Here is a 54866-nt window from a genome sequence, read left to right as displayed (position 1 = left end):
GCACAACAATGTCGGCGTCACCCACATGGGCGGCCCGGTCGAGCTCGACGAGGAGCGGTTCCAGGCCGCGCTCGACCTCAACATCGGCTCCGTCTACCGCACCGCCAAGGCCGTGCTGCCGCATATGCTCAAGGGCGGCGGCGGGGCCATCGTCAACATTTCCTCGCTCGCGGCCATCCGCTACGTCGGCTACCCGTATTTCTCCTATTACGCCACCAAGGCGGCGGTGAACCAGGCGACCGTGGCGCTCGCCATGCAATATGCCCGGCAGGGCATCCGCGCCAATTGCATCATGCCCGGCCTCATCGACACGCCGATGATCTACAAGCAGATCTCCGGCCAGTACGGCTCGGTCGAGGAGATGGTGGCGGCGCGCAACGCGCTCGTGCCGACCGGCCGCATGGGGACAGCCTGGGACATTGCCGCCGCGGCCGTCTTCCTCGCCTCCGACGAGGCGCGCTTCATCACCGGCGTGTGCCTGCCGGTCGACGGCGGCCAGAGCTGCGCCGTCGGGCCGATGTCCTGAGCCATGACCCTCGCGCTGTCCCGCGATCGCGACCAGACCGGGGCGCAGAGCGTCGACAGGGCGCTCGGCCTCCTGTCGATGGTCGGTCGCCATGCCGAGCGGGGCGCGTCGCTCACCGATATCGTCGAGGAGAGCGGCCTCAACAAGCCGACGGCGCGCCGCCTGCTGCTCGCGCTGATGCGCGCCGGCCTGGTCGAGCAGGACGGGACGAGCCGCCGCTATTATCTCGGCGAGGAAGCCTATGTGCTCGGCTCGCTGGCCTCGCGCCGCTTCGGGCTGCTGCAGGTCGCCATGGAGAGCCTGACGCGGCTGTCGAAGCGCACCGAGGATTCGAGCTTCCTGTCGGTCCGGCGCGATACCTTTTCCGTCTGCCTCTACCGCGAGGAGGGCACCTACCCGGTGCGCACCCACGCGCTGCAGGCCGGGTTCGAGCATCCGCTCGGCGTCGGCGCCGGCTCGCTCGCCATGCTCGCGGCCCTGCCCGACGAGGAGGTGGAGACGGTGCTCGCCGCCAATGAGGCCGTGCTCAGGGCGAAATATCCCATGCTGCCGGCGTCGCGCATCCGCGAGGGCGTGGCTGCGACCCGCGCCCGGGGCTTTGCGCTCAACCCCGGGCTCATCTTCACCAATTCCTGGGGCATCGGCATGGTCGTGCGCGGGCCTGATGGCCGGCTCGCCGGCGCGCTGTCGATCGCGGCCATCGACAGCCGCATGCAGCCCGAGCGCCAGAGCGAGCTTGCCGGCTATCTCGCGCTCGAGGTGCGGGTGGTCGAGGAGCGTCTCGCCCAGATGTTCGCCGCCCGCAGTCCGCAGCGCGGGCAGGCCGCCATGAGGAACCAGGTCAGGAGATCGGCACGATGACGACGACACCGCCCGGGGGCGTTGTGCCCTGTTCCACGCGGGTGATGAACCTTTCCCATTTCCTCACCCAGGCGGCCCGGCGCAACCCGGACGACATCGGCTTCGTCTGGCGCGAGCGGCAATGGACCTGGCGCGAGATGGAGGCGCGGGTCGACGCCATGGCGGCGGCCCTGCGCGACCGCTTCGGCCTTCGCAAGGGTGACCGGGTGCTCATCCAGTCCGCCAACTGCAACCAGATGTTCGAATCGATGTTCGCCTGCTTCCGCCTCGGGGCGGTGTGGGTGCCGGCGAACTACCGCCAGTCGCCGGAGGATGTCGCCTATCTCGCCAGGGCGAGCGGCGCGCGCGGCCTCATCTGCGGCGCGGGTTTCACCGATCACGCGCGCGCCTGCCGCGAGACGGCGCCGGACCTCGAATTCACCATCGCCATCGGCGCGGCGGATTTCGGCGAGGACTACGACGCCCTCGTGGCGCAGCACCTCGGCCAGACGGTGCCGAGCGTCGCGGTGGAGCGGGACGACCCGTGCTGGTTCTTCTACACTTCCGGCACCACCGGGCGTCCGAAGGCCGCCGTGCTGACGCATGGCCAGATGGCTTTCGTCATCACCAACCACCTGTGCGACCTGGTGCCGGGCACGACGCGCGAGGACGCGTCCATCGTCGTCGCGCCCCTGTCCCATGGCGCCGGGGTGCACCAGCTCGTGCAGGTGGCGCACGGGGCGAAGACGATCCTGCTGCCGACGGACAAGCTCGACGTGCCGACCGTCTGGCAGCTCGTCGAGGAATGGCGGGTGACGAACCTCTTCACCGTCCCCACCATCCTCAAGATGCTGGTGGAGGACGAGAGCGTCGGCCGGTTCGACCATTCCTCCCTGCGCTACGTCATTTATGCGGGCGCGCCGATGTACCGCGAGGACCAGAAGAAGGCGCTCGCGACGCTCGGGGCCGTGCTCGTGCAATATTTCGGCCTCGGCGAGGTGACGGGCAACATCACCGTGCTGCCGCCGGCCTATCACAGCCCGGAGGACGGGCCGCAGGCGCGCATCGGCACCTGCGGCTTCGAGCGCACGGGCATGCAGGTCGAGATCCAGGACGACGCCGGCAATCCCGTCGCGCCGGGCGAGACCGGTGAGATCTGCGTCATCGGCCCGGCCGTCTTCGCCGGCTACTACGATAACCCCGAGGCCAACGCGAAGGCCTTCCGCAACGGCTGGTTCCGCACCGGCGATCTCGGCCACATGGCCGAGGACGGCTTCGTCTACATCACGGGCCGCGCTTCGGACATGTACATCTCCGGCGGGTCGAACATCTATCCGCGGGAGATCGAGGAGAAGATCCTGCAGCATCCCGACATCGGCGAGGTCGCGGTCGTCGGCGTGCCGGACCCGCTGTGGGGGGAGGTGGGCTATGCCGTCTGCGTCACCCGGCCCGGCGTCGCGCCCGAGAGCCTCGGCCTCGACCGGTGGCTCGACGGCAAGATCGCCCGCTACAAGATGCCCAAGCGCTTCATCTTCTGGGAGGCGCTGCCCAAGTCGGCCTACGGCAAGATCACGAAGAAGATGATCCGCGAGGAGCTGGAGCGGCGCGGCGAGATCGCCGGCAAGGCCCCGGCATGAGGAGGGCGCGATGAACAATAGCGAGAAGGGCGCCGTCGCCATCACCGGCGGCGCATCCGGCATCGGCCTCGAGACGGCGCGGCTCCTCGGCGAGCGCGGCCATGCCGTCTTCCTCATCGACATGAAGCGCGAGGCCCTCGATGCGGCCTGCCGCGACCTCGGCCTGCCCGTCGCGCACGGCATCGCCTGCGACGTCACCGACGAAGTCGGGATCGAGGCGGCCATCCGGGCGATCACGGCGGAGCATCGCCTGGCAGGCGTCGTCAACTGCGCCGGCATCGCCGTCGACCGTCCGGCGGTGGAGACGAGCGTCGCCGACTTTCGCCGCATCGTCGACGTCAACCTGACGGGGTCCTTCATCGTCTCGCGGGCCGCGGCGCGCCACTGGCTGGCGGCGAAGGAGCCGGGCGCCATCGTCAACATCACCTCCGTGTCGGGCCTCACCGGCAACAAGGGCCGCAGCGCCTACGGCGCGTCGAAGGGCGGGCAGAACCTGCTGACGCTGGTCCTGGCGACCGAGCTCGGCGCAGCCGGCATCCGCGTCAATGCGGTCGCGCCGGGGCCGGTCGACACACCGCTGACGAAGGCGGTCCACACCGAGGATGTGCGCCGGCAATGGATCGAGCGCGTGCCCCAGCGCCGTTACGGCACGCCGCGCGAGATCGCCGGGGCGGTCGCCTTCCTGCTCTCGGAGGATGCGGCCTATGTCAACGGCCAGATCCTCGCCGTCGACGGCGGCTTCATCCATGCGGGCCTGGCGCCCTGAGGAGGTCCCGATGCGCAGCATCCGCCACCCGGGGCCCGTCTCCCGCGAACGCTTCTTCGCCGTGCCGTGCACGGCGGTGCCGCTGCGGCTGACGCTTGCCGCCGGCATCAGCATCAACGAGGCGGTCGGCCGCGCCTTCGCGGAGGCCGGCCTTGCCGGCGGCTATCTCCGCCTCGCTGGCGCCCGCGTCGATCCGATGCGCTACGTCATCCCCGCCGCCGCGCCGGACGATACGCACGCCGCCTGGTACAGCGAAACCTTCGCGCCCGCGGGCGTGACGGTGATCGAGGATGCCGGGCTCGTCGTCGGGCGCCGCGACGGCGAGCCGTTCCTGCACTGCCACGGTCTCTGGACGCCGGCGGGCGGCGAGCGCCGCATGGGCCATCTCCTGCCGCTCGATTCCTGCCTTTGCGAGCCCGTCGAGGCCGCGGCCTGGGGCCTTGCGGGCGCGCTCTTCGACGTGCGGGAGGACGAGGAGACGAACTTCCGGCTGTTCCGGGCCGTACCCGCCGAGGCGACGCGGCATGACGGGGCCCGTGCGATTGCCTGCACGATCAAACCGAACGAGGACATCGCGCCGACGATCGAGCGCATCTGCCGCGAGAACGGTATCGGTGACGCTTCGGTCCACGGCATCGGCAGCCTCGTCGGCGCGACCTTCACCGAAGCACCGGAGATGGCCTCCTACGCGACCGAGGTGCTCGTCACCGCGGGTCGCGTGCGCGCCGGCCGCTGCGACCTCGACATCGCGCTCGTCGGCATGGACGGTTCCATCGGCGGCGGGCGCCTGCGGCACGATGGCAACGCGACCTGCGTGACCTTCGAGCTTCTCATCGTGGCGGACGCCTGAGGGGCGTGCCGATGCGCATCATGCGGGATGGGCGACGGTCGCGTCGGTGGTGCGGCCCGCCGGCCGGGGCGGCATGTCCTTCAGCGCGTCGAGCGGGCCGGCGAGGGCCGTGCGCGGCGGCACGAGCTCAGGCGCCACGAGGTGGATCTGCGCCGCGGCCGCGGGATCCGCGATGATCTCGAAGGCCCTGGCCAGCATGGCCTCGACATTCTGCCGGATCATGATGACCGGGAACGGCAGGAAGGACGCGAAGGGATCGTAGTCATAGCAGCCGACCACGAGATCCTTGAATGCGGCGTCCGGGAAGCCCGCCATGAAGCGCAGGAAACCTTCGAGATTGATGGTCGAATTGATGATGATGGCCCGCGGCAGCCGGCCCTCGCGCGCGAAGAACGCCTCGAAGGCGAGCCGCGTGTTGTTGGCCGAATAGCCCGTGGGCTGGATGCAGACGTCCGGGTCGGCGCCGAGGAGCGTGCGCTTGACGGCGCGGAAGCCGCGGAGGCGCTCGCGGCTCGCATGGTCGTCGCGCCCGCCGAAGATGTAGAGCTCCTCCGGGCGCAGCGGCTCTGTCGCGGCGCAGTGGCGGATGACGGCCTCGGTGAGCCGGCACGCGCCGTCATAATTGTCGCTGATGACCGAGGGGGCCCGGGTGCCCGGCAGGTCGACGTTGACGTGCCTGAGCCCGGCTTTCTCGCAGATCTCGTGCACGCCGTCGGGATCGGTCGCGCCGCAGATGAAGAGCTCGTCGACCGAATAGGCGATGAGGCTTTCCGCCGTCTCGCGCTCGGCCCTCGGGTCGCGGCTGGCGCTCGCCACGATCGGGCATTCGCCGCGCGCCCGCACCATGGCCTCGAAGGTCTGGGCCAGCGACGAAAAATAGCGGTTGTCGTAGAGCGGGAGCAGGAGGCCGACGAGGCCGGAGCGCGAGCGTCGCAGGCCGCGGGCCTGCCGGTTGGCGGTATATTGCTGGCTGTCGGCGAGCTTCAGGACGAGCGTGGCGGTCTTCTCGCTGATCCGGCGCTTGCGCCACGAGCCGTTGAGCACCGCGCTCACCGTCGACGGCGAGCAACCCGACAGGGCCGACAGGTCGTAGATCGTCTTTCTCTTGCCGCTTCTCTTCATGGCCGATCCGACTGCCGCTGCGCCCGTCCTGCATGGAACCACCCGGCGGGCTTATTCGCGGCTTGACGACAGGATAGCAACTGCGGAATAGTTGCACCATCGATTGTGCAAGCCCCGCAAAGATCGGTCAACGACAGGGCTGCGAGCAGATTGTCCGCGAAGGGCGCGGGCATGGCTGCCTGGGAGGAAAGCATGAGAAAACTGCTTGTCGCTGCGGTTGCAGCGTCCTTGTCCATCGCATCGGCTTTTTCGGCGGCGGCGCAGGAGACCGGCAAGGTCGGCGTCGTCGTCAAGATCGGCGGCATTCCGTGGTTCAACGCCATGGAGGCCGGCATCAAGGAGCGGGGCGCCAAGCTCGGCGTGGACGCCTTCATGGTCGGCCCGACGAGCGCCGATCCGGCGCTGCAGGTGCGCGCCATCGAGGATCTCATCGCCCAGGGCGTCAAGGTCATCGGCGTCGTGCCGAACGATGCGACCGTGCTCGAGCCGGTGCTGAGCAAGGCGCAGAGCAACGGCATCATCGTCATCACGCATGAATCGCCCAGCCAGAAGGGCGCCGACTGGAATTTCGAGCTCGCCTCGGCCACCGGCTTCGGCGAGGCCCATGCCGAGCTCCTCGCCGAGAAGACGGGCGGCAAGGGCAAGTATGCCGTCTTCGTCGGCTCGCTGACGGTGCCGCTGCACAATGCCTGGGCCGATGCGGCCATTGCCCACCTCAAGGAGAAATATCCCGAGATGCAGCTCGTCGGCGAGCGCTACGGCGTCGCCGAGGATGTCGATGCCAGCCGCAAGACGGCGCTCGACCTCATCTCGGCCCATCCCGACCTCAAGGGCTTCCTCGCCTTCGGCAGCCAAGGGCCGATCGGCGCCGGCCGCGCCGTCGAGGAGCGCCGCAAGGTCGGCGAGATCTTCGTGCTCGGGCCCTTCTCGCCCGGCCAGGGGCGCAAGCTCATCAAGTCCGACGCCATCTCGGGCGGCTTCATGTGGAACCCGAAACAGGCCGGCGAGGTCTTCGTCACTTTGGCCGACCGGCTGATGAAGGGCGGCAAGATCGAGGCCGGTGACGAGATCGAGGGCCTCGGCAAGGTCACGCCCGACGGCAACAACATCATCGTCGACCAGCTCGTCACCATCAACAAGGACACGGTGGATCAGCTCGCCGACATGGGCCTCTAAGGAGCCGGGCCTGAAAGGACCGAAATCCCTGCCGGGCGGGACCCGCCCGGCCATCGGCCGGCAAGCGAGAGCGGACGAGACATGGCTACGGCTCAACCGGGCGCCGCGCCGGCGCCCCGGCCCCTCCTGTCGCTGAGTGACGTCAGCGTCACCTTCGGCGGCGTCAAGGCCCTCAAGGGCGTCTCATTCGAGGTCATGCCCGGCGAGGTGCATTGCCTCGCGGGCGAGAACGGCTCCGGCAAGAGCACGCTCATCAAGGTCATCACCGGGGTCTACCGGCCGGACGGCGAGGCGCGCATCAGCTTCGACGGCGAGGTCTACGACCACATGACGCCGGTCGCCGCGCAGGCGGCGGGCATCCGCGTCATCTGGCAGGACCTTGCCCTCTTCCCCGAGATGTCGGTGGCGGAGAACATCGCCTTCCAGGAGGTGGTCGGCGGCCGCCCGCGCCGCGTCGACCACGGGGCCATGCGCGAGACCGCGCGGAAGGTGCTGGCGCGCCTCGGCACCAGCCTCGACCTCGACCTGCCGCTGCGCGACTATTCCATCGCCCGCCGGCAGATCGTCGCCATCGCCCGCGCGCTCGTCGGCGAGGCGAAGATCATCTTCATGGACGAGCCGACGGCCTCGCTGACGCAGGCCGAGACCAACCATCTGCTCGACATCGTGCGCACCCTCTCGCGCGAGGGGATCGCGGTCGTCTTCGTCAGCCACCGCCTCGCGGAGGTGATCGAGATATCGGACCGGATGACGGTGCTGCGCGACGGCCGGCTCGTCGGCGTCTATCCGGCGAAGGAGATGACCCCCTCGCGCATCACGGAGCTGATGACGGGGCGCACCTTCGACGCCAATGTCAGGGCTCGCTCGCATGGCGCGGCACCCGCTGTCCTCGCGGTCGAGGGCCTGACGCGCCCGGGCGAGTTCGAGGACGTCTCGCTCGTGGTGCGGCGCGGGGAGACGCTCGGCATCACGGGCCTGCTCGGGGCCGGGCGCACGGAGCTCGCCCTGACGCTCTTCGGCATGCGCCGGCCGCATGCGGGCACCATCCGCCTCGACGGCAAGCCGGTGCGCTTCCGCTCCAACCGGGACGCGATCCGCGCCGGCATCGCCTATCTGTCGGAGGACCGGCTGTCGCTCGGGCTCATCCAGCCGCAGTCGATCGCCGACAACCTCGTCATCGCCTCGCTCGGCAAGGTCATGACGGGCGGGCTCATCTCGCGGCGCCGGAAGGAGGGGCTCGTCGCCCGCTGGGTCGGCGAACTCGGCATCAAGATCGGCCGGCAGGAGGATGCCGTCTCGACCCTCTCGGGCGGCAACCAGCAGCGCGTCGCCATCGCCAAGTGGCTCGCGACGGACCCGCGCCTCCTCATCCTCGACGCGCCGACCGTGGGCGTCGACGTCGGGGCCCGTGCCGGTATCTTCGACATCGTGGCGCGGCTGGCGGCCGAGGGGCTCGCCATCATCCTCATCTCCGACGAATTGCCGGAGGTCTACTACAACGCCGACCGGGTGCTGCACATGGCGCGCGGCCGCATCGTCGGCGAATACGACCCGCGCAGCGTCACGCTGCCGGAGCTGGAGGCGGCGGTCTATGCTTAGGAGGCTTCAGACCCAGACCACCGAGATGGTGCTGCTCGCGGTGATCGTGGCGATCTGCCTCGTCCTGTCGCTGGCGAGCGACCGCTTCTTCACGCTGGTCAATCTCTTCGACCTCGCCAACGCCAGCGCCGTCAACATCATCTTCGCGGTCGGCCTGCTCGTCGTGCTGATCGCCGGCGGCATCGACATCTCCTTCGCCGTCGCGGCTTCCGTCGCGCAATATCTGACGGCGCTCGCGCTCGCCCAGATCGGGGGCGGCGGCTGGGTGAGCGGCCTCATCATCGCCGGCAGCATCGGCATCCTGCTCGGGGCGTTCAACGCCTTCCTCATCCACCGCTTCCGCATCATCTCCATCGTCGTCACCATCGCGACGTTCAACATCTACTTCGGCCTCCTGATGTTCTTCACGCGCGGCGTGTCGATCTACGACCTGCCGGACTGGTGGACGGGCAAGATCATCCTGTTCGAGCGGCAGATGGCGGACGGCAGCTGGGCGGAGCTGCGGCTGCCGGTGCTGGTCATGGCCCTGTGCGTCTTCGCCACCTGGGCGCTCATCCGCCACACGACGACCGGGCGCCAGCTCTATGCCTTCGGCGACAATCCGGAAGGGGCGCGCCGCTTCGGCATCAGCGTCGCCGCCATGCAGTTCATCGCCTTCGGCTGGCTCGGCCTGATGGCGGGCATCGGCGGCCTTGTGCAGGCTCACTATGCACAGGAGGTGGTGCCCAATGCGCTCTACGGGCGCGAGCTCGACGTGCTGGCGGCCGTCGTCCTCGGCGGGGCGCGGCTCGGCGGCGGGCGGGGATCGGTGCTCGGCTGCGTGCTCGGCGTGCTGCTCGTCGCCATCGTGCAGAACGGGCTCAACCTGCTCGGGGCGTCGCCTTACGCCTTCCGCATGATCATCGGCGTCATCATCCTCGTCGCCATCACCTTGTCGAACGCGCAGATCGGAAAGCTGTTCGCGACGCGCAGCGAGGGGAGGGCGGCGCCATGACGTCCCCCTTCATGGTCCTGCCCCTGAAGCGCCCGCCGCAGGGGCTGAGCGCGGACCTTGCGGGACCGCTCGCCGCCTTCGTCATGGTGATGCTGGTCTTCAGCCTGGCGACGCCGCGCTTCCTGTCGTCGGCGACCTTCGGCTCGGTCGCCTTCCAGCTGCCCGAGCTCGGCCTGCTCACGCTCGCCATGCTGCTGCCGATCCTCACCGGCGGGCTCAATCTCGCCATTACCTTCACCGCCAATATCGCGGGGCTGACGGTCGCCTGGGTGCTGCACCAGAACGGCGGCGTCAACGCAGGCCCGGAGGCCTTTGCCCTCGGCGTCGTGCTGGCGCTCGCGGCAGGGGCGGCGAGCGGTCTCGTCATGGGGCTCGTCATCGCCTTCTCGCGCGCCCACCCCATCCTCGTGTCGCTGGCGATGATGATCTTCCTGCGCGGGCTCGGCGAGTTCCTGACGCGCGGCGGCGACATTTCGGGCTTTCCGGCCTTCATCCGCCCGCTCGGCCACGGCATGGTCCTCGGCGTGCCGGTGCCGCTCATCGTCTTCCTCGCCTGCGCGGGGCTGTGGCATCTGATGCTGTCGCGCACGCGGCTCGGCTTCAACATCTACATGATCGGCTCGAACAGCGCCGCGGCGCGCTATTCCGGAGTCGATACGCGCAAGGTCATCGTCCTCGTCTACACGCTCTCCGGCCTCATGTGCGCGATCGCCGGCATCATCATGATGGCGCGCTTCAATTCCGTGCGCGTGGGCCATGGCGAGGCCTATCTGCTCATCACCGTGCTCGCCTGCTTCCTCGGCGGCGTCGACCCCTTCGGCGGCTTCGGCCGGGCGGTCCCGGTCGTCGTGGCGCTCGTCGTGCTGCAGCTGCTGTCCTCCGGGCTCAACCTCCTCGGCGCCAGCCAGCATCTGGCGACGGCGGTGTGGGGCATGCTGCTGGTGGCGGTCATGGTTCTGCGCTGGCTGGCGGGGCAGGTCGCGGCGGCGCTCGAACGAAGAAGACGGAGGTAGCGATGCAGGGATTCGGCGTCCACACGAGCATGTGGACCATGACGTGGGACCGGGCAGGGGCGGAGCGGGCGGTCGCCGCTGCGCAATCCTACGGCATGGATTTCATCGAGATCGCGCTGCTCAACGCGCCGGCGGTCGATGCCGCCCACTCGCGCGCGCTGCTCGAGAAAGCGGGCCTCAGGGCCGTGTGCTCGCTCGGCCTGCCGGAGCATGCCTGGGCCTCGCAGCGGCCCGAGGCGGCGATCGACTATCTCAAGGTCGCCATCGACAAGACGGCGGAGATCGGCGCCGAGGCGCTGTCCGGTGTGATCTTCGGCGGCATCGGCGAGCGCACCGGCGTGCCGCCGACCGAGCAGGAATACGACAACATCGCCCGCGCGCTGACGGCCGCCGCCCGGCACGCCAAGGCGCGCGGCATCGAGCTCGGCATCGAGGCGGTCAACCGCTACGAGAACCACCTCATCAACACCGCGCGGCAGGCCGTGGAGATGGTGGAGCGGGTGGGCGCCGACAATGTCTTCGTCCACCTCGACACCTATCACATGAACATCGAGGAGAAGGGCGCGGCCATGGGCATCCTCGATGCGCGCGAGCACCTCAAGTACATCCACATGTCGGAGAGCGACCGCGGCACGCCCGGCTGCGGCAACGTGCCGTGGGACGAGATCTGCGCGGCGCTCGCGGCCATCGGCTTCCGCGGCGGCCTCGCCATGGAGAGCTTCATCAACATGCCGCCGGAGGTGGCCTATGGCCTCGCCGTCTGGCGGCCGGTGGCGAAGGACGAGGCGGAGGTCATGGGCAACGGCCTGCCCTTCCTGCGCAACAAGGCCCGGCAATACGGCCTCATCTGAGCGGAGGACGCGATGGCCGGGATGCGGGCCGGCGGCGTCGTCGCGGTGTTCGACGTCGGCAAGACGAACATCAAGCTGAGCGCCGTCGACGCCGACGGGCACGTGCTCGAGACACTGAGCGTGGCCAATCCGGTGCGCGAGGGGCCGCCCTGGCGGCACCACGACCTTGCGGCGATCCGCGGCTGGCTGCTCGACGGGCTCGGCACGCTGGCGAAGCGCCATGCTCTGCAGGGCTTCGTGCCCGTCGGGCACGGCTCCGGCGGCGTCCTCGCCCTTGCCGATCCCGACATGGGCGACGGCGCGGCGCTGCCGATGATCGATTACGAGCAGCCGCTGCCGGAGGACATCCGCGAGGCCTATGCGCCGCTCGCCGGCCCGTTTCTCGACCGCGGCAGTGCGCTGATGCACGGGGCGACGCACCAGGCACGCCAGCTGTTCTGGATGGAACGGGAGGCGCCGGCGGCGGTCGCCGCGGCCCGCTGGTATCTCGGCATCCCGCAATACTGGGCCTGGGTCATGTCCGGCGTCGCCGTCTCGGAGGCGAGCGTGCTCGGCGCCCAGTCGCATCTGTGGAACGTTCCCGAGCGGAGCTGGGCGGCCATTGTGCGCGATCGCGGCTGGGAACGGCTGATGCCGCCCTTCGCCAGAGCCTGGCAGGCGGTGGGCCGGCTCAGGCCGACGCTCGTGACCCGTCACGGGCTGCCGCAGGACCTCGCCATCTTCGCCGGCGGCCACGACAGCAGCGTGAATTACTATCGCTACCAGGCGGCGGGGCTGCGCGCGGCAAGCGTCGTCTCCACCGGCACCTGGATCGTCGGGCTGTCGGGCGGAACGCCGCTCGCGCGGCTCGACGAGCATCGCGGCATGACCTGCAACAGCGATGTCTTCGGCGCGCCGCTCGGCGGCGTTCTCAGCATGGGCGGGCGGGAATTCGCGGCGATCGCGGGTCCGGATGCCCCGGCAGAGCCTGTCGCCGTCGAGACCGCCGCCCGGCTTGCCGCGCGCGGCACCATGGCGATGCCCTCCTTCGGCGACAGCGACAGCCTCTTTCCCGGGAGCGCCGGGCGCGGCCATATCCGTGGCGAGCCGCCGGCGACGCCAGCGGAGCGCAAGGCCCTCGCCGTCCTCCACTGCGCCCTGCTGACGGCCGAGTGCCTCGATGCGCTGGGGCCGGGGAGGGATGTCGTCCTCGATGGCAGCTTCGTGCGCGAGCCGCTTTATCCGGCGCTCGTCGCCGCCTTTGCGCCGGACCGGCGCGTGCGCTTCAGCCTCGATGCCTATGGCGTCGCGGCCGGAGCGGCACTGCTCGCCGGCCATGGCGAGCGATCGCAGCCGGCCCCCGTCGATCTGAGCGAGGCCGGCCCGCTTCCGCCGGTCTTCATCGCCTATGCGGAGCGGTGGCGCGAAGCGGTTCGCCGCGATGCGCTGGCCGCCCCGACATCGTGAGAAAGGAGCCTTCCATGGCAGCAAACGACACGCAGGCCCTGCGCCGCGAGATGGTGGACATCTGCCGGCGCATGAATGCGAGCGGCATCAACCAGGGCACGGCGGGCAACCTCTCCGTGCGCGCCGGCGACGGCTTCCTGATCACGCCGTCGTCGATGCCCTATGAGACGATGACGCCGGAGGACATCGTCGAGATGGACTTCGACGGCACCTATGTCGGCCGCCGCCCCTCGTCGGAATGGCGCTTCCATCGCGACATCCTGCGCGCGCGCACGGACATCGACGTGGTGCTGCACTGCCACTCCATCTATGCGACGACGCTGGCCTGCCATCACAAGCGCATCCCGGCCTTCCACTACATGGTCGGCGTCGCCGGCGGCAACGACATCCGCTGTGCCGGCTACGCGACCTTCGGCACGCAGGCACTGTCCGACAACGCGCTCGCCGCGCTCGAGGGACGCCTGGCCTGCCTTCTCGGGCAGCACGGCCAGATCGCGCTCGGCAAGACGCTGGACGCGGCGCTGTGGCTCGCCATCGAGGTCGAGACCCTGTCGCGGCTCTATGTCCAGGCGCTGACGCTCGGCGACCCGCCGGTCCTGCCCGACGACGAGATGGAGCGCGTGATCGGCCAGATGCGCCGCATGAGCTACGGCCTCGCGCCCGATGCGGAGGGCGTCAACGACATCGCCCGGCCACGCGGGGGCGCAGGATAAGCGCTCAGGGACGGCGTCCACCGCCGGGCTGGCGGGACAGGACCTCGCGCGCCCAGGCGATGAAGACCTGCACCTTGCGGTGGCGCAGGTTCTGGTGCGGGCAGACGAACCATTGCGAGACCATGCGCATGGGCAACGGCTCGCGCATGGGGCAGACGAGGCGCCCGTCGCGGCGCTCGCGCCAGGTGGTGAGGTCGCTCTCGAGGGCGATGCCCATGCCGTCGGCCGCCGCCTCGATCGTCATGTACGAGCGGTCGAACAGCACGCGCCTGACGCGCGAGGGCATGTCGATGCCCGCGTGGCGGAACCAGTCCGGCCACTGCACCAGCGTCTTGACGGACTGGATGAGGCGGAAGCCGAACAGATCCTCGGCGCCGAGCGAGCCGGGCGGCGCGAGCTGCGGCGCGCACAGCGGCATGACCGTCTCCTCGTAGACCGGATCGACGAACAGGCCCGGCCAGCGCCCCTCGCCGTGACGAAGCTCGAGATCGACGCCCTCGCGGGCGAAGTCCGTCGGCTCGTTCGTCGCGTCGATGCGCACCTCGAGGTCGGGGTTGTCGTCGAGGAAGCCGGCGAGGGCCGGCAGCAGGCATTTGGTCGCCAGCGTCGGGGCCGCGCGGACGGTGAGCACCGTGACCGCATTGTAGCCGCGCATGTTGCGCGTCGCCGTCGCGATGCGCTCGATCCCCGGGTCGATCATCTCGAAATAGCGCTCGCCGGCCTCGGTCAGGGCGATGCCGCGGCCCCGGCGCGTCAGGAGCGACGTGCCGAGATGCGTCTCGAGAAACTGCACCTGCTGGCTGATCGCCGAGGGCGTGACGCCGAGCTCTTCCGCCGCCTTGGTCAGGCTGCGCCAGCGCGCAGTGGCGTGAAAGGCGCTGATGGCCCGGTAGGGAAGATACATGGCGGACCTTTCAGACCAGCTAAACAATCGGATCATAAAACTGGTTTGTCCTAAAGACCAAGCCGTCCTAGGCTTTCGTTCGCGACAACAAGTGCTGCACCGCAAAAAACCAAGCAGCCATTGCACAGGGAAGTAATCGCCGCGCGGCGGCGATGGCCGGGAAACGCAAATCTCATTTTACAACGTCGCCGATGCCTGGCGCGGGCACGGCGCGAACGGGAGGGTGTCTCATGCGCTGGATCAATGTCGCGGCCACGACGGCCGTTGCGGTCGTGCTCGGTTTGTCGAGCGTCGCAGTCGAAGCCAAGACCCTTCGCCTCGGGCATGCCACGTCGGACACCAATCCACGGCATACGGCCGCCCTTGCCTTCGCCGAGAAGGTGAAGGAGGCGAGCGGCGGCAAGTTGACGGTGACCGTCGCCGGCAACGCCCAGTTCGGCGACGACGTGGAGATGATCTCCGCCCTGCGCCTCGGCACGCTCGACATGTCGCTCAACAGCCAGGGCTCGATGTCCGGGGTGGTGCCGGAGGTGACGACGCTCGGTCTGCCATTCCTCTTCGACAACCTCGAAAGTGCCTGGAAGGTGATCGACGGGCCGATCGGCGACGAGCTCGCCAAGAAGGCCGAGGAGAAGAACCTCATCGTGCTCGCCTGGTGGGACAACGGCATCCGCCAGATCACCAACAATGTGCGCCCCATTACCAAGCCGGACGATCTCAAGGGGCTCAAGCTGCGCGTGCCGCCGGACCCGATGGGCACCGACATCTTCGCCGCGCTCGGCGCCAATCCGACGCCGATGAAGTTCTCCGAGCTCTACCTTGCCCTGCAGCAGGGCGTCGTGGACGGGCAGGAGAACCCGATCATGAACATCTACTATTCCAAGTTCCAGGAAGTGCAGAAGTTCATGTCCCTGTCGGGACACAAGTACGAGGTGACGCCCTTCCTCATCAACAAGATGGCCTGGTCCAGCCTGTCGCAGGAGGAGAAGGACATCATCCTCGAGGCGGCGCGCGAGGCGCGTGACTTCCAGCGCCAGCTGTCGCTGAAGGCCGACGGCGAATTGCTGCAGAAGATCAAGGACGCCGGCGTAGCCGTGAACGAGGTCGACCCCGGTCCGTTCCGCGAGGCGACGAAGTCGGTCTACGACAAGTGGCAAGCCCAGTTCGGCGACTTCGTGCCGAAGCTCGTCGACGCCGCGCGGGCAGGCTCGTGACGGCCCTGAGCCGTCCCGCCGTGCGCACGGGCAGCGGCCTTGCCGCGCTCGTGCGCATCATCGACGGGACCGTGCTTCTCCTCGCCCAGGCGATCGGCGCGCTCGTCACAGTCGCGCTCTTCGTGGCGGTGATGACCTCGGTCATCGTGCGCTATGCGACGAACGCCAGCATCGGTTGGGTCAACGAACTGCCGGACCTGCTGTTCCCGTGGCTCGCCATGTCCGGCATCGTCGTCGCGGCGCAGTTCGGCCGGCACATCGTGGTCGAGTTCGGCATCCTGCTGATGCCGCGGGCCATGGGCCGCGTCGTGCTCGTCATCGTCCATGTCCTCGTCGCGGCGATCTTCGTCTTCCTCGCGCTCGAGGGACGCATGGTGATCGAGGTCACGTCCGCCGAGCGGTTCCCGGTCCTCGGCCTGCCGATGTCCTTCGCCTATCTCGCGCTCGTCACCGGCTGCGTGCTCATCGCCGTCACGGCGCTGACCACGGCCCTCCGGATCGCCGGCGACGCGGGCGACCCGCTCAAGGCGCGCGACGGCATGGAGCCGGGCGGCCAGCACGGGGAGGCCGCGTCGTGACGGTGCTGCTCATCATCCTCTTTGCCGCGTTCATGCTCGTCGGCATGCCCATCGGCTATGCACTCGTCCTCAGCGGCACGGCGGCGATCCTCCTCCTCGGCGACATCCCGAGCACGGTGGTGCTGCTCAAGATCTTCCAGCCGATGCAGAGCTTCCCGCTGCTCGCCATTCCCTTCTTCATCCTGTCGGGTGCGCTCCTGATGTCGGGGCGGCTGGGGCAGCAGCTCATCGCCTTCGCCGCCGCGCTTGTCGGGCGTTTCCGCGGCGGCCTCGGCCAGGTCAACGTCTTCGGCTCGGCGCTGTTCGGCGGCGTGTCGGGCTCGGCGGTGGCGGACGCCTCCGCGCTCGGGGCCATGCTCATCCCGTGGATGCGGCGCGAGGGCTATCCGCCGGCACTGGCGGCGGCGATCACCGCCTCCTCCTCCATCATCGCCGTGCTCATCCCCCCGTCGATCCCGCTCATCCTCTATGCGGCGGTCTCGAACGCCTCCATCGCGCAGCTCTTCCTCGCCGGTCTCCTGCCCGGCGCGATGCTGACGATCGGGCTCATGGTCTCGTGCTGGCTCATCGGCCGTGCGCGCGACCTGCCGGTGGTGCGCATCGAGGGCGGTGCGAAGGCGGTGGCGAAGACGGCGCTCGTCGCGGCGCCGGCCATCTCGCTGCCGCTCATGATCGTCGTCCTCCTGCGCTTCGGCATCGCGACGCCGACGGAGGTGAGCGTCATCGCCGTCGCCTACGCGCTCATCATCCGCTTCGCCTTCTATCGCGACCTCAACGGCACGGGACTTCTCGCCAATATCATCGCGACCCTCGCGACGACGGGCGTCGTGATGCTGGTGATCGCCGCGTCCAACCTCATCGGCTTCATCCTGACCGTCGAGAACATCCCGGCCATGCTGGCGGACTGGGCGCTGAACACGCTCAAGGAACCCTGGCTCATCATCCTGATGATGAACCTCGTCATGCTCTTCGTCGGCATGTTCCTCGACCTGCCGGCGGCGATCCTCTTGCTCGGGCCGCTGTTCGTGGCGCTTGCCGGGGCCATCGGGCTCGACCTGATCCAACTCGGCGTGATGATGACGATCAACCTCGCCATCGGCCTGTTCACGCCGCCCGTGGGGACGACGCTCTTCATCGCCTCGGCCATCTCGCGCGAGAGCGTGGGTGCTGTCGCCCGCGAGATGTGGCCGTTCTACCTCGTCGCCATCACGCTGCTCGGGCTCGTCGCCTTCGTGCCGGCCTTCACCATCCACTTCTGATCTGAACAGGAGCAATCCCCGTGAATCTCGCATCCATGCTCAAGCATCGCGCAGCCGAGGGCCGGCCCGTGCGGGTCGGCCTCATCGGGGCCGGCAAGTTCGGCTCGATGTTCCTCTCCCAGGTGCGCACCACAGTCGGGCTGCACCTCATGGCGGTGGCCGACCTCTCGGCCGAGCGCGCCCGCAAGGCCATGACCAACACCGGCTGGGACGTCGAGGCGGTCGCCGCCGCTTCCTTCGCCGATGCGCTGGCGAAGGGCGGCACGCACCTCACCGAGGATTCGGAGGCGCTCATCAAGGCCGACGGCCTCGACGTCGTCATCGATGCCACGGGCAATCCGGGCGCCGGCATCCGCCACGCCCTCCTGGCGGCGAAGAACGGCCGGCACATGGTCATGGTCAATGTCGAGGCGGACGTGCTCGCCGGCGCCCATCTCGCGGAGGAATTCCGCAAGGCCGGCCTCGTCTACACGCTCGCCTACGGCGACCAGCCGGCGCTCGTCTGCGAGATGGTGGACTGGGCCGAGACCTGCGGCTTCCGCGTCGTCGCCGCCGGCAAGGGCACCAAGTACATGCCGAGCTACCACCAGTCGACGCCGGAGACGGTGTGGACGCATTTCGGCATCACGCCGGAACAGGCGGCCCTCGGCGGCATGAACCCGCAGATGTTCAACTCCTTCATCGACGGCACCAAATCGTCCATCGAGATGGCCGCGATCTCGAACGCGACGGGTCTGCTCGCGCCGAAGGACGGCCTCCTCTTTCCGCCCGCCGGCGCGCACGACCTGCCCCAGGTTCTCAGGCCCGTCGCCGACGGCGGCGTGCTCGAGCGCAAGGGCATGGTCGAGGTCGTCACCAGCGTCGAGCGCGACGGGCGCCAGGTGGTCAACGACCTGCGCTGGGGCGTCTACGTGGTCTTCGAGGCGGCAGACACGGATGTGCGCGGCGACTATGCCCGCCGCTGCTTCCGCGAATACAACATCACCGTGGACCCGTCCGGCCGCTATGCCGCGCTCTACCGTACCGTGCATCTCATCGGCCTCGAGCTCGGCGTCAGCGTCGCCAATGCGGCGCTGCGCGGCGAGGCGACGGGCGCGCCGAGCGCCTTCCGCTCGGACGTCGTGGCCGTCGCCAAGAAGGCGCTCAAGCCGGGCGAGATGCTCGACGGCGAGGGCGGCTACACCGTCTGGGGGCGGGTGATGCGGGCGGAGGATTCGCTCGCCATCGGCGCGCTGCCCATCGGCCTTGCGCACAAGGTGGCGCTGAAGCGGCCGGTCGCGCCCGGCGGCGTCGTGCGCTGGGAAGATGTCGAGATCGCCGACAGCGAGGCCGTGCGCGTGCGCCGCGCCATGGAGCAACAGGCGGCTGCGCGGCGCATCGCGGCCGAGTAGGATCGGTGGCGACGGGGCCGGCTCGCCGCCGGCCCCTTCACGTTGGGACACTTGCCGGAGGTTCGTTCACCCATGCTGACCGTCGTCGCCATCATCCGCGCCGAGGAGGGACAGGAAGAAGCCGCCCGTGCGGCGCTCGAAGCACTCATCGCCCCGACCCGGGCGGAAGATGGCTGCATCCAGTACGACCTGCACCGGGACAACGCCGATCCCGGCCTCTTCATCTTCTACGAGAACTGGCGCGACGAGGCGGCGCTCGACCGGCACCTCGCGGCTCCGCACCTCGTGGCCCATGGTGAGCGCAGCCGCGGCATCATCAGGTCCGCCGACGTGCGGCGCATGACGCGCATCGGCTGAGGCTCACGCGCTCTAGCGCGCGAGCGTGCGCACGCGGTTCTCCACCAGCCGCGCTAGGCTGAGCGCCGTCATCTCCGAGGATTTCGGGTTGTCGGCGAGCGCCCGGTTCTCGATCGTCACCTCGAGCGTGCCGAAGGCGCCGCGTGCCGCAAGGCGATGGCTGTTGCCGGTCGCCTGCGGATCGGCCACCAGCACGACGCGGGTGCGGTCGAGCCCGATGCCGGCAAGCGCCGTGATGACGGTCGCATTGGCGTTCTGCGGAAAGCGGTCCGCAGCCGCGCGCGCCGAGCCGGTGAAGATGGCGGTGGGGCTCTCGATGCGGTCGAGCACGACGAGCGCCTCCGCCGCCGTGCCGCGCCAGGCGGCCGGAGGCTTGACGATGGTGTGCACCACCTCGTCGAGCGGCAGAGCGGCGGCCGCGCTGAGGGCATCGATGCCGCCGAGCGCGCCGGGCGGGATGACGATGCGGCTGCCGCGGTCCTCGGCGATGCGGATGAGCCGGTCGTGGAGCGCAGTATCGCAAAAGGCGCTGGTCGACGACACGACGAAGGTGTCGGCCGAGCGCAGCGCGGCCTCGCCCCACGGCCCGACGGCAGCCCGGCCGGCGGCTTCGATCACCATGTCCGGGGCAACGGCGGCGAGTGCGTCCGGGTGGCGAAGCAGGGCCGCGCCCGCGGGCAGGCCGGCGCCGATGGCCGTCGTCTCGCGCACGCCGACGGCGACGAGGGTGACGTCTTGCGGAACGCGCTCCGCGAGAAGGCCGGCGACACGGCGGGCGATGGCGCCCCAGCCGACGATCGTGAGCCGCAGGGGTTTGCGCGTCATTGCGGGCATGCGCCTGTCCTTCGTCGCGGGCTCAATCGGCGGCCGTCGCCAGCGCCAGATCGAGCAGCGCGCCGCCGTTCAGGTCCTCCAGCAGGCTGAAATGATGCCGGTCGGCGGCGATGAGCGGTGCCGGCGCGCCCCAGGCTTCGGCAATGACGCGCGACTGGCGCTTGAACTCATCGCTCTCCTTCTCGCCGACCGCGACGCCGATGCGCAGGCCGCGCGGTGGCGGATGGCCGAGCGGGCTGAGCCGCGCCGCAAGGGCCGCATCGTCGAGGCCGAGCAGCCGGCCGAGCGGCAGGAGGCCGAGCGGCGTGAGGTCGAAGAGGCCCGAGAGCAGCAGGGCTGAGCGCACCGGCGGGTCCCGCGGGTCGAGCGCCGCCATGGCGGCGAGGTGCCCGCCGGCGGAATGGCCGGCGAGGTGAATGCGCGCGGCATCGATACCGAGGCTGTCCGCCTCGCGCGCGAGGAAACGCAGGGCGGCCCCGACCTGGGCAACAATGACCCTGAGCGGCGTGTCGGGTGCGAGGCCGTAGTTAGGCATGGCGACCGCATAGCCGGCGTCGAGCATGCCCCTGGCGAACTGGGCGTGCTGGGCCTTGTCGGAGGCCTGCCAATAGCCGCCGTGCAGGAAGACCCACAGCGGCGCGCGCCTGGCTCCTTGCGGCCGGTAGAGGTCGAGCCGCTCGTAGACGCCGGGGCCATAGGCGAGATCGAGCCCGCGATGATGGGCGCGGAAGGCTTCGCCGTCCCGGCTCCATTGCCGGAAAAGCGCCTCCATGTCCGTCTGCAGGCGCGGGCTGTACTGGCGGGCGAGCTCCGGCAGGCTGTAGCCGGCATAGACGGGTTCCGCAGGTGGCGCGGCAGGCGGCGCGAAGCTCGCACGCACCGTCAGGCCGTCATCCGTTCCGGGGCGCAGCGTGATCGGCGGGCGGAAGCCGGCGAAGACTTCACGATAAGTGAGGTCGACTTCATGGCGCGCCGGGTGGAAGGCGGCCGGATCGGCGCTCTCCCAGACCATGCCGGTCAGATGATGCGGGCCGCAGCCGGCGGCCACGAGGCCCCGCAGGATGGCGGAGAGCGCCTCGCGCAGTGCCGCGACCGGATCGCGGTGCGACGAATGGGCGGCAAGCGGGGCAGGATCGTTGTCAGACGCCGACATAGCGGTGCACCAGTTCCGTATCGCGGGCAAGGTCGGTGCTGGAGCCGGTCCACACCGTGCGCCCCTTTTCGAGGATGTAGTGGCGGTCGGCGAGGCGCTTCAGCACGTTGAGGTTCTTGTCGATCAGCAGGATCGACTGGCCCTCGGCCTTGAGCGCGGCGATGCAGTGCCAGATCTCGGCCCGGATGACCGGCGCGAGACCCTCGGTCGCCTCGTCGAGGATGAGCAGCCTGGGATTCGTCATCAGCGCCCGGCCGATGGCGAGCATCTGCTGCTCGCCGCCCGAAAGCGTGCGCGCATACTGGTCCGCCCGCTCCTGAAGCCGCGGAAAAAGGGCATAGACGCGCTCCAGCGTCCACGGTTGGGGCCGGCGCAGGCGGTTGGCCGCCGTCGCGACGAGGTTCTCGCGCACCGTGAGCGTCGGGAAGACCTGGCGCCCTTCGGGCACGAGGCCGAGGCCACGGCGGGCGACGGTTTCCGGCGCCGCGCCGCGGATGTCGGCGCCGTCGAGCGCGATGCTGCCGCCGCGCGGCGCGAGCAGGCCCATGATGGCGCGCACGGTCGTCGTCTTGCCCATGCCGTTGCGGCCGAGCAGGGTCACGACCTCGCCCTCGGCGATATCGAGCGCGACGTCGAAGAGCACCTGGCTCGTGCCGTAGGCGGCCTCCAGCTGGCGGATGCTGAGCATCAGGCGTCCCCCTCGCCGAGATAGGCCGTGCGCACGTCCGGGTTGTCGCGGATCTCCTCCACCGTGCCCGTCGCGATGATGCGCCCGTAGACGAGGACGGAGACCCGGTCGGCGAGGGCGAAGACCGCATCCATGTCGTGCTCGACGAGGAGCATGGTGGTCCGGCCCTTGAGCGCGCGCAGCGTCTCCACCATCTGGCCGCTTTCCACGTGGCCGAGGCCGGCCATCGGCTCGTCGAGCAGCAAGAGGCGCGGCTCGCAGGCGAGGGCCACGGCGAGCTCGAGCTGCTTCTGCTCGCCGTGCGAGAGGTCCGCCACCCGGGTCTCGGCGCGGTTGGCGAGGCCGCTCGCCGTCACGTGGCGGCGGGCGCGGCTGTGCAGGCCCTCGTCGCGGCGCGCGTCGGCGAGGAAGCGGAAGCTGTGCCCGTCCCGCGCCTGTACGGCGAGCGCGACATTGTCGAGCACCGTGAAGTCGGGCAGCAGCTGCGTGATCTGGAAGGTGCGGCCGAGGCCGCGATGCACGCGGCCGGGCGTCGCGAGATGGCCCACCTCCTCCCCGTCGAGGCGGATGGCGCCGGCATCCTGCCTCAACTCGCCGAAGAGCTGCGCGATGAGCGTCGTCTTGCCGGCGCCGTTGGGGCCGATGAGAGCATGGAGCTCGCCCGGCATCACGTCGAGATCGACGCCGTCGGTGGCGATGAGGCCGCCGAAGCGCTTGGCGAGGCCGCGGACGCTGAGAAGGGGCTCGGGCGAGATCCCACTCATGGCTTGCCTCCGAGCCGCGCCAGCAGTGCCTGCAGCCCGCCGCGCGTGAACAGCACGACAGCGAGCAGTAGCGGTCCGAGGATGATCTGCCAGTGCTCCGTCCAGGCCGCCAGCACCGTCTCCAGGATGACGAGGGCGGCGGCCCCGAGCAGCGGCCCGAACAGCGTGCCGACGCCGCCGAGGATGACCATGATCATCAGTTCGCCGGACTTGGTCCAGTGCAGCATGTCCGGGCTGACGAAGCGCAGGTAGTTGGCCATCAGCGCGCCGGCGAGGCCGGTGCCTATGCCGGAGATGACGAAGGCGGCGAGCTTGTAGCGGTAGGGCGCGATGCCGATGGCGGCCATGCGGCGCTCGCTCTGGCGCAGGCCGACGAGGACGAGGCCGAAGCGCGAGCGCACGATGCGCGACAGGAGCGCGAAGAAGGCGGCCGCCACGCCGAGGCAGATGAAGTAGAAGACCGTGTCGTTGCGCGTGTCGAGGCCGAAGAGCTCGTTGCGGCGGCGCACGATGAGCCCGTCCTCCGCGCCATAGGCCGTCAGCGAGGCGAAGAGGTAGAAGATCATCTGCGCGAAGGCGAGGGTGATCATGATGAACTGCACGCCGCTGGTGCGCAGCGACAGGGCCCCGATCACGGATGCCAGAAGGCCGGAGACGACGACGGCCGCGGGCAGGGTGACGAGCAGCTGGTTGCTGCCCGTGAACAGGCCGAGGATGAGCTCGTCCGCGACGTAGTGCTGGTAGAGGATGCCGACGGTATAGCCGCCGATGCCGAAGAAGGCGGCATGGCCGAAGCTGACGAGCCCGCCGTAGCCGAGGGCGAGATTAAGGCTCGCGGCCGCGATGCCGTAGATGAGCACGCGCGTCGCCAGCGCCACCGTTGCCGGCGAGCCGGCGGCCTGCGCCACGAACGGCAGGAGGACGAGCGCCGCGATGACGGCGGCCGCCGCCAGGAGCGGTTTCGCGGAAGGTGGGGCAAAGCCCGTCTGCGCCGTCACGGTGTCACGCATTGGCGATGAACAGTCCCTTCGGGCGGACGAGCAGGACGACCGCCATGAGAAGATAGATGCCCATGGAAGACAGGCCCGCCGCCAGCGCATCGGCCTCCGGGCCGGTCGTAAGCTGGCGCAGCAGGCCGGGCAGGAAGGCGCGCAGGAGCGTGTCCACGACACCGACGATGAGCGCGCCGAAGAAGGCGCCGCGGATGGAGCCGACGCCGCCGATCACCACCACGACGAAGGTCATGATGAGGATCTGCTCGCCCATGCCGACCTGGACGGCGAGGATCGGCCCCGCCATCAGCCCGGCGAGGCCCGCGAGCAGCGCCCCGAGCCCGAAGACGGCCGTGTAGAGAAGCCGCACGTCGACGCCGAGGGCCCGGACCATGTCGCGGTGCGTGGCGCCGGCCCGCACCAGCATGCCGATGCGCGTGCGGTTGATGAGAAGGTAGAGGCCGACGGCCACCGCAAGCCCCACCGCGATGATGGCGAGGCGATAGACCGGATAGGCGAGCCCCGGCAGGATCTCGATGGAGCCGTTGAGCGCCGGGGGGATGGAGACGAAGAGCGGCTGGCGGCCGAAGAGCAGCGTCACCGTCTGGTTGAAGAAGAGGATGAGGGCGAAGGTGGCGAGCACCTGGTCGAGATGGTCACGCGCATAGAGCCGGCGGATCACGAGATATTCCATCGCCATGCCGGCGAGGCCGGCCGCCGCGAGCCCCGCCGGCACGGCGACGAGGAAGGAGCCCGTGCGCTCGGCTGCGATCGCGGCGGCATAGGCGCCGATCATGTAGAGCGAGCCGTGGGCGAGATTGATGACGCCCATGATGCCGAAGATGAGCGTCAGCCCCGCGGCGAGCAGGAACAGCATCACGCCGAACTGCAGGCCGTTCAGCAATTGTTCGAGGAGGAGCGTCATCTCGGGCCCGTCTTGCCGTGGGCGGGCAGCGGCGGCGGGCGTGCTGCCCGCCGCTGCCGCAGCAATGCGCCCTCAGAGCTTGCACTGCTCGGCGTAGGCGTCGCCGTGGTCGGTGAAGATGGTGCCGACGGTCTTCAGGACGAGCTTGTCGCCGTCCTTCTCGACGCGCAGGGCACGCCAGTCCTGGACCGGGTGCTGGTTGGGCCCGAACTTGAAGGCCCCGCGCACGGACTGGAAGTCGGCCTTGGCGAGGGCGGCGTTGAACGCCTCGATGTCGTCGAGCTTGCCGCCGGTCTGCCGGAGCGCCGAGGCGATCAGCAGCGCGGTGTCGTAGCCCTGGCTCGCATAATAGGTCGCCGGACGGTTGTAGGCCTTCTGCCAAGCGTCCATGAAGGTCTTGTTGGCCGGATTGTCGAGGTCGGCGTTCCAGTGGCTCGAGACATTGACGCCGAGCGCCGCCTCGCCGACGGCGTTGAGCGTCACGTGGTCCATGGAGGGAGCGGCGAGGACCATCGGGATCTTGCCCGTCAGGCCCGCCTGCTGGTACTGGCGCAGGAAGGCGATGCCGAGGCCGCCCGGATGGAACTGGAAGACGACGTCGGGATCGGCCGCGCGGATCTGCGCCATCTCCGCGGCGAAGTCCGTCTGGTCGAGGCGGGTGTAGACCTCGCCGACGATCTCGCCCTTGAAATAGCGCTTGAAGCCGGCGAGCGCGTCCTTGCCGGCCTGGTAGTTGGGCGCGAGGATGAAGGCGCGCTTGTAGCCGAGATTGGTCGCGTTCTGGCCCGCGCTCTCGTGCAGGCTGTCGTTCTGCCAGGAGACGACGAAGTAGTTGCGGTGGCATTCCTTGCCGGCGAAATTCGACGGCGCGGCATTGGGGCTGACGTAGACGGCGCCGGAATCGACGATGTCCGGCACGGTCGCCCCCGCGACGTTGGAGAAGACGATGCCGGTGAACAGCTTCACGCCGTCGTTCTTCATCAGGCGGTCGGCGATCTGCTTGCCCTGGCCGGGCTTCAGGCTGTCGTCCTCGACGATGAGCTCGACCGGCACGCCGCCGAGCTTGCCGTCCTCCATGTCGATGGCGAGCTTGAAGGCGTCGCGGATGTCCTGTCCGAGATAGCCGCCCGGGCCGGACAGCGTCGTGATCATGCCGATCTTGACCGGCGTCTCGGCGCCTGCCGGCAAGGCGGCGCCGGTCATCGCCAGCGCCAACAACAGCGATTTGAACTTCATTGCGGTTCCTCGGCCAATCGTTCCGTCTCTGGGTCGTCGTTGTCGGGTTCTCGTGCCCGTTATAGCGCTACCCATCCCTCCGGAGGCTTGCGCCCGGGGTGGATGGAGCCGCAGTTCGGACAGGTACGCTTTTTTTCGTCCGCATAGAAGGCCTCATAGAGCGGTGGCAGGTCGCGCACGATGCTCTTGAGGCTGACCTCGACGCGGTGGACGAGGGTGCTGCAGTCGAAGCAGTACCATTCGAAGGCGTCGATCTCGTCCGGCTGGCGCTTGGGCTCGATGACGAGGCAGATCGACCCGGCCTCGGGGCGCTGCGGGGAATGGCGCACGTGCGGCGGCAACAGGAAGATGTCGCCCTCGCGCAGCGGCACGTCGTAGAACGCGCCGTTGTCGACCACCTTGAGCAGGGCGTTGCCCTTCATCTGGTAGAAGAACTCCTCGACGGGATCGTCGTGATAGTCGGTGCGCTGGTTGGGGCCGCCGACGACGGTCACCATCATGTCGGCGTCCTCCCACACCTGCTGGTTGCCGACGGGTGGCTTCAGCAGATGCTGGTGCTCCTCGATCCACCTGGCGAAATTGAAGGCTTTCAGGCGTCCGGTCTTCATCGCGTCCTCTCCTCCGCTTTAGGTTTTCGGCACCGTTCACGCCGCGGCCGTGGCTGCGGTCCTGAGCCCGCAGGTGTCGAAGGCGGCGCGCGTCGCCGCCTTCTCGGCCTCCGTCAGGGGCAAGAGCGGCGGGCGCACAGCCCCGCCGACCTGGCCGAGCAATTCCTGCCAGTATTTCTGATGCGCATGCGGCTTCTCGGCCGGCCGCGTGCCGCGCAGCGCCCGGCGCACGGGATCGAGGCTGTCGCGCACGGCGCGCGCCCGCTCCGCCTCCCCGCGCAGCGCGAGATCCGTATATTCGCGCATGCGCAGGTCGTGCGGCGTCTGGACGAGATAGGGCGGCGACGAGCACAGGTAGAGCTGCCAGCCGAGCTCGAGAATATTGTCGAGCCACTCCTCCTCCGAGGCGGTGCTGACGAGGATGCGGTCGCCCGCCAGGCGCGTCAGCTCGGCATACATCGGCCGCGGCACGCTGTACTTGATGGCGACGACGTTCTCGATATCGGCGAGGCGGTTGCAGAGCTCCGGGCTCATGAGGTAGCCGCTGTCCGGGTGGCTCCACAGGGCGATGCCGATGCCGACCTTGTCGGCGATGGCGCGGTAGTATTCGTAGACCGTCTCGTCCTGCGCCTTGAAGAAGTGCAGCATCGGCGCGTGGATGACGATGTAGTCGGCGCCGACCTTTTCGGCATGGCGCGCAAGGTCGATCACCACGTCCATGTTCTGGTCCGAGCAGGACATGATGGTGGCGCCGCGGCCGGCCGCGGCCTCCACCGCGATCTCGAAGCTGCGCTTGCGCTCCTCCACCGACATGGAGAAGAACTCGCCCTGCTTGCCGGCGATGAAGAGCCCGTCGATCTTCAGGTCGTCGAGCCAGTGGCGGATGTTCTCGCGAAATCCGTCCTCGTCGAGGGCGAGCGCGGGCGTGAACGGCGTCAGCGCCGCTGCCCAGATGCCCTTCATGTTGGCCCGGGCATAGGCCTTGGCGTCCTTCTTCGCGTAATTCATGGCTTGCCTGCTCTTTCGGGGCCGGTGCCGGCCCTGATCGCCTTCCAGATCTTCTGGCTCGTCAGGGGCATGTCGAGATGGGTGACGCCGGAGGGTGAGAGGGCGTCGAGGACGGCGTTCACGATGGCGGCCGGCACGCCGATGGTGCCCGCCTCGCCGACGCCCTTGGCGCCGAGGGGATTGGTGGGGGAGGGGGTCTCGAGCTTATCGATGGCGACGGGCGGCACGTCGGCGGCGCGCGGCATGGCGTAATCCATGAAGGAGCCGGTGACGAGCTGGCCGTCCTTGTCATAGACGAGGCTTTCCATCAGCGCCTCGCCCATCCCCTGCGCCATGCCGCCGACGAGCTGGCCCTCGACCAGCATCGGGTTGAGCACCGTGCCGGCATCGTCCACCCACGTGAGCCGTTCGATTGTCGGCACCCCGGTCTCGCCGTCGATGCCGACCACGCAGATGCAGCAGCCGCTGCTCCAGGCTTCCCCGTCGGCATGGAAGACGACGGAGGTGGAGAGGGCGGTGTCCCCCTCCGTGCCGGCGGCGAGGCCTTCGCCCATGCCCTGCCAGGAGATGGCGCGGCCGGTACCGTCGAGGGCGACGAAGCCGCTCTCGACGGCGGCGACATGCGCCTCGGCGCATTGCAGGAGCTTTGCCGCGGCCCGGCGCGCCTCGTCGCGGAAGGCTTCCACGGCCTTGAGCATGGCGCTGCCGCCGATGGCCGTGCTGCGGCTTGCGAGTGCGCCGATGCCTTCGGGCGCGCCGGCGGTGTCGCCGTGGCGGACGCGGACGCGCCCGGGCGGCACGCCGAGCCCGCTGGCGACGATCTGCGCGATGGCGGTTTCCCGGCCCTGGCCCTGCGCCGTCGCGCCGGTGGCGGCAAGGATACCCCCATCTGCGGCGAGCGAGACGGTGGCGCTCTCCCAGCCCTGCCCGCACGGCTCGACATAGAGCGCAAGGCCGATGCCGCATATTTCGCCGGCGGCGCGCCGGGCGGCGATCTCTTCGCGCAGCCGGGCATAGTCCGCCCGCTCGCAGGCGCGCGCGAGCAGCTGCGGATAGTCGCCGGAATCGAGGGCTTCCCCCGTCGCCGTGCGGAACGGAAGCTCCTCGGAGGCAAGGAGGTTGCGCCGCCGGATCTCGGCGGGGTCGAGCGCGAGCGCCCGCGCCGCCGCATCCATCAGCCGCTCCATCAGCATGGCCGCTTCCGGGCGCCCGGCGCCGCGGTAGATCCCGACGGCGGCCGTATTCGTCAGCCGGCCGGTGAGCGCGATGTCGACGGCGCCGATGCGGTAGGGCCCCGGCAGGATGCGCCCGGCATTGCGGCCCGGCGCGCTCGCGCTGTAGGGCAGCCAATGGCCGAGCGGGAAGTCGAGGTTCGCCCGGAGCGCGAGCGCGCGGCCGTGCCGGTCGAGCGCGAGGGACCCTTCGAGCCGCCCGCCGCGGCCCTGGGTCGCGGCCTGGAGGTCCTCGCCGCGCGTCGCGCACCATTTCACGGGCCGGCCGAGCCGGCGCGCGGCCCAGGCGACGAAGACATCTTCGGGATAGATCGAGGCCTTGCCGCCGAAGGCGCCGCCGACATCGGGCGCGATCACGCGCAGCCGCGCTGCGGGCAGGCCGAGGATGCGGGCAAGGTCCTGGCGGGCGCGATGCGGTGTCTGCGTCGACAGCCAGACGGTGAGCAGGCCCTCGGCCTCGCTCCATTCGGCGAGCGCCGCGCGCGGTTCGAGCGGCGCCGGCGCGAGCCGGGCGTGGGCCACGGAGACATGAACGATGTGGTCGGCGCCGGCGAAGGCGGCTTCGACATCGCCGGCCGCCCAGCGATGGCTGATCGCCTCGTCGTCCGGGCCGCCGTCGCGCAGCGGCATGGCTTCGATCTCGGCCGCCACCAGCTGCGCCGCATCGCGGGCGGCAGCGGCCGTCTCGGCGATGACGGCGGCAAGGGGCTGGCCGACGGCCTCGACGGTGCCTGAGGCGAGAACGGAGAAGCGCGGCACGCGGATATCCGGCAGGAGCGGATTGACCGATGCCTCGCCCAGCGCGCCGAGCTCGGCGCCGGTGAAGACGGCGACGACGCCCGGCGCCGCGCGCGCCTCCGCCGTGTCGATCGCCGCGATGGTCCCCCGCGCGTGGCTGCTGCGCACGAATTCGACGTGGAGACAGGCGTCGGGCGCGAGATCGTCGACGAAGCGGCCGGCGCCGGTGACGAGTCGCGCGTCCTCGAAACGGGGCAGGCTCGCCCCGATCCACCGGCCGACGCTCGTCTGGCGTTGTTCGCTGTTCGCCAAGGCCGCCTTCCCCCGAATGAACGGCAGAGCCTTCCGCGCATCCAGGGAAGGCCGGCGACGATCACAGCAAAGGGTCGGCTATATGACAATTCGGTGAATTTATATTAATTAAGAAGAAGAACCTATAAATCGCGCCATGAACGTCACCATCCGCCAGATCGAGGTGTTTCTTGCCGTGGCCGAGCTCGGCAGCTTCACGCGCGCCGCCGAGCGGCTGCGCATGACGCAGCCTGCGCTGTCGCAGCAGGTGCGGGAGCTGGAGGCCGCGCTCGGCATCCGCCTGTTCGACCGCACGACGCGGCGGGTGGAACTGACGGCGGGCGGGCGGGAATTCTCGGCCGCCGCCGGCAAGGTGCTGGAGGACCTCGAGCTTGCCGTGCGCAATGCGGCCGACCTTGCCGAGCGCCGCCGCGGGCGCATCGTCATCGCCGCCCCGCCGCTCCTTGCCGCCGCCATCCTGCCGCGTGCCATCGCCGAATTCCGCGCGAGCCATCCGGGCATCCAGGTCGCCGTGCTCGACACGGGCACGGACCGCATCGTCGAGGCCGTGCGTCTCGGCAAGGCCGATTGCGGGCTCGGCACCTTCGCCCCGGCCGAGGAGGGCATCGAGCGCGCCAGCCTTGCGCGCGACAGCCTGATGCTCTTCTGCGGCCCCGGCAGTCCCTTCTTCGATCGCGATGCCGTCGCCTGGCGAGAGCTTGCCGACGAGCCGCTCGTCACGCTGACGCGCGACAGCGGCATCCGCCTTCTCGTCGAAGTCGGCTACGAGGCGGCCGAGGTGCCGCTGCGGCCCGCTTTCGAGGTCTCGCAGATCACGACCGCCGTCGCCCTCGTCGAGGCCGGCCTCGGCTCGGCCGTGCTGCCGACCTATGCCTTCGCCGCGGCTGAGGGAAAGCGCGTGGCGGCGCGGCCCCTGACCGCGCCGTCGATTTCCCGCGACATCGTCCTCATCCATGCCAGCGGCCGCTCCCTCTCGCCGGCCGTCGCAGCCTTCGAGCCGGTGTTGCGACGCTGCGCGCAGCGACTGACGCCGCGCCGTTCCTTCAATGTCTGACAAGCGCCGTCAGGCCGGCGAGCTTGTCGGGGTTGCGCATGATGAAGACGTCGCTCGTCCGGCCCTCGGCATCGAAGCCGAAGGTGACGGCCGCGACCGGCGCATCGGCGTCCGTGAGGATGAAGCCGAGCTGGCCGTTGATGGCGGCCTCCACCCAGCGATAGCTCCGCCACCATTCGTGCAGCCGCCCGGCCAGGAAGTCGAGCACCGCCTCGCGCCCCTCGATGGGCTCGCGCGCGGCCGTCGCCTTGCCGCCGCCGTCCGCGGTGACACGGATGTCCTCGGCGAGGAGCCGCGTCAGGCCGGCGGTCGCGCCCTCCGCCACAGCGGCCTGGAATGCGGCCAGCAGCTCCTGCTGGCGCTCGAGGGGCGCGACGTGGCGGACGGCATCGCTGCCGACCGCCGCCTTGGCGCGCGAGACGAGCTTGCGCACGGCCGGCTCGCGCAGCTCCATCGCCTCCGCCACGGCGGCATAGTCCATGTCGAAGATCTCGCGCAGCAGATAGGCGGCCCGCTCCTTCGGCGTCAGGCGCTCCAGCATCAGGAGGAAGGCCGTCGTCAGCGTCGCCGCGATCTCGTGGCTCTCCGCCGCCGCGTGGCCGACCGGCGTGTGGATCGGCTCCGGCAGCCACGCCCCGATGTAGTCGACCCGCTTGCGATGGGCCGACCGCAGCATGTCTATGCAGCGGCGGGTGCAGGTGGCCGTCAGCCAGGCGGCGGGATTGTCCACGGCCTGCGTGTCCGCGAGGCGCCATTTCAGCCACGTGTCCTGCACCGCATCCTCGGCATCGGCGCGCGAGCCGAGGATGCGGTAGGCGAGGCCGACGAGCCGCGAGCGTTCTTCCTCGAAGACCTGTCCGTGTTCGCCCGCGTCCATGTCAGTGCCCCGAGACCTGGATGCGGTTCCACAGGTTGATCATGGCGACGGTGGCCGTCAGCGCGCCGATCTCGGCCTCGGAGAAATGCGCGCGCAACCGGGCGCGCAGCGCGCCGAGGTCGCGGTGGTGGTCGAGCTCCGTCAGCGCCTCGGTCCAGGCGAGGGCGGCCTTCTCCCGCTCGGAGAAGTCGTTCACCTGGTCCCAGACGATGATGCGATCGAGCCGGTCGTTCGTCTCGCCGTCCTCCCGCGCCTCGCGCGTGTGCATCTTCACGCAGAAGGCGCAGCGGTTCATCTGCGAGGCCCGCAGCTGGACGAGGTGGTGGATCGTTCTGTCGAGGCCGTGGCCGTCGATCACCGGATGCACGCTGCCAAGCACCTTCAGCACGTCGGGAATGACCTGATCGTAACGCACGCTTCGTGTTTCAGTCATCGTCGTCTCCTGTTCGCGGCGGCGATATTCGCCGTTCATGGGGATGACGATCGGGTGGATGCCCCTGTGACGTGGGGCGCGGAAAAAATCCTGGGCGTCAGCGTGACCCTGCCGCTCCTGCCGGTATCTCACAACCAGTAGCGCGGATAGTCCCTTCGCCCGGTGCAGCGGTGATAGAGGAGGGCCACGGCGACGAGCGTGGTCGCGCCGGCGAGGACCGGCGTCACGAGGAAGGACCAGTCGGCTCCGGCGAGCATGACGAGGAGCGGGTTGGCGCCGGCCGTCCAGGGCGGCAGGGCCTCGCCGGAGGGTGAGCGCAGCTCGTAGAGGCGGACCTTCGGCGTGAGCTGGCGGATGGCCGACACGACGAGCGAAACCGGACCATTGCCGATGGCCTCGGCGGTGCCGGCTGACGCAAGTCGCCGGTTCTCGGCCGAGAGCTGCTCGATCTGCCGCTGCAGCGGGGCCGTGAGCGCGGCGATCTCGTCCTCGGTGAAGCGCGGCACGATGTGCTGCGGGCAGTTCCAGTCGAAGGCCTCGACCGTGATGACGACGGCCCGCTCGACGCGTGCGCGATAGGCGGGGTTCTCCAGCCGCGCGACAAGGCCGGGGTCCTCGTCCTCGTGCACGATGCGGGCCCGGCCCCAGATCTTCAGCCGGCGGCGGTTGGCATAGTCCATGAGGATCAGCGCCACGCGCCCGTCGGCGGCGATGTTGCCGACGCTGATGTACTGCACGTTGCCGCGGAAATCGGCATAGCCGATGGTCCGCTCGCCGAGCACCTTGAGGAAGCCGCGCGGCCCGCCGCGGAACTGGACATAGGGCCACCCGCCTTCGCCGACGCTCGCCTGGTAGAAGCCGTCGCGGGCCTCGATGAACGTCGCCTCGCGGGGGGTGATGACATCATGCGTGTCGCCTGCCGTATCGAGACCGGCATAGGTGGCGCGGCTCCCGTAGCGGGTCTGGGCCGCCTTGACGCTCGGGGTGAAGGCGATCTTCGCGAATGCGCGGGCCATGATCGCGTGCTCCGGGATAGGCCCGGCGCGGAGGCGCCGGGCGCGGGGCATGGAAGGGTGACGTCAGGCCGCCTGGAGCGTGACCCTGGGGAAGTCGATCTCGACGCGGCTCGCCTTGCCGAGGATGTTGGTGGTGAGGTTCATGCCGACATGGACGATGATCTCGACGATCTCGGCATCGCCGAAGCCGGCCGCACGCACGGCTTCGATTTCCGCCGTCGTGACCTCGCCCTTGTGTTCGACGAGCGCCCGCGCGAAGGCGACGGCGGCGGCGGCCCTGGCATCCTCGGAGGAGCCGCGGCGGTTCGCCTCCATCTCGGCGCTGCTCAGGCCGGCCTTGCGGCCGATCGCCGTATGGGCGGAGAGGCAGTATTCGCAGGCATTCTGCTCGGCAAGGGCCAGCGCGATCCGCTCGCGCGTCTGCGGGTCGAGGCTGCCGTTCTCGGCAATGGCGTAGAGGCCGAGGAAGGCGCCGAGCGCGGCGGGGGATTGGGCGAGCACGCGCAGGAAGTTCGGCGTCATGCCGAGCTTGGCCTGAACGGCGTCGAGCAGGGCCTTCGCCTCGCCCGTTGCGGCGGCGGGATCGACGGCGGAAATGCGAGCCATGGGAGAGCCTTTCTGTCCGGGGATGCCGGGTGTCTTGCATCCGGTGCACTGGACAATGGTGATTTCATCAGCTGTATAGAATTCCGATAGAAAGCAACTGACCATTGCGGCAGGTGGAATAATCTCATGGACCGTTTCCAGGCCATGGCGGTCTTCGTCGCCGTCGCGGAGGAGGAGGGTTTTGCGGCGGCGGCGCGCCGGCTGTCCCTGTCGCCGCCCGTCGTCACCCGCGCGGTCGCGGCGATCGAGGAGCGGCTCGGCACCCGCCTGCTCAACCGCACCACGCGCAACGTCCGCCTCACCGATGCGGGACGGCGCTATCTCGACGATTGCCGGCGCATCCTCGCCGAGATCGACGAGGCGGAGGAGACGGCCGCGGGCCTGCACCGCGAGCCGCGCGGGCAGCTGTCGATCACGGCGTCGGTGCTCTTCGGCCGCATGTATGTGGCGCCGATCCTGCTCGCCTTTCTCGACCGCTTTCCGGAGGTGACGGCGCGCACGTTCTTCGTCGACCGCGTGGTCAACCTGATGGAGGAGGGGCTCGACGTCGCCGTGCGCATTGCCGAACTGCCCGATTCAGGCCTGACGGCCTTGCGCGTCGGCTCGGTGCGGCGGGTCGTCTGCGCCTCGCCCGCCTATCTCGCCGAGCACGGCATTCCGCAGGAGCCGCAGGATCTCGCGCATCACCGCACGATCGCCTTCCGCGGCCTGACGCCGGTGGCGGAGTGGATGTTCCGGGACGAGGCGCGGGAGATCGCCGTGCGGCCGGCGCCGCGGCTCGTCGTCAACACGGCGGAGATGGCGATCACGGCCGCCGTCGAGGGCCACGGCATCACCCGCGTCCTGTCCTACATGGTGGCGCCGGAACTGGCGGCGGGCCGGCTCAAGATCGTGCTCGCCGCATTCGAGCCCCGGCCCGTTCCCATCCATCTGGTGCATCAGGAGGGGCGGCGCGCATCGGCGCGCGTGCGCGCCTTCCTCGACTTCGCCGCCGAGCGCCTGCGCGCCGACCCATCCATCAATTGACGGCCGTCAGGGCCCGCCCGGGCGGTGCATGGCCCCGGGCAAGGCGCGGTCGCCGAAATCGACGACCGACTGCTGGAGCACCTCGCCCGCCTCATCCACGGTGAGGCGCACCCGGCGCCCCTTGTGGAAGAAGGTCAGCCGGTACTGCCCCCGGTGCTCGTCCTCGCCGCGCTCGCACAGGCTGGTGACCTCGCCCGCGCGCATCAGGTCAGGCAGCGCGGAGGGCGCGATGGCGAGGAGGTCGCCGAGCAGCGTCGCGTCGACGAGGAAGCCCCCGTCGCTGCTGCGGTTCAGGCGTCTGACATGTCCCATCCGGTGCTCCGGTCATGACGGTGTGCGGCGCGCCTCGCCTCAGGCGGCCGGCGACAGAAAGTCCTCGGGCTTCAGCATGATGTCGGCGAGGGTGTAGCGGTCGAGCGTCGCGGTGAAGGCGTCGAGCGCCTCGCGCAGGATGCGCGGCAGCCGGCAGGGCCGCGTGATGAGGCAGGCATCGCCCGTGGCGAAGCATTCGACGAGATGGAAATCGGGCTCGGTCGCCCGCACCACGTCGCCGAGCCTGATGTCCTTGGGATCATGCGCCAGGGCAAGGCCGCCGGACCGGCCGCGCACCGCCTTCAGGAAGCCCGCGCGGGTCAGCGCGGTCGCCACCTTCATCAGATGGGCGCGGGAGATGTCGAAGGTGCGCGCCGTCTCCTCGATGGTGATGAGCCGTTCGCCGGCCGATGCCGCGAGCATCAACATGCGCAGTGCGTAGTCGGAAAAGTTCGTGAGCCTCATGGCCGCATGCTCCCGTGCCCGAAGGTGGCTTCAGAAAAGATGCATCCTTAATGCGATTTTTCAACATGGATCGTGCGACCGCCCTTGACAGGGGCCGGCAACCCTGCGCGATAAAAGAGACATAGCAAATATGTCTTTTTAAATGTTCCAAAGGCGGAGGCTCGCGTGCCGACCGGATGCTCCCGCCTGCCTGCGATCGGGCCGGAGGCCCGACGAAACCGAGGATTGGTCATGATCGATCGCCGTCATCTCATGCTGTCAGGCATTGCCGCTCTCGCCGTGCGGCCCGCCCTCGCCGGCTCTCAGGCCCTGACGCTCTGGGGTCCGCCGGCCGCGCCCTCCGTCGTCCTCGCGCAGGCCGCGGCCGAGGGGGAGATCCGGGGCCAGTCCGTCGACTTTCGCGTCTGGCGCTCGCCGGACGAGATGCGCGCCGGGATCGCGGGCGGTACGATGCAGGCGGTCGTGGTGCCGACTTATGTCGCGGCCAATTTCTACAATCGCGGCGCGGGCCTGCGGCTTCTCAACGTCCTGACGGAGGGGCTGCTCCATGTCGTCGGCACGCCCGGGCCCGAGGGGGTTGCCGGGCTTGCCGGCCGGCGCATCGCGGTGCCCTTCGCCAACGACATGCCCGACCTCGTGCTGCAGCGGCTCCTGGCCAAGGCTGGTCTCACGCCCGGCAAGGACATCCGTCTCGACTACGTCGGCTCGCCGCCGGAGGCCGTCCAGCTCCTCCTCGCGGGGCGGGTCGATGCCGCGCTCCTGTCGGAGCCGGCGGCCTCGGCCGCCATCCTGCGCGGCGACATGGCGGGCAAGGAACTGGTGCGCGCCGTCGATTGCCGGCGGGCCTGGCAGGCGGCCACGGGTGCGGCCTCCACGCCGCAGGCCGGCCTCGCCGTGACGCCAGCGCTCGCCGACAGGCTGGGTGGGGAAGGGCTCGAGGCCCTGCAGGGCGCGCTCGAAGCGGCCCTTGCCCGCGTGAAGGCCGATCCGGCGGCGGCGGGCGGTGCGGCCGCAGCCGCCCTCGAACTGCCAGCACCGGTCGTCGGGCGCGCGATCGCCTCGAGCAATCTCGTCGCCTTGCGTGCCTCCGCTGCCCGCGAGGCGCTGACGGGCTTCTTCGCCGCCCTCGCCGAGGACGATCCGCGCATCATCGGCGGCAGGCAGCCTGATGCCGGCTTCTATGTGCTCTGAAGCACGGGCCGCCGCCTGGCTCGGGCGCTATCTCTGGTCAGCCTGGGCCGGGGCGACGGGGCTTCTGTGCCTTGCCGCGGCCTGGCAGGCGGCGCACGAGCTCTATGGGGACTTCATCCTGCCGGATCCGCTGACGACGCTCAGGACACTCGCCGGCCTCGCGACGGAGCCGGGCTTGGGCGCGGCGGTGAAGGAGACGGGGATGCGCGCGCTCACGGGTTTTCTCCTCGCCGCCGGCATCGGCACGGCGGCGGGGACCGTCGCGGGCTATTCCTTCGCCGCCCTCAGGCTGATGAAGCCGGTCGTCACCTTCATCCTCGGCGTGCCGCCGATCTCGTGGATCGTCCTCGCCCTCATCTGGTTCGGCGCCTCCGGCGGCTCGGCCGTCGCGACCGTGATCGTCGCCGCGTTGCCCATCTCCTTTGCGGGGGCGCTGGAAGGCGTGGCGACGCGGGACCGCGGCCTCGATGCCATGGCGCGCGCCTTCGGTGCCGGACCGCTCCGCCGCTTCCGGGACGTGACGCTGCCGCATCTTCTCTCCTATCTCTTCGCGGCCTGGACGACGGCCATCGGCACGGCCTGGAAGGTCGCGGTAATGGCGGAGCTGCTCGGCAATTCCGGCGGCATCGGCGGGGCGCTCGCCAAGGCGCGCGCCCTGTTCGACATCCCGCAGGTCATGGCCCTGACGGTCCTCGTCGTCCTCTGCGCGCTCGGCAGCGACCATCTCGTCCTGCAGCCGCTGCGGGAGGCGGCCGAGCGCTGGCGCACGGCCGGCCAACCCTGGGGCGTCAAGCGATGAAGCTGCGGCTCGAGAACATCGGCCACGCCTTCCTCGGCCGCACGGTCATCGAGGGCATGGACCTCGCCCTCGCCGCCGGCGAGATCGTCGCCCTCGTCGGGCCGTCGGGCTGTGGCAAGACGACGCTCATGCAGATCGCGGCGGGTCTCGTCGTGCCGCTGCGCGGGCGCGTGCATCGCGCCTACCGGCGCCACGCCATCGTCTTCCAGGAGCCCCGGCTGCTGCCGTGGCTGACGGCGCGCGACAACATCGCCTATGGGCTCGCCTGCGCCGGGACGCCGCGCCGGCACCGGCGGGAGATCGCCGCGGCGCGGGCAAGGGAGGTGGGCCTCGAGGCCGAGGACCTCGACAAGTTTCCGGCGGAGCTCTCCGGCGGCATGCGCCAGCGTGCGGCGGTGGCCCGCGCGCTCGTCGTGGCGCCGGACGTGGTCTTTCTCGACGAGCCGTTCTCGGCCGTCGATGTCGGCCTGCGCCGCATGATGCAGGATCACCTCGCGCAGGCGGCGGCGCGCGAGGGCTTCTGCGCCCTCTTCGTGACGCACGATCTCGGTGAGGCCGCGCGCATCGCCGACCGGCTGGTCGTGCTCTCCGCGCGCCGGCGCGGCATCGTCGACCTGCGGGCTGTCCCCGGCCGGCCCGGCGCGCGGGACGAGCGCTTCGTCTTCGACCTCGTGGCCGCCTGGTCGCGCGAAGAGGCCTTCGCCGAACTCCTCGACGGAGCCGGGCGGCTGCAATGAGCGTCTCCAGCGACTGTTCGGTCAGGCGCACGCCGCAGCTTCTCCTCGACGAGGGCCTGCGCCTCTTCTTTCCTGTCGCCGCCTTGCACGGCGCCCTCTGGCCGCTCCTGTGGACGCTGGCCTTCTCGTTCGACCCGCCTTTCTCGGGTGCGGTGCCGCAGGGCCAGTGGCATGCGCACGAAATGGTCTTCGGCACCTATGGCGCCGCACTCGCCGGCTTCCTGACCTCGGCCGTGCCGGAATGGACCGATACGGATCGGGCCCGCGGCCGGGCGCTCCTGCTCCTCGTGGGGCTCTGGCTGCCGGGGCGCATCGTCGGGCTTCTCGCCGCCGATTGGCTCGTGCCGCTGGCGCTCGCCGGTGATGCCGCCTTCCTGTCGCTGCTCCTTGCCCATGTCGCCGTCCCGATGGCGCGGCGGCGCCTGTGGCGTCACTGGTCCTTCGTGGCCTGGCTCGTGGTGCTCGTTGCGGCTGAAATGGCCATCCGCCTTGCCTGGATGGCGGGCGACTTCGCGCTCGCGCAGCGCCTGCTCGTCGCGAGCCTCCTCATCTTCGTCATCCTGTTCGCGCTGTCGCTGTCGCGGATCAATGTGGTCGTGCTCAACTTGGCGCTCGACCCTTCCGGCGAGACGACGCCCTACAGGCCCCATCCCGGGCGCCAGAATCTCGCTGCCGGGCTCGCGGCCTTCTATGCGGCGGCACAGCTTGCCTTTCCGCAGTCCGCGGCGCCGGCCTTCCTCGCGCTCGCCGCCGGCGCGGCCTTCATGGACCGGCTGGCGGAATGGTTCGTGGGGCGCAGCGTGCTGGCAAGTCACGTGCTGGCTCTGGCCGGCGCGAATGCCGCAGCGGGGATCGGTCTTCTGTTCATCGGCGCCGGGCAGCTCGGGGCACCCGTCTCGCCCGCGGCCGGGCTGCACATGCTTGCCATGGGCTGCCTCGGTCTCGCGGTGCTCGCCGTCTTCACCATCGCAGGCCTCAGGCACACCGGCCGGCCACTGGCGATACCGTGGCAGGCGAGGGTCGCGTTCCTGCTTGTCGCGATGGCCGCGCTGGTGCGCACCGCCCCCGAGACAGGCCTTGCTTCGGTGCTTCACGGGATGCACTACGGCCTCGCGGCCGTCCTGTGGGCCACCGCCTTCGGGCTGTGGCTGCAGGGCTTCCTGCCCTTCATGCTCGCCCCTGCGCTGCCCGAGGTCGCGGGACAGTGCGAGGATCGAGGCATTGTGCCGGCGGCGGAGGCTAGAGCTGGCAGATGATGTGCCGGAACTGCCTCGAGCCGTGCACGTAATCCGAACGCGGTGCTTCTGACCTCTCGTCGATCTCGGCGGCGGACGAGACCTCGTCGAGCAGGAATGTCTTCCAGCCCCGGTCTTCGTTGCTGCTGCTGCCGCCGCGCACCTGCCAGGCGCTCATGGCGAGATGGCCGGCGGTCGTCTCGCCCACGGCGTGCACCTCGACGACACGCGTGAAGCCGTCATAACGCAGCTCGAGGCGCCGGCCGTGTCTCATGGCCGCGCAAGCAACGTCCGTCCGCACGCTCGCCCTCCCATGCGGGTTGGTCGGACGGCCCATCGTGCATCGTCCTGGGGCGATCCAATGGCGCTCCATTGCTTCGTCGTTAAGACTTTGAAGAAGAAGCCGAACTAGCATGCCGGTCTCGGGGAATACGATGCCGGCTGCAGAGCGAGCGACATGCCGGCCGCCCGGGGGGCGTGCGCGAACATGCTGGAGCTTCTCCTCCTGCTCATCGGCGGCGGCATGGTGCGCCGCAAGTGGTGGCTCGTCGGCGTCCTCGGCCTCCTGTGGATGGCCGGCGGCCTCTTCTTTGTCGTCACCGCCCTCGACGACGACCTGCGCTTCTCGTCGACCTACTTCGCCATTCCGCTGCTCATCGATGCCGCCTTCTCCGCGGTCAGCGGCCTGTCGGCGCCGAACGGGCGCCGGCTGCTGCGCCTCGGCAAGGCGGCCGTCCTCGTCGTCATCGTCCTCCTGATCATCGAGGCGCCCTGGCACAGCGGCATCCTCGTCGGCTTCCTGGTCGGCACGCTCCTCGTCGCCGACGCCGTCTGGCGGGCGAGCAGCGCCTATGTCGTGCGCTTCCACCGTTGGCGGCTGTCCATCTTCAAGGCGGCCGTCGAGTTCCTGATCGGCATCTGGTCCTTCGTTCCCTGGCCGAGCCACTGGCAGGGCGAGGTCGGCGCCGACGTCGGCACGCTGATGATCGTATCGGCCTTCGGGCTGTGCGGGCTGGCGCTGCGCATCCGGCGGCTGCCGCCGGACACCTCCGTCGCGATGATCCTGGCCAGGGGACGCGTGCGGGATCTCAAGCCCGGCTCTCTGCGGCGGATCCTTCCTGTTCGGGGCGAGGGGCCGGACGAGGGTGACGTCGTCGTGCATGTGTGGACGCCGACCGGAGGCATCGTGCCGCTGCACAGGGGCGTCGAGCGCTATGTCGCGGCCCGGGACGAGAAGGGCATCGTCTCGACCGGCCACGCTGCGCTCGAGGCGCCGCCGGACGTCTACATCAGCCACTATCCCGCGGTCGAGATCGACCGGGCACCTTCCCAGTTCGCCCGCGCCCTCAGGGCAAGCCCGGACAACGACGTGCCCGGCCTCTTCAAGCCGAGCTATGCCGAGGAGAGCGCGGAATGGTGCCCCTCGACCGTGCAGGTGCGGCTCGCCGGCCTCAACCGGCGGGCGCTGCGCGCGTTCTGGCAGGCCTACCGTGCGGACGCGACCTACAATCTCACGGACCGCAACTGCTCCAGCGCGGTGGCGAGCGCGCTCGACGTCGCCATCGAGGGCCGCTTTGCCGAGGCGGCGCGATCGCCCGCCTTCCTGCTGCGCCTCCTCTGCGCGCCCGAGCTGTGGATCGCGGGGCTGCTGCGCCGCCGGGCGGCGTGGATGGCCTGGACGCCGGGCATCGTCCTCGACTACGCCCAGGCCGTCGGAGCCCTGATCGCCCAATTCGAGCCGCGGCCCGACGACGGTCGCGCCCATCCGGCTCCGTCCGGCCATCCGGCTGCCGCCGCCGCGCCGTCCGGTGACTGAGAGGTTCGCGTGTACACCAGCATCGTCGGGGGCAGCGCCGTCCTGGCCCGTGCGGGCATCATCGCCACCGCGGCGGTCTTCGGGCTGACCTACAGCCTGAGCGCGGCGCTGATCGCGCTCGATCTGGCGGAGCGCGGCCTGAGCGAGGGCCTCATCGGTGCCAATGCGGCGATGCACGCCGTCGGCGTTCTCGCCATGGCCTTCCTCCTTCCGCGGATCGGCGCCCGGTGGGGGCTGCGGCGGGCGATCGTCGGCGCCCTCGGCTGTGCGGCGCTGCTCCTGTGCCTGTTTCCGCTGATGCCCTTGGTATGGCTCTGGTTTCCGCTGCGCATATTGCTCGGCGCCGCCTCGGAGGTGCTGTTCGTCCTGTCCGAGACATGGCTGAACGCGCTGAGCTCCGAGAGCTCGCGGGCGCGCACGATGGGCGCTTATACCGCGGCCCTGTCCGTCGGCTTCGCGCTCGGACCGCTGATCCTGTCGCTCGCGGGGTCGGACGGCTTCACCGCCTACGGCATCGGTGCCGCCCTTGCGGCCGCTGCCGCCCTCTTCGTCACCTTCGCGCGGATCGCGGCGCCGGCCTTCGAGAAGCCCGCCCACGGCAATCCCCTGCGCTACATGCGTCTTGCGCCCATCGCCATGGGCGCCACGGCCCTCAATGCGGCGATCGAGACGGCCGGGCTGACCTTCCTGACGCTCTACGCGATGTCGCTCGGCTGGGGGAGGGCGACGCGACGCAGCTCATGGCCTACATGATGTTCGGTGCCATCGTCCTGCAGGTGCCGATCGGCTGGCTTGGCGACCGGATGGACCGGGAGCGCCTGATCGTCGCGCTCGCCGCGGTGTCGGCCCTCGGCGCCGTCGCGTGGCCCTTCGCGCTCGCCAGCCCGGCGATGACCTACGCGCTCCTCTTCGTCTGGGGTGGCGTCTTCGTCGGCATCTACACGCTGATGCTGGCGATCGTAGGCAGCCGGTTCTCCGGCAGCGACATCATCGGCATCTATGCGGGCATGGGCCTGTTCTGGGGCGTCGGCGCACTCGTCGGCCCGGCGCTCGCCGGCTTCGCCATGCAGGCGGCCGGCCATGGCCTCCCGATCTTCGTCGCGCTGGCCTGCGCGCTGTTCGCGATCGCGGCCCTCGCCATCGGACGGCGCGCGATGCGCTAGCAGGGCCGCGCCCCGCCCGCAGCCGACGCAACTTGCAGAGGTTGCATGCGGACGATATGCAGCGCCGACAGACCTTGCGGAGAGCGGGGCATCGTGGGGCGCCATGCGGCTGGTTCTGTTGGTAGGTCCGACCATCCTGCTCGTCTTTTCGGCGAGCTTCGTGCTGGCGTGGACCTTCGACCGTCGCCGGAGGCACCTTCTCGTCTTCGGCGCCTCCTGCCTGCTGTTCTGCCTCGGCACGCTGTCGCAGATCCTGCAGATCCCGCCCGGCGCCGGGCCGAATGCCGTCGTGTCGGCCTTCATCTATACCGTGAGCGTGCTCTGCTTCACCGAGGGGCTGCTCGCGCGGACGGGCAAGCGCACCTCCTTCGCCGAGAAGGCCGCCATCACGCTCCTCATCGTGGGCGGCATCGCCTTCTTCTTCTATGTGGAGCGGAACCTGCTGGTCCGCATCTACATCCTCAACTTCGGCTACGGCCTGATATGCCTTGGAACGGCGTGGCGGCTGCGTGACATGCGGTACGGGCGCCTGACGGAGCGTGTCCTGTTCTGGACGCTCCTGGCCTTTGCCCTGCACTTCTTCCCGCGCACCATCCTCACCGTCGGTGTCGCCGCGCCCGATCCATCGCAGTTCGGCATATCGCCGTTCTGGCTCGCGCTGCAGTTCTCGCTGGCCGTGCTCGGTGTCGCCCTCGCGCTCGCGCTTCTTGCCGTCACGGTCGGTGACGTCATCGAGGACCTGCGCCGCACCGGCAATCTCGACCCCTTGACCGGCATCCTCAACCGGCGCGGCTTCGAGGAGGGCGCCGCGCAGCGGCTCGCCGACCGGCGCAGCCACCCGCTGTGCCTCGTCATCGCCGACATCGACCGCTTCAAGAGCATCAACGACACCTTCGGCCATCCAGCCGGCGACGAGGTGCTGCGCACCTTCGCGGCCTTGGTGCGGCGGGCGACGCGGCGGGGCGATCTCAGCGCCCGCTTCGGCGGCGAGGAATTCGTGCTGCTCCTGTCCGGGTGCGACGCGGAGGGGGCTGCCGTCTTCGCCGAGCGGCTGAGGGCGTCGGTCAGCGAGGCGCGGTTCGGCTCCCTGCCCGACGGCTGGCAGGTCACGGCGAGCTTCGGCCTGGCCGAGGCGCGCGCCGGCGACAGCCTCGCGCAGCTCGTCGCCCGGGCGGATGCGGCGCTCTATGCCGCCAAGCGGGCCGGGCGCAACCGCGTGCGACAGCACGGCGGCATCCCCGCCTGAGCCACCCGTGCGGCCGTTCGCCCGCGGCAGGAGGTCTGGAACATCGTGCCGCCGCGCCGGTTCGGCCTCGTGAAGCAAGGCGTGCCTCACGGGAGCCCCATGGCGGGAACTGATGGACCGGACGACGGGTGACGAGCCACTGCAGGAACTGGCTGTCGCGGAGGCGGGCTGCACGCGCTGCCCGCTCTACCGCTTCGCGACGCATGTGGTGCCGGGCGAGGGCCCGTCCCGGGCAAGGCTCATGTTCGTCGGCGAGCAGCCGGGCGACAGCGAGGACAAGGCCGGGCGTCCCTTCGTCGGCCCGGCCGGCCGCATGTTCGAGCGTGCGCTCGCCGATGCCGGGGTGCCGCGTGGCAAGGTGTTCGTCACCAATGCCGTGAAGCACTTCAAGTTCCAGCAGCGCGGCAAGCGGCGCATGCACCAGCGCCCCAACGCGCACGAGATCGACCGGTGCAAGTGGTGGCTCGACCAGGAAATCGCCATCGTCGCGCCGCGTGTCATCGTGGCCCTCGGCGCCACCGCGGTTCGCAGCATCCTGGAGCGGCCGGCGACGATCGCCTCGCTGCGCGGCGAGCCGCATGCGCTCAACGACGGCATCTCCCTCTTCGTGACGATCCACCCCTCCTATCTGCTGCGCATCAGGGGCGAGGCGGACCGGGCCGGGGCGTACGAGGGCTTCGTCGAGGATGTGCGGCGAAGCTGGCGCCATGTCGCCGCCGGCTGACCCCTTGGAAGGCAGGGGCAGGGCGCCCGCCGCCGGACGCGAAGGCGGGCCCGGAGCCGTCGCCCCGGGCCTGCGGCCGGTGGAATGGATGCTCGGGCTCCTCGTTGCGATCGCTGCCGTCCTCGCCCTGAGGGCCACGGCCTGGTTTACAGGCCCGCTCGCCTTCGCCTTCTTCGTTGCGCTCGCCGTCTGGCCCATCGATGCGGCGATCGGCGCCCGCCTGCCGCGGGGGCTGCGCTGGCTCGGCCACCTCGCCGCGATGCTGGTCATCCTGCTCGTCTTCGCCGCGTTCCTCATCGGCATCAGCTATGCCGGCCAGCGGCTCGCCATCGGGCTGCCGGAGCATCGCGAGGCCCTCGTCGCGCTGCTGGAGCGGCTCGCGGCCTTCGTCGAGCGCCTCGGCCTGCCGATCGACAGTCTGAGAAACGTCGTCTCCGCCGACCGTCTCATCGAGCCGGCCGTCGGTTTCCTGTCGTGGCTGGCGAATGCGGTGTGGCAGACGGCCGGCGTGCTGACGCTGGCGCTGTTCCTGATCCTGTTCATGCTGGTCGAGGCGCCCGTCCTGCGCCGCAAGGTCGCGGCCGTCACGACCCGGCGCGGCAGCGTCGATTGCCGCCACGTGCTTGTCGACGTCGCCGGGCGCGTCCGCCGCTATCTCCTTGTCAGGGCATTCCTCGGCCTGCTCACGGGCATCCTCTATGCGGCCTGGGCCTGGTGGTGGGACCTGCCGTTCGTCATCGTCATGGGTACGCTCGCCTTCCTGCTCAACTTCATACCCACCGTCGGCTCGATCATCGCGGGCGCCGTGCCCATGGCTGTCGCCGTGCTGCGGCTCGATCCGGCCTCGGCCGCCATCGTCGCCGGTGGCGTCCTCGTCATCGAGCAGGTGCTCGGTAACTACGTCGATCCCAGGCTGCTCGGGCGGCAGATGTCCCTGTCGGGCCTCGTCGTCCTGGTGGCGCTGATGTTCTGGACGTGGGTGTGGGGTCTCATCGGCGCGCTGCTCGCCGTGCCGATGACGCTGCTCATCATGGTCGTCGCGGCGCATGTCCCGGCCCTGCGGCCGATTGCGCTCTTCCTCTCCGATGCGCCGGACATCGACGAGCTGCGGCGGAACAGCCTGCGCGCGCCCGGGGAGTGAAGGAGGGACGGGCGCTCGCCGCCGGCGGCGCCTGCCCCGCCTGCGCATGCGTCAGGCGTTGCCCGTCTGCGAATGCATGCCGCCCGGCCGGGAGATGCCGGCCAGGGCCTCGCCCGCGGGCCCCTGCTGCATGATGGCGAGATCGCCCAGCGACAGGATGCCGACGAGGCGCTTGTCGCGGTTGACGACGGGGATGCGCCTGATCTGCTGCTCGCCGAGGTTATGGGCAACGTCGTCGAGTTCCTCGTCCTCGAAGCAGTAGCATACGTCGCGCGACATGACGTCGGCGACTTGCGCGTCGGGGCCCTTGCCCGCCGCGACCGCACGCACGGCGATGTCGCGATCGGTGATCATGCCGACGAGCCGGTCGTTGTCGCCGACCGGCAGGCTGCCGGCGTCGATGTCCGCCATCATGCGGGCGGCCTCCTGGATGGACTGGTCCGGGCGCGCGATGCTGACATTGCGCGTCATCGCTTCGCTCACTCTCATCTTTCCCTCCTGTCTGCTTGCGTGGCAGGCCGGATGAATGGCTCGCGCGAGATCGCTGGCGCCGGCCCTGCCCACCCCCGAACCGGCTGGGCGCGCGTCTGTTCCGAGAGCGGTACCGTCTGGAACAATCGCCGGAAGGTGACGTTTGGCAGGCAAGGGCAGGCCTGACAGGGAGGTGCACAACGATGGCCGACGGCTTGGCGGCGCGGCACGACCCGTGCAGGGGCGACGAAGTCGTGGCCCTCATCCCGGCGTTGCGCGCCTTCGCACGCGGGTTCTGCCGCGATCGGAACGATGCCGACGACCTCGTCCAGGAAACGCTGGCGCGTGCCATTGGCCGGATTGAGCAGTTCGAGCCCGGCACCCGGCTGAAATCGTGGCTGTTCACCATCATGCGGAACACCTTCCTCAACCGCGTCAAGGTTGAGGCGCGCGAGGCGCCGGGCCTCGCCGAATGCGCATCGGGCCGGCCCATCTCGGCGCCGGGGCAGGAATGGGCCGTGCGGGCCGGCGAGATGCGCCGCGCCCTCGAGCGCCTGCCCGACGGGCAACGCGAGATCGTCGTGCTCGTCGGCGTCCTGGGCACGAGCTACGAGGACGCCGCCCGCATCTGCGCCCTGGATATCGGCACGGTCAAGAGCAGGCTGCACCGGTCCCGCTCGCGCCTGCTTCATGAGCTCGGCGAGAAGTCCGCCGCCTCGTATCTGGCGGGCCCCTCGCCATGACATCGGAAGGAACAGGACATGAACCGCAAGGCCCAACGGGGAGACGACCGCGAGGAGGTCCGCACCGGCGTTGAACCGCGCAGCGCCCCCGAACGGGCGGGGCTCGACTGGAACGAGGTGGAAGGAGCGGACATCCGGCCCGCCGGCACCTCGCGCAGCGGCGGTGTCGTCGACCGGTCGGGTCGCGTACGGACGGACGAGCACTACGGCGAAGGCCGTGACAACTACCAGGAGAGTGACGAGGTGCTCCCGGATGACCGGGAAGAGGCCTCCATCTCGCGCAATCCCTCGCGCGAAGGCGGCCGCTTCGACGAGAACTGATCCTGACAACCGACGGTCCTTGCCGTCCTCTTGCCGCATCCAGCCAGCCCAATATGTTTCGTGCGACAGCTTTGAAAGGCGATATCGGCCCGTCGAGGAGCGAAGACGTGCCCGACAGGAAGATCACTATCTCCGTCGACAGGACGGAACTCGGCGGCCTCGTCGTCGAGCCGCGGACCGGCATGCCGGGCATCCTCTTCGTCCACGGCTGGGCGGGCAGCCAGGAGCGCGACCGCAGCCGCGCCCTGGGCATCTCCCAGCTGGGATGCATCTGCCTGACCTTCGACATGCGCGGCCATGGCGCCCGGGCCGATCAGCTGCGCACGGTGACGCGGCGGGACAACCTCGCCGACCTGTGCGCCGCCTACGATGCGCTGACGGAGCAGCCCAACATCGACACGAGCGCCATCGCCGTCGTCGGCAGCTCCTACGGGGGCTATCTCGCGGCACTCCTCACCGCGCATCGCCCGGTGCGGTGGCTCGCGCTGCGCGTGCCGGCGCTCTACCGCGACGACGGCTGGACGGTGCCGAAATTTAGCCTCAACCGCGCCGATCTCGCGCGCTACCGCCAGCGCTTCGTCCCGCGCGAGGAAAATCTCGTCCTGCGCGAGTGCGAGCGCTTCAAGGGTGATGTGCTCATCGTCGAATCCGAGAACGACGACATCGTCCCCCATCCCGCCGTGGCGAGCTATCTGTCCGCCTTCATCAATGCGCGGTCGGTGACCTACAGGATCCTCGAGGGGGCCGATCATGCCCTCTCGCGCGACAGGGACCGGCAGGCCTATGACACGCTGCTGCTGCACTGGGTGCGCGAGATGATCCTCGGCGCCCGCTGAGCTGCGGCGCGCGTCAGCGCTTGGCCTCCTCGAGGTCCGCCATGTCACGGTCGAGGAAGGTATGCGTGGCCTCCGGCGCGTGATTGGCGAGCCAGGCCGCCATGGCCTCCTCCTCGCGGCAGATCTCCGCGCAGACGCGGGCCGTCTCCATGTCGCCCGCCGCCTCCGCGGCGCTCGCCAGGATACGGTAGGAAATCGCCTCGAACTGCTCGAAGGCGTAGCTCACCAGGGCGGCCTTCACCACCTCGTCCCCGGCGACGAGGCCGGTAAGGCCTTGCACCATGGCCGTCAGCTTGCCGGCGGCGTCCTTGAGGCCGGAAGGCGCCGTGCCGCGCCGGGCGAGGCAGCCCTCGACGAGCGTGCGCTGGCGCTCGGTTTCGGCAAGGTGTTCCTCGATCCTGCGGCGGAACTGGGGATAGTTCTCGAGGCGCTGGATCTGGGCCCGCAGCACCTGCTCGGCCTGTTGCTCCATGGCGTGGGCGTCGCGCAGCCAGCGATCGAGCCATTCGTCTTTCGTCGGCATGGTCATGTCTCCGTCGGGTTGTGATGGGCGCGGCGGAGCGGCAACGTGCGAAGCGCACCGGCCGGGAGAGAGGCAACGATGACGCCTGCGAGCGGCCGGCACGCCCCGCCGGTTTCCAACCGTAGCGGGTTGCGATTGTTCCGTGCGGCCCGTGGCGCGCTTCAGGTGGTTTCGAGCGGCGCCCGGGCCTCAGGCCGCGCCTGTTCGCGCAGGTGCAGATGGCGCGGATTGAACATGGCGTAGTCCTCCAGCGCTTCGAGGTCGGGCATCAGGACCTCGCCGTTCTCGAAGTCGACGACCCCGCGGCGGCGCAGGAACTGCAGCGTCCGGTTGACGTGCACGACGGAGAGGCCGAGGGCATCGGCGAGCTCCGGCTGCGTCACCGGAAACGTGAACCGCCCCCCGTCCGCCAGACCCACCGCCCTAAGCCGGTGGTAGATCTCGCAGAAGAGATGGGCGGTGCGTTCGCCGGCCGACCGCCGGCCCATGTTGAGGATCCATTCCCGCGAGATCGCCTCCTCGACGAGCGTCGCCCACCACAGGGCGGTCGTGATGCGCGGGAAGCGGGCCGTGATCCCACGGATTTCCTCCGCCGGCAGGACGACGACCTCCGCCGCCGTCACGGCGGCGATGGAATGGTCCATCTCCTCGAGGATGAACACGCGCAGGTCGCAGATGTCGCCCGGCACGAAATAGCCGAGGATCTGCCGCCGGCCGTCGGGCAGGGCCTTGTAGCGGCAGGCGAAACCCGACAGGACGAGATTGACCCCCTGCGGCCGCTCGCCCTCCCCGATGATGATCTCGCGCGGCGCATAGAGCATGGGCTCGGATGCCAGCGCTTCGATCGCGGCCGTTTCCTCGGCGTCGAAAGTGCTGAAGTTGCTCAGTTTTCTCAACAGGGGGCTCATGGCTCGCTCCGTCCTCGTTCTGCGGCCGGGGCGCCCCGGCGGTCGTCATCGCTCAATGCGGAGCCGATCGGCGCGGTTCCGCCGGCGGGGGGAACAATGGGGGACGGGCGCGATTGGGAGGGCATTCGGACAGGGAGAATCGCCATGCATCACATCGACCAGAACATGCGCGCCTGCATCGATGCGTGCCTTCATTGCTACGGGACCTGCCAGTCGACCGCGATGGGCCACTGCCTGGAGCTCGGCGGCGCCCATACCGAGAAGCGGCATTTCACCCTGATGATGGCCTGTGCCGAGATCTGCCGCACGGCCGCGCATTTCATGCTCATCGGCTCCGAGCATCACCGGCACGTCTGTGCCGAATGCGCCGAAATCTGCAGCCAGTGCGCCGACGATTGTGAGCGTATCGGCGACATGCAGGCCTGCGTGGAGGCCTGCCGCACCTGTGCCGAGCACTGCCGCAAGATGGCGGCGTGACCCTGTTCCGCAGCACGGAGGTTTTCATGTCCGACACTCGCCAAGGCATGTCGAGCGACGCCGGCGCCGCAGCGGCGCGCCAGCGTGAGGTGCAGAAGCAGGTCGATGCCGCCGACAGCCGCAAGGACGGTGGCGGCGGCGATGGCGCGATGCAGGCCGGCGCGCGCCGCTATCCCGAGCCGCCCTTCCCGGAGCAGCATCACCGCAAGCCCGGCGTCGAGGCCAAGCTCTCGCCGGCACCGATGTACGATGCGCCCTACTACCTCGGCTCGAAGAAGCTCGAAGGCAAGACGGCGCTCATCACCGGCGGCGATTCCGGCATCGGCCGGGCCGTGGCGGTGCTCTTCGCGCGCGAGGGGGCGGATGTCGCCATCGCCTATCTTTCGGAGCACGAGGACGCCGAGGAGACGCGGCGTGCGGTGGAGAAGGAGGGCCGCCGCTGTATCCTGCTGCCCGGCGACGTCGGCAGGCAGGAGACCTGCGAGGAGACGGTGAAGCGCGTGCTCGACGAATTCGGCAAGCTCGACGTGCTCGTCAACAATGCCGCCTTCCAGTACCACGCCTCCGACATCGAGGATCTCACGCCGGAGCATTTCGACACGACGCTGAAGACGAATCTCTACGGCTACTTCTTCATGGCCAAGGCGGCGATCCCGCACATGAAGCCGGGCTCGGCGATCATCAACACAGGCTCGATTACCGGCATCGACGGCAGCAAGGAACTCATCGACTATTCGATGACGAAGGGCGGCATCCACGCCTTCACGCGGGCGCTGGCGTCCAACCTCGTGTCGCGCGGCATTCGCGTCAACGCCGTCGCCCCCGGGCCCGTGTGGACGCCGCTCAACCCGTCCGAGCGGCCGCCGGAGCAGGTCGCGCAGTTCGGCGCCAAGGTGCCGATGAAGCGCCCGGCCCAGCCGGAGGAGATCGCGCCCGCCTATGTCTTCTTCGCCTCGCCGCACTGTTCCAGCTACATCACGGGCGAGATCCTGCCCATCATCGGCGGCTACTGAGGCGGAGGACGGAGGCACCCATGGGTGAGTATTTCTGGTTCTTCCTCGTCGCCATCGGCCCGGTGTTGTTCGCGGCCGCCGTCATCTACGTCCTGATGCGGCGCCGGCGGCTGAGCCCCGGCGAGCGGGAGAAGCAGCACCGCAAGATCAAGGAGCTCTACGGAGACCGCCGCGAGTGAGCGCGGGGCGGTTTCGCCCCTTCTCAGGCGTCTTCGGCGGAAGGGCCGGTGTAGCGCGCACGGGGCGGATGAGCCTGTCCCCCAGCCGCTGCTCCAGCGCGTGGGCGATCCAGCCGACGGTGCGGCCGACGGCGAAGATCGCGAGCGCCGCGCCCGCCGGCAGGTTGAACGCCCGGCGCAGGGCCACCAACGCGAAATCGATGTTGGGCAGCCGCCCGGCGCTTGCCTGCATGACCTCTGCCAGGGCCTCGCGGGCAGCATCCGCCGGCAGCAGCGGCAGGAGGGCGGCGGCGCGCGGGTCACCCTCCGGATAGAGCGGGTGGACGAAGCCCGGCACGCCTTCGCCCCGCCTGAGCCGCGCCTCCACGACCGCGGCCGCATCGCCGGCCCGCTCCACCTCATCGAACAGGATCTCGACCAGGCTCGTCGTGCCGCCGTGCAGGGGACCGCTCAGGGCCGCGAGGCCGGCGTTCAGGCAGGCGCCGAGCGAGGCGCCCGTCGATGCGACGACGCGCACGGCGAAGGCCGAGGCATTGAGCTCGTGATCGGCGGCGAGCACCAGCGCCCGCCGCAGGATGTCGGCGCCCGTCTCATCGAGGTGCCAGGCCCGGGTGAAATGCCGGTGGATGTCGTCACCGTCCGGCTCCGTCCCGCTGGCCGCGGCGGCGGTCGCACGCAGCAAGGCCGCGGCGCCGGGCCAGAGGCTGCGCACGTCGCGCTGCCAGGCGATGGCGCGGCCGGCGGGAACGAGCGGCAGCAGCGCCTGGCACCGTTCCGTCAGCGGCAGGTGGGCGAGGCGGGCGAGGAGCGCGGCATCCCAGGGGGCTCCTGTGGGCGCCCCGGCAAAGGGATCCCGCCCCTCGCAGTTCCAGAGGAGCCGCGCCGTGTCCTCCAGCGTCGCCGTCTCGGCCCAGCGGGTTGCCTCGTGGCCGCGATAGTAGAGGCGGCCGTCCTCGATGAGCGTGATGGCGGATGCGAGGACCGGCAGGCCCCAGTCGAGCGTCGTCTCCGCGACCCGGGCGGGTCGGCGGCCGGTTTCCTTGCGCCGCTTGAGCGCCTCGATGTCGTGCGCGCTGTAGAGGCGCCGGCGCGGATCGCCCGCGGCCTCGCCCGTGCGGATGAGGCCGCGGCTCACATAGGCATAGAGCGTCGCCCGGCTGACGCCGAGGCTCTGCGCAGCCGCCGCCGCGTCCATGAACCGGTCGTGCTCCGCCACCGTCGCTCCTAGATTGATTACATGAATCAATATTGACTATATGTATTCCAGCGCCATCCTCGCGGCAAGCTTTTCGCGAGGATGACCATGACGAGCCGTTCAAACCCATCACCGCCCGCCCTTGCCCCGCTTGCCGCTCATGCCGCGCCGGGGCTCGACGATGTCATCGCCGCCGAAACCGTGCTGAGCCATGTCGATGGCGCGGCCGGGCGCCTGATCGTGCGCGGGCACGATCTCGAGACACTGGCGGGCCGGAGCTTCGAGAGCGTGCTCGCCCTGCTGTGGCGGGACCTTGCGCCCGAGCCGATGGAGGAGGCCGAGATCCGCAGCGCGCTCGGCCGCGCGCGCACCCACGCCTTCGCGCTCCTGCCGCCGCTGCTGCCGGCGACGGACGGCCTCGCGCCGGTCGAGGCGCTGCGCCTGCTGCTGTCGGCGCTGGCGGACGCGGAGGAGGGGCCGCATCACGTGCTCGCCGTCGCGGCGGTGCCGGTCTTCGCGGCGGCGATCCACCGCCGCCGCGCCGGGAAGGATCCGGTCGCGCCGGATATGGATCTGGGGCAAGCGGCGGATTTCCTCAGGATGCTGCACGGCAGCCCGGCTGCAGAGAGCCACGTGCGCGCGCTCGACACCTATCTCGTCACCGTGGCCGACCACGGCCTCAACGCATCGACCTTCACGGCGCGCGTCATCGCCTCGACCAAGGCGGGGCTGTTCTCATCGGTCATCGGCGCGCTCTGCGCGCTCAAGGGGCCGCTCCACGGCGGGGCGCCGGGGCCGGTGCTCGACATGCTCGACGCTATCGGCGAGGAAAGCCGCATCCGCCCGTGGCTGGCGGAGGCATTGGCGCGCGGCGAACGGCTGATGGGCTTCGGCCACCGCATCTATCGCGTGCGCGACCCGCGGGCCGACGTGCTGAAGGGCGCCGTGGCCGGCCTGCGCGATGCCGGCGGCCGCATCCGCTTTGCCGAGGCGGTGGAGGCGGAGGCCCTTGCCCTGCTCGCCGAGCGCAAGCCGCTGCGGCCGCTCGAGACCAATGTGGAGTTCTATACGGCGCTCGTCCTCGAGGCCGTGGGCTTCGCACGCGAGGGCTTCACCAATGTCTTCGCGGCGGGCCGCATGGCGGGCTGGACGGCCCACGTGCTGGAACAGGAGAAGGCCGGCCGGCTGATCCGGCCGCAGTCGCGCTATGTCGGGCCGATGCCGGCCCCGCGGACGGGCGCCTAGAGCCGGATCCGATCAGGTTGGAACCTGATCGGATCGGACCCGGGGAGCGCGTCCGGCGCTTGAAGGGCAACGTCAGCCGAGCAGGGGCGCGACGCGCTTTACCGCGTCCGCCATGGCGTCCTGCGGCGTCTTCATGCCGAAGACGGCGGCCTGCGTCTCCTCGATGAAGATGTCGTGGGCGCGGGCCTGCTCGTCGAAGGCGGGCAGGTGGATGCGCGAGGCGGCCACCGCCTCGGCCTCCACGGCGGCGTAGGGATAGCTCTTGCCGAAGGCCGGGTCGGCATAGGTCTTGATGCGCACCGGCCCGTTGCCGTTGAGCGCCATCTGCGTCGTCGCGGCGGGCGAGGACAGGTGCCGGATGAAATCCCAGGCGGCGCGCTGGTTCCTGGAATTGGCCGGGATGACGAGCGACCAGAACTCCACCGTCGGGGCATAGCTCGCCTTGCCGGCGAGCGCCTCCGCCATCGGCGGCACCAGCGGCTTGAGCTTGCCCGGATAGCGCGACTTCTGCGGGTCGTTGTAGGAGGCGAGGCGGGCGAAGGGCTGGATGCTCATGGCGGCGCGGCCCTGCTGCATCCAGGTCGTCAGCTCCTCGTTGTTGAGCGTCGCCGTGTTGCGCGGCAGGACGCCGTCCTTGTAGAGCGAGGCGAGCACCGTCAGGGCCTCGACCATCGGCGCCTCGGCCGCCACGATCTTCCGGTCCTCGGTCATGTAGTCGCCATCGAGGCAGCGGGCGATCGTCAGGAAGTTCGAGGCGAAGACCGGCGTGAAGGCGAGGCCGTAGACCTGGGTGCCGTCGTCGCGCTTGAAGGTGAGCTTGCGCGCCGCCTCGACGAGTTCCTCGAAGGTCTTCGCAGGGCGACGCCGCGCTCCTCGAACAGGGCTCATTGTAGATGATGACGTTGGTGGCGTGGCGCACGGGCACGCCGTAGAGCGCGCCGTCGAGCTGCAGGGGCTTCACGAGCCCCGGCGCGATGTCGTCGAACTCGGCGATCGGCGCCTCCTTCAGGAAGCTGTCGAGCGGCCGTGAAGAGCTTGAGGTTGCGCGGCACGGCCCGGCCGTTGAGCAGATAGCAACGTCGATCGTCGTCGTGCCGAGCGTCGCCTCGCGCAGGAGGCGCTCGTGGATGGCGTTGACGTCGCCGAGCGTCACCCACGAGGCGGTGTTGCCGCTCTCCTGGCGCCATGCTTCCGTCGCGTCGCCGCCCGGCCCGGTCGTCGCGGCAGCCTGGTGGACGCGATGGCCGAAGACGTTGAGTTCGAGCCCCGCGGCCATGGCCGTGCGCGGCAGGAGGCCGGCGAGCGCGGCCCCGGCCGAGAGCTGCAGCATTTGGCGGCGTGACAGACGCCAGCCGTCATTCCTTGCCCAAGCGATATCCTCCGCCATC

The 54866-nt window shown here is 70.0% G+C and carries 58 protein-coding genes and 1 pseudogene (1 of these 59 running past the window's edge); 35 read left to right on the top strand and 24 right to left on the bottom strand.

Annotated features, from left to right (window positions below; all coding sequences use genetic code 11):
* The 5 genes in view from AL346_RS20780 to AL346_RS20760 are tightly spaced (at most 10 nt apart) and all read left to right on the top strand, a layout consistent with a single transcriptional unit that may run on beyond the window.
* On the top strand, positions 1-526 hold the 3' portion of the coding sequence (locus tag AL346_RS20780; protein WP_019400131.1) for an SDR family NAD(P)-dependent oxidoreductase. 278 nt of this gene lie to the left of the window's left edge; only the last 526 of its 804 coding nucleotides appear in the window; its start codon lies off the left edge, out of view; the stop codon is at positions 524-526.
* A 3-nt stretch (positions 527-529) separates the two neighbouring features.
* Positions 530-1387 carry an IclR family transcriptional regulator gene (locus AL346_RS20775; RefSeq protein ID WP_019400132.1) on the top strand — a complete coding sequence of 286 codons (858 nt, stop codon included), beginning with the start codon at positions 530-532 and terminating at the stop codon, positions 1385-1387.
* Positions 1384-3003, top strand: coding sequence for an acyl-CoA synthetase (locus AL346_RS20770; protein WP_026014765.1), 1620 nt, complete (start codon positions 1384-1386; stop codon positions 3001-3003). Before AL346_RS20775 ends, AL346_RS20770 begins: the two co-directional genes overlap by 4 nt.
* 10 nt (positions 3004-3013) lie before the next feature.
* On the top strand, positions 3014-3769 hold the full coding sequence (locus tag AL346_RS20765) for an SDR family NAD(P)-dependent oxidoreductase (protein WP_019400134.1): 756 nt from the start codon (positions 3014-3016) through the stop codon (positions 3767-3769).
* A gap of 10 nt (positions 3770-3779) precedes the next feature.
* Entirely contained in the window at positions 3780-4619 is an 840-nt protein-coding gene (locus tag AL346_RS20760) for a PCC domain-containing protein (protein WP_019400135.1), read from the top strand.
* An 18-nt stretch (positions 4620-4637) separates the two neighbouring features.
* On the opposite strand, the gene AL346_RS20755 is transcribed toward AL346_RS20760, so the two are convergent.
* Positions 4638-5741, bottom strand: coding sequence for a substrate-binding domain-containing protein (locus AL346_RS20755; RefSeq protein WP_019400136.1), 1104 nt, complete (start codon positions 5739-5741; stop codon positions 4638-4640).
* Between the two features lie 192 nt (positions 5742-5933).
* On the opposite strand from AL346_RS20755, the gene AL346_RS20750 reads away from it, so the two are divergent.
* The 7 genes from AL346_RS20750 (at position 5934) to AL346_RS20720 (ending at position 13533) form a co-directional block, all read left to right on the top strand.
* Positions 5934-6917 carry an autoinducer 2 ABC transporter substrate-binding protein gene (locus AL346_RS20750; protein ID WP_026014766.1) on the top strand — a complete coding sequence of 328 codons (984 nt, stop codon included), beginning with the start codon at positions 5934-5936 and terminating at the stop codon, positions 6915-6917.
* Between the two features lie 81 nt (positions 6918-6998).
* Positions 6999-8516, top strand: a complete 1518-nt coding sequence (locus tag AL346_RS20745; RefSeq protein ID WP_019400138.1) for a sugar ABC transporter ATP-binding protein — start codon at positions 6999-7001, stop codon at positions 8514-8516.
* Entirely contained in the window at positions 8509-9510 is a 1002-nt protein-coding gene (locus tag AL346_RS20740; RefSeq protein WP_026014767.1) for an ABC transporter permease, read from the top strand. The genes AL346_RS20745 and AL346_RS20740 overlap by 8 nt, the downstream gene beginning before the upstream one ends.
* An 11-nt stretch (positions 9511-9521) precedes the next feature.
* Positions 9522-10523, top strand: a complete 1002-nt coding sequence (locus AL346_RS20735; RefSeq protein ID WP_026014768.1) for an ABC transporter permease — start codon at positions 9522-9524, stop codon at positions 10521-10523.
* Between the two features lie 2 nt (positions 10524-10525).
* Complete coding sequence (locus tag AL346_RS20730; protein WP_019400141.1) at positions 10526-11374, top strand: sugar phosphate isomerase/epimerase; 849 nt, start codon at positions 10526-10528, stop codon at positions 11372-11374.
* A 12-nt stretch (positions 11375-11386) separates the two neighbouring features.
* Entirely contained in the window at positions 11387-12820 is a 1434-nt protein-coding gene (locus AL346_RS20725) for an FGGY family carbohydrate kinase (RefSeq protein WP_019400142.1), read from the top strand.
* A gap of 14 nt (positions 12821-12834) precedes the next feature.
* A complete protein-coding gene (locus AL346_RS20720) occupies positions 12835-13533 on the top strand; it encodes a class II aldolase/adducin family protein (RefSeq protein ID WP_019400143.1) in 699 nt (232 codons plus the stop codon).
* Positions 13534-13537: 4 nt separating this feature from the next.
* On the opposite strand, the gene AL346_RS20715 is transcribed toward AL346_RS20720, so the two are convergent.
* Positions 13538-14437, bottom strand: coding sequence for a LysR substrate-binding domain-containing protein (locus AL346_RS20715; protein ID WP_019400144.1), 900 nt, complete (start codon positions 14435-14437; stop codon positions 13538-13540).
* Positions 14438-14667: 230 nt separating this feature from the next.
* Between AL346_RS20715 and AL346_RS20710 the strand changes: the two genes are divergently transcribed.
* From AL346_RS20710 to AL346_RS20690, 5 genes are all read left to right on the top strand, one after another.
* Positions 14668-15651 (top strand): TRAP transporter substrate-binding protein, encoded by a 984-nt coding sequence (locus AL346_RS20710; RefSeq protein WP_019400145.1) that lies wholly within the window; start codon positions 14668-14670, stop codon positions 15649-15651.
* Complete coding sequence (locus AL346_RS20705; protein WP_019400146.1) at positions 15648-16229, top strand: TRAP transporter small permease; 582 nt, start codon at positions 15648-15650, stop codon at positions 16227-16229. The genes AL346_RS20710 and AL346_RS20705 overlap by 4 nt, the downstream gene beginning before the upstream one ends.
* Complete coding sequence (locus tag AL346_RS20700; protein WP_019400147.1) at positions 16226-17488, top strand: TRAP transporter large permease; 1263 nt, start codon at positions 16226-16228, stop codon at positions 17486-17488. The genes AL346_RS20705 and AL346_RS20700 overlap by 4 nt, the downstream gene beginning before the upstream one ends.
* A gap of 20 nt (positions 17489-17508) precedes the next feature.
* Entirely contained in the window at positions 17509-18879 is a 1371-nt protein-coding gene (locus tag AL346_RS20695; RefSeq protein ID WP_019400148.1) for an NAD(P)H-dependent oxidoreductase, read from the top strand.
* 72 nt (positions 18880-18951) lie between these two features.
* Positions 18952-19236, top strand: coding sequence for a putative quinol monooxygenase (locus tag AL346_RS20690; RefSeq protein ID WP_019400149.1), 285 nt, complete (start codon positions 18952-18954; stop codon positions 19234-19236).
* A 12-nt stretch (positions 19237-19248) separates the two neighbouring features.
* Here the strand turns inward: AL346_RS20690 and AL346_RS20685 are convergent, their stop codons facing one another.
* The 10 genes from AL346_RS20685 to AL346_RS20640 form a co-directional block, all read right to left on the bottom strand.
* Positions 19249-20061 carry an aspartate dehydrogenase gene (locus AL346_RS20685; protein ID WP_019400150.1) on the bottom strand — a complete coding sequence of 271 codons (813 nt, stop codon included), beginning with the start codon at positions 20059-20061 and terminating at the stop codon, positions 19249-19251.
* 31 nt (positions 20062-20092) lie between these two features.
* Positions 20093-21223, bottom strand: coding sequence for an alpha/beta hydrolase (locus tag AL346_RS20680; protein WP_019400151.1), 1131 nt, complete (start codon positions 21221-21223; stop codon positions 20093-20095).
* On the bottom strand, positions 21210-21911 hold the full coding sequence (locus AL346_RS20675) for an ABC transporter ATP-binding protein (RefSeq protein WP_019400152.1): 702 nt from the start codon (positions 21909-21911) through the stop codon (positions 21210-21212). The genes AL346_RS20680 and AL346_RS20675 overlap by 14 nt, the downstream gene beginning before the upstream one ends.
* Complete coding sequence (locus AL346_RS20670) at positions 21911-22675, bottom strand: ABC transporter ATP-binding protein (protein ID WP_019400153.1); 765 nt, start codon at positions 22673-22675, stop codon at positions 21911-21913. The genes AL346_RS20675 and AL346_RS20670 overlap by 1 nt, the downstream gene beginning before the upstream one ends.
* Positions 22672-23685, bottom strand: coding sequence for a branched-chain amino acid ABC transporter permease (locus tag AL346_RS20665; protein WP_019400154.1), 1014 nt, complete (start codon positions 23683-23685; stop codon positions 22672-22674). The genes AL346_RS20670 and AL346_RS20665 overlap by 4 nt, the downstream gene beginning before the upstream one ends.
* Positions 23678-24592 carry a branched-chain amino acid ABC transporter permease gene (locus AL346_RS20660; RefSeq protein WP_019400155.1) on the bottom strand — a complete coding sequence of 305 codons (915 nt, stop codon included), beginning with the start codon at positions 24590-24592 and terminating at the stop codon, positions 23678-23680. The genes AL346_RS20665 and AL346_RS20660 overlap by 8 nt, the downstream gene beginning before the upstream one ends.
* Before the next feature lie 72 nt (positions 24593-24664).
* Complete coding sequence (locus AL346_RS20655) at positions 24665-25828, bottom strand: ABC transporter substrate-binding protein (RefSeq protein WP_019400156.1); 1164 nt, start codon at positions 25826-25828, stop codon at positions 24665-24667.
* A gap of 59 nt (positions 25829-25887) precedes the next feature.
* Positions 25888-26436, bottom strand: a complete 549-nt coding sequence (locus tag AL346_RS20650; RefSeq protein WP_019400157.1) for a 3-hydroxyanthranilate 3,4-dioxygenase — start codon at positions 26434-26436, stop codon at positions 25888-25890.
* 36 nt (positions 26437-26472) lie between these two features.
* Positions 26473-27444 (bottom strand): dihydrodipicolinate synthase family protein, encoded by a 972-nt coding sequence (locus AL346_RS20645; RefSeq protein WP_019400158.1) that lies wholly within the window; start codon positions 27442-27444, stop codon positions 26473-26475.
* On the bottom strand, positions 27441-29726 hold the full coding sequence (locus AL346_RS20640; protein WP_019400159.1) for a xanthine dehydrogenase family protein molybdopterin-binding subunit: 2286 nt from the start codon (positions 29724-29726) through the stop codon (positions 27441-27443). Before AL346_RS20640 ends, AL346_RS20645 begins: the two co-directional genes overlap by 4 nt.
* A 136-nt stretch (positions 29727-29862) precedes the next feature.
* On the opposite strand from AL346_RS20640, the gene AL346_RS20635 reads away from it, so the two are divergent.
* Positions 29863-30780 (top strand): LysR family transcriptional regulator, encoded by a 918-nt coding sequence (locus AL346_RS20635; RefSeq protein WP_019400160.1) that lies wholly within the window; start codon positions 29863-29865, stop codon positions 30778-30780.
* On the opposite strand, the gene sigJ is transcribed toward AL346_RS20635, so the two are convergent.
* From sigJ to AL346_RS20615, 4 genes are all read right to left on the bottom strand, one after another.
* Complete coding sequence (gene sigJ / locus AL346_RS20630) at positions 30770-31657, bottom strand: RNA polymerase sigma factor SigJ (RefSeq protein WP_053194107.1); 888 nt, start codon at positions 31655-31657, stop codon at positions 30770-30772. The two genes, AL346_RS20635 and sigJ, sit on opposite strands and share 11 nt — an antisense overlap.
* 1 nt (position 31658) lies before the next feature.
* On the bottom strand, positions 31659-32090 hold the full coding sequence (locus AL346_RS20625) for a carboxymuconolactone decarboxylase family protein (RefSeq protein ID WP_026015482.1): 432 nt from the start codon (positions 32088-32090) through the stop codon (positions 31659-31661).
* A 128-nt stretch (positions 32091-32218) separates the two neighbouring features.
* On the bottom strand, positions 32219-33106 hold the full coding sequence (locus tag AL346_RS20620) for a pyridoxamine 5'-phosphate oxidase family protein (RefSeq protein ID WP_019404186.1): 888 nt from the start codon (positions 33104-33106) through the stop codon (positions 32219-32221).
* 63 nt (positions 33107-33169) lie between these two features.
* Entirely contained in the window at positions 33170-33712 is a 543-nt protein-coding gene (locus tag AL346_RS20615) for a carboxymuconolactone decarboxylase family protein (protein ID WP_053194105.1), read from the bottom strand.
* A 126-nt stretch (positions 33713-33838) separates the two neighbouring features.
* Between AL346_RS20615 and AL346_RS20610 the strand changes: the two genes are divergently transcribed.
* Positions 33839-34738: a LysR family transcriptional regulator gene (locus AL346_RS20610; protein WP_053194103.1), complete on the top strand. Its 900-nt coding sequence runs from the start codon at positions 33839-33841 to the stop codon at positions 34736-34738.
* A gap of 6 nt (positions 34739-34744) precedes the next feature.
* Here AL346_RS20610 and AL346_RS20605 read toward each other — a convergent pair whose 3' ends face one another.
* Positions 34745-35050: a DUF6522 family protein gene (locus AL346_RS20605; protein ID WP_019400907.1), complete on the bottom strand. Its 306-nt coding sequence runs from the start codon at positions 35048-35050 to the stop codon at positions 34745-34747.
* Positions 35051-35089: 39 nt separating this feature from the next.
* A complete protein-coding gene (locus tag AL346_RS20600) occupies positions 35090-35515 on the bottom strand; it encodes an Rrf2 family transcriptional regulator (RefSeq protein WP_019400906.1) in 426 nt (141 codons plus the stop codon).
* A gap of 231 nt (positions 35516-35746) precedes the next feature.
* Between AL346_RS20600 and AL346_RS20595 the strand changes: the two genes are divergently transcribed.
* The 4 genes from AL346_RS20595 to AL346_RS20580 are packed head-to-tail and all read left to right on the top strand — an operon-like array spanning position 35747 to position 39498.
* Positions 35747-36706, top strand: coding sequence for an ABC transporter substrate-binding protein (locus AL346_RS20595; protein WP_019400905.1), 960 nt, complete (start codon positions 35747-35749; stop codon positions 36704-36706).
* Positions 36696-37505 (top strand): ABC transporter permease, encoded by an 810-nt coding sequence (locus tag AL346_RS20590; protein WP_019400904.1) that lies wholly within the window; start codon positions 36696-36698, stop codon positions 37503-37505. Before AL346_RS20595 ends, AL346_RS20590 begins: the two co-directional genes overlap by 11 nt.
* Positions 37502-38242, top strand: a complete 741-nt coding sequence (locus AL346_RS20585; protein WP_019400903.1) for an ABC transporter ATP-binding protein — start codon at positions 37502-37504, stop codon at positions 38240-38242. The genes AL346_RS20590 and AL346_RS20585 overlap by 4 nt, the downstream gene beginning before the upstream one ends.
* Positions 38239-39498: an NnrS family protein gene (locus AL346_RS20580; RefSeq protein WP_019400902.1), complete on the top strand. Its 1260-nt coding sequence runs from the start codon at positions 38239-38241 to the stop codon at positions 39496-39498. The genes AL346_RS20585 and AL346_RS20580 overlap by 4 nt, the downstream gene beginning before the upstream one ends.
* Here the strand turns inward: AL346_RS20580 and AL346_RS20575 are convergent.
* The gene (locus tag AL346_RS20575) at positions 39482-39751 is read right to left on the bottom strand and encodes a hypothetical protein (protein WP_019400901.1); all 270 of its coding nucleotides are present in this window, start codon (positions 39749-39751) and stop codon (positions 39482-39484) included. The genes AL346_RS20580 and AL346_RS20575 overlap by 17 nt on opposite strands.
* A gap of 213 nt (positions 39752-39964) precedes the next feature.
* On the opposite strand from AL346_RS20575, the gene AL346_RS20570 reads away from it, so the two are divergent.
* From AL346_RS20570 to AL346_RS20550, 5 genes and pseudogenes are all read left to right on the top strand, one after another.
* Entirely contained in the window at positions 39965-41293 is a 1329-nt protein-coding gene (locus tag AL346_RS20570; protein WP_197286641.1) for an HdeD family acid-resistance protein, read from the top strand.
* 9 nt (positions 41294-41302) lie between these two features.
* A pseudogene (locus AL346_RS20565) lies at positions 41303-42456 on the top strand (MFS transporter).
* A gap of 103 nt (positions 42457-42559) precedes the next feature.
* Positions 42560-43702, top strand: a complete 1143-nt coding sequence (locus tag AL346_RS20560; protein ID WP_019402183.1) for a GGDEF domain-containing protein — start codon at positions 42560-42562, stop codon at positions 43700-43702.
* A gap of 112 nt (positions 43703-43814) precedes the next feature.
* Positions 43815-44426 carry a UdgX family uracil-DNA binding protein gene (locus AL346_RS20555; protein WP_019402182.1) on the top strand — a complete coding sequence of 204 codons (612 nt, stop codon included), beginning with the start codon at positions 43815-43817 and terminating at the stop codon, positions 44424-44426.
* Between the two features lie 88 nt (positions 44427-44514).
* Positions 44515-45567, top strand: a complete 1053-nt coding sequence (locus AL346_RS20550; protein WP_197286640.1) for an AI-2E family transporter — start codon at positions 44515-44517, stop codon at positions 45565-45567.
* Between the two features lie 51 nt (positions 45568-45618).
* On the opposite strand, the gene AL346_RS20545 is transcribed toward AL346_RS20550, so the two are convergent.
* Positions 45619-46056, bottom strand: coding sequence for a CBS domain-containing protein (locus AL346_RS20545; RefSeq protein WP_026015057.1), 438 nt, complete (start codon positions 46054-46056; stop codon positions 45619-45621).
* 185 nt (positions 46057-46241) lie between these two features.
* Between AL346_RS20545 and AL346_RS20540 the strand changes: the two genes are divergently transcribed.
* The 3 genes from AL346_RS20540 to AL346_RS20530 all read left to right on the top strand — a co-directional run bounded on the left by AL346_RS20540 (position 46242) and on the right by AL346_RS20530 (position 47938).
* Positions 46242-46781 (top strand): sigma-70 family RNA polymerase sigma factor, encoded by a 540-nt coding sequence (locus tag AL346_RS20540; protein ID WP_019401727.1) that lies wholly within the window; start codon positions 46242-46244, stop codon positions 46779-46781.
* 18 nt (positions 46782-46799) lie between these two features.
* Entirely contained in the window at positions 46800-47102 is a 303-nt protein-coding gene (locus AL346_RS20535; protein ID WP_019401728.1) for a hypothetical protein, read from the top strand.
* Positions 47103-47209: 107 nt separating this feature from the next.
* Positions 47210-47938 (top strand): S9 family peptidase, encoded by a 729-nt coding sequence (locus AL346_RS20530; RefSeq protein WP_019401729.1) that lies wholly within the window; start codon positions 47210-47212, stop codon positions 47936-47938.
* Between the two features lie 13 nt (positions 47939-47951).
* On the opposite strand, the gene AL346_RS20525 is transcribed toward AL346_RS20530, so the two are convergent.
* Both AL346_RS20525 and AL346_RS20520 read right to left on the bottom strand, forming a co-directional pair.
* Complete coding sequence (locus AL346_RS20525) at positions 47952-48461, bottom strand: ferritin-like domain-containing protein (protein ID WP_026015059.1); 510 nt, start codon at positions 48459-48461, stop codon at positions 47952-47954.
* A 161-nt stretch (positions 48462-48622) separates the two neighbouring features.
* Positions 48623-49357 (bottom strand): helix-turn-helix domain-containing protein, encoded by a 735-nt coding sequence (locus AL346_RS20520; protein ID WP_019401731.1) that lies wholly within the window; start codon positions 49355-49357, stop codon positions 48623-48625.
* A gap of 156 nt (positions 49358-49513) precedes the next feature.
* Between AL346_RS20520 and AL346_RS20515 the strand changes: the two genes are divergently transcribed.
* Genes AL346_RS20515 through AL346_RS25225 form a run of 3 tightly spaced genes read left to right on the top strand, consistent with a single transcriptional unit; the run spans position 49514 to position 51038 of the window.
* Positions 49514-49846 (top strand): four-helix bundle copper-binding protein, encoded by a 333-nt coding sequence (locus tag AL346_RS20515; protein ID WP_019401732.1) that lies wholly within the window; start codon positions 49514-49516, stop codon positions 49844-49846.
* A gap of 26 nt (positions 49847-49872) precedes the next feature.
* Positions 49873-50859: an SDR family oxidoreductase gene (locus AL346_RS20510; protein ID WP_245258876.1), complete on the top strand. Its 987-nt coding sequence runs from the start codon at positions 49873-49875 to the stop codon at positions 50857-50859.
* 20 nt (positions 50860-50879) lie between these two features.
* Positions 50880-51038: a hypothetical protein gene (locus AL346_RS25225; RefSeq protein WP_019401734.1), complete on the top strand. Its 159-nt coding sequence runs from the start codon at positions 50880-50882 to the stop codon at positions 51036-51038.
* Here AL346_RS25225 and AL346_RS20505 read toward each other — a convergent pair.
* On the bottom strand, positions 51007-52254 hold the full coding sequence (locus tag AL346_RS20505; protein ID WP_245303247.1) for a citrate synthase family protein: 1248 nt from the start codon (positions 52252-52254) through the stop codon (positions 51007-51009). The two genes, AL346_RS25225 and AL346_RS20505, sit on opposite strands and share 32 nt — an antisense overlap.
* Before the next feature lie 87 nt (positions 52255-52341).
* Here AL346_RS20505 and AL346_RS20500 point away from each other — a divergent pair, with 87 nt between their 5' ends.
* Positions 52342-53478, top strand: coding sequence for a citrate synthase (locus AL346_RS20500; protein WP_082312663.1), 1137 nt, complete (start codon positions 52342-52344; stop codon positions 53476-53478).
* 72 nt (positions 53479-53550) lie between these two features.
* Here the strand turns inward: AL346_RS20500 and AL346_RS20495 are convergent, their stop codons facing one another.
* On the bottom strand, positions 53551-54366 hold the full coding sequence (locus AL346_RS20495; protein WP_053194099.1) for an extracellular solute-binding protein: 816 nt from the start codon (positions 54364-54366) through the stop codon (positions 53551-53553).
* Positions 54367-54866 lie beyond the last annotated feature (500 nt).

Source organism: Chelatococcus sp. CO-6 (assembly GCF_001271345.1).
Lineage (GTDB): Bacteria > Pseudomonadota > Alphaproteobacteria > Rhizobiales > Beijerinckiaceae > Chelatococcus_A > Chelatococcus_A caeni.
This window is presented reverse-complemented; position numbering and strand designations above follow the sequence as displayed.

Coding starts and splice junctions, on each gene's coding strand:
- AL346_RS20775 (WP_019400132.1), top strand. CDS start 530: ATGACCCTCGCGCTGTCCCGCGATCGCGACCAGACCGGGGCGCAGAGC.
- AL346_RS20770 (WP_026014765.1), top strand. CDS start 1,384: ATGACGACGACACCGCCCGGGGGCGTTGTGCCCTGTTCCACGCGGGTG.
- AL346_RS20765 (WP_019400134.1), top strand. CDS start 3,014: ATGAACAATAGCGAGAAGGGCGCCGTCGCCATCACCGGCGGCGCATCC.
- AL346_RS20760 (WP_019400135.1), top strand. CDS start 3,780: ATGCGCAGCATCCGCCACCCGGGGCCCGTCTCCCGCGAACGCTTCTTC.
- AL346_RS20755 (WP_019400136.1), bottom strand. CDS start 5,741: ATGAAGAGAAGCGGCAAGAGAAAGACGATCTACGACCTGTCGGCCCTG.
- AL346_RS20750 (WP_026014766.1), top strand. CDS start 5,934: ATGAGAAAACTGCTTGTCGCTGCGGTTGCAGCGTCCTTGTCCATCGCA.
- AL346_RS20745 (WP_019400138.1), top strand. CDS start 6,999: ATGGCTACGGCTCAACCGGGCGCCGCGCCGGCGCCCCGGCCCCTCCTG.
- AL346_RS20740 (WP_026014767.1), top strand. CDS start 8,509: ATGCTTAGGAGGCTTCAGACCCAGACCACCGAGATGGTGCTGCTCGCG.
- AL346_RS20735 (WP_026014768.1), top strand. CDS start 9,522: ATGGTCCTGCCCCTGAAGCGCCCGCCGCAGGGGCTGAGCGCGGACCTT.
- AL346_RS20730 (WP_019400141.1), top strand. CDS start 10,526: ATGCAGGGATTCGGCGTCCACACGAGCATGTGGACCATGACGTGGGAC.
- AL346_RS20725 (WP_019400142.1), top strand. CDS start 11,387: ATGGCCGGGATGCGGGCCGGCGGCGTCGTCGCGGTGTTCGACGTCGGC.
- AL346_RS20720 (WP_019400143.1), top strand. CDS start 12,835: ATGGCAGCAAACGACACGCAGGCCCTGCGCCGCGAGATGGTGGACATC.
- AL346_RS20715 (WP_019400144.1), bottom strand. CDS start 14,437: ATGTATCTTCCCTACCGGGCCATCAGCGCCTTTCACGCCACTGCGCGC.
- AL346_RS20710 (WP_019400145.1), top strand. CDS start 14,668: ATGCGCTGGATCAATGTCGCGGCCACGACGGCCGTTGCGGTCGTGCTC.
- AL346_RS20690 (WP_019400149.1), top strand. CDS start 18,952: ATGCTGACCGTCGTCGCCATCATCCGCGCCGAGGAGGGACAGGAAGAA.
- AL346_RS20685 (WP_019400150.1), bottom strand. CDS start 20,061: ATGACGCGCAAACCCCTGCGGCTCACGATCGTCGGCTGGGGCGCCATC.
- AL346_RS20680 (WP_019400151.1), bottom strand. CDS start 21,223: ATGTCGGCGTCTGACAACGATCCTGCCCCGCTTGCCGCCCATTCGTCG.
- AL346_RS20675 (WP_019400152.1), bottom strand. CDS start 21,911: ATGCTCAGCATCCGCCAGCTGGAGGCCGCCTACGGCACGAGCCAGGTG.
- AL346_RS20670 (WP_019400153.1), bottom strand. CDS start 22,675: ATGAGTGGGATCTCGCCCGAGCCCCTTCTCAGCGTCCGCGGCCTCGCC.
- AL346_RS20665 (WP_019400154.1), bottom strand. CDS start 23,685: ATGCGTGACACCGTGACGGCGCAGACGGGCTTTGCCCCACCTTCCGCG.
- AL346_RS20660 (WP_019400155.1), bottom strand. CDS start 24,592: ATGACGCTCCTCCTCGAACAATTGCTGAACGGCCTGCAGTTCGGCGTG.
- AL346_RS20655 (WP_019400156.1), bottom strand. CDS start 25,828: ATGAAGTTCAAATCGCTGTTGTTGGCGCTGGCGATGACCGGCGCCGCC.
- AL346_RS20650 (WP_019400157.1), bottom strand. CDS start 26,436: ATGAAGACCGGACGCCTGAAAGCCTTCAATTTCGCCAGGTGGATCGAG.
- AL346_RS20645 (WP_019400158.1), bottom strand. CDS start 27,444: ATGAATTACGCGAAGAAGGACGCCAAGGCCTATGCCCGGGCCAACATG.
- AL346_RS20635 (WP_019400160.1), top strand. CDS start 29,863: ATGAACGTCACCATCCGCCAGATCGAGGTGTTTCTTGCCGTGGCCGAG.
- sigJ (WP_053194107.1), bottom strand. CDS start 31,657: ATGGACGCGGGCGAACACGGACAGGTCTTCGAGGAAGAACGCTCGCGG.
- AL346_RS20625 (WP_026015482.1), bottom strand. CDS start 32,090: ATGACTGAAACACGAAGCGTGCGTTACGATCAGGTCATTCCCGACGTG.
- AL346_RS20620 (WP_019404186.1), bottom strand. CDS start 33,106: ATGGCCCGCGCATTCGCGAAGATCGCCTTCACCCCGAGCGTCAAGGCG.
- AL346_RS20615 (WP_053194105.1), bottom strand. CDS start 33,712: ATGGCTCGCATTTCCGCCGTCGATCCCGCCGCCGCAACGGGCGAGGCG.
- AL346_RS20610 (WP_053194103.1), top strand. CDS start 33,839: ATGGACCGTTTCCAGGCCATGGCGGTCTTCGTCGCCGTCGCGGAGGAG.
- AL346_RS20605 (WP_019400907.1), bottom strand. CDS start 35,050: ATGGGACATGTCAGACGCCTGAACCGCAGCAGCGACGGGGGCTTCCTC.
- AL346_RS20600 (WP_019400906.1), bottom strand. CDS start 35,515: ATGAGGCTCACGAACTTTTCCGACTACGCACTGCGCATGTTGATGCTC.
- AL346_RS20595 (WP_019400905.1), top strand. CDS start 35,747: ATGATCGATCGCCGTCATCTCATGCTGTCAGGCATTGCCGCTCTCGCC.
- AL346_RS20590 (WP_019400904.1), top strand. CDS start 36,696: ATGTGCTCTGAAGCACGGGCCGCCGCCTGGCTCGGGCGCTATCTCTGG.
- AL346_RS20585 (WP_019400903.1), top strand. CDS start 37,502: ATGAAGCTGCGGCTCGAGAACATCGGCCACGCCTTCCTCGGCCGCACG.
- AL346_RS20580 (WP_019400902.1), top strand. CDS start 38,239: ATGAGCGTCTCCAGCGACTGTTCGGTCAGGCGCACGCCGCAGCTTCTC.
- AL346_RS20575 (WP_019400901.1), bottom strand. CDS start 39,751: ATGAGACACGGCCGGCGCCTCGAGCTGCGTTATGACGGCTTCACGCGT.
- AL346_RS20570 (WP_197286641.1), top strand. CDS start 39,965: ATGCTGGAGCTTCTCCTCCTGCTCATCGGCGGCGGCATGGTGCGCCGC.
- AL346_RS20560 (WP_019402183.1), top strand. CDS start 42,560: ATGCGGCTGGTTCTGTTGGTAGGTCCGACCATCCTGCTCGTCTTTTCG.
- AL346_RS20555 (WP_019402182.1), top strand. CDS start 43,815: ATGGACCGGACGACGGGTGACGAGCCACTGCAGGAACTGGCTGTCGCG.
- AL346_RS20550 (WP_197286640.1), top strand. CDS start 44,515: ATGCTCGGGCTCCTCGTTGCGATCGCTGCCGTCCTCGCCCTGAGGGCC.
- AL346_RS20545 (WP_026015057.1), bottom strand. CDS start 46,056: ATGAGAGTGAGCGAAGCGATGACGCGCAATGTCAGCATCGCGCGCCCG.
- AL346_RS20540 (WP_019401727.1), top strand. CDS start 46,242: ATGGCCGACGGCTTGGCGGCGCGGCACGACCCGTGCAGGGGCGACGAA.
- AL346_RS20535 (WP_019401728.1), top strand. CDS start 46,800: ATGAACCGCAAGGCCCAACGGGGAGACGACCGCGAGGAGGTCCGCACC.
- AL346_RS20525 (WP_026015059.1), bottom strand. CDS start 48,461: ATGCCGACGAAAGACGAATGGCTCGATCGCTGGCTGCGCGACGCCCAC.
- AL346_RS20515 (WP_019401732.1), top strand. CDS start 49,514: ATGCATCACATCGACCAGAACATGCGCGCCTGCATCGATGCGTGCCTT.
- AL346_RS20510 (WP_245258876.1), top strand. CDS start 49,873: ATGTCCGACACTCGCCAAGGCATGTCGAGCGACGCCGGCGCCGCAGCG.
- AL346_RS25225 (WP_019401734.1), top strand. CDS start 50,880: ATGGGTGAGTATTTCTGGTTCTTCCTCGTCGCCATCGGCCCGGTGTTG.
- AL346_RS20500 (WP_082312663.1), top strand. CDS start 52,342: ATGACGAGCCGTTCAAACCCATCACCGCCCGCCCTTGCCCCGCTTGCC.
- AL346_RS20495 (WP_053194099.1), bottom strand. CDS start 54,366: ATGAGCCCTGTTCGAGGAGCGCGGCGTCGCCCTGCGAAGACCTTCGAG.